At 67.7% G+C, this 57,549-nt stretch carries 45 protein-coding genes and 3 tRNA genes (2 of these 48 running past the window's edge); 15 read left to right on the top strand and 33 right to left on the bottom strand.

The annotated features are described in order from the left end of the window. Positions 1 to 1,804, bottom strand: partial view of a molecular chaperone HtpG gene (gene htpG, locus ED208_RS10335; protein ID WP_123211819.1) — the 5' portion only. Its footprint begins 62 nt before the window's first position; the window shows 1,804 of its 1,866 coding nt (coding positions 1-1,804); it begins with the start codon at positions 1,802 to 1,804; its stop codon lies beyond the left edge, outside the window. A gap of 263 nt (positions 1,805 to 2,067) precedes the next feature. Here htpG and ED208_RS10330 point away from each other — a divergent pair, with 263 nt between their 5' ends. Next, positions 2,068 to 3,345 (top strand): ammonium transporter, encoded by a 1,278-nt coding sequence (locus ED208_RS10330; protein WP_123212014.1) that lies wholly within the window; start codon positions 2,068 to 2,070, stop codon positions 3,343 to 3,345. Between the two features lie 52 nt (positions 3,346 to 3,397). Continuing rightward, a complete protein-coding gene (locus ED208_RS10325) occupies positions 3,398 to 3,748 on the top strand; it encodes a hypothetical protein (RefSeq protein ID WP_158608510.1) in 351 nt (116 codons plus the stop codon). Between the two features lie 80 nt (positions 3,749 to 3,828). On the opposite strand, the gene ED208_RS10320 is transcribed toward ED208_RS10325, so the two are convergent. From ED208_RS10320 to ED208_RS10295, 6 genes are all read right to left on the bottom strand, one after another. Continuing rightward, on the bottom strand, positions 3,829 to 4,392 hold the full coding sequence (locus tag ED208_RS10320; protein WP_123211817.1) for a YceI family protein: 564 nt from the start codon (positions 4,390 to 4,392) through the stop codon (positions 3,829 to 3,831). Between the two features lie 69 nt (positions 4,393 to 4,461). Next, positions 4,462 to 5,010, bottom strand: a complete 549-nt coding sequence (locus tag ED208_RS10315) for a YceI family protein (protein WP_123211816.1) — start codon at positions 5,008 to 5,010, stop codon at positions 4,462 to 4,464. A gap of 17 nt (positions 5,011 to 5,027) precedes the next feature. Continuing rightward, positions 5,028 to 5,558, bottom strand: coding sequence for a cytochrome b (locus ED208_RS10310; protein ID WP_123211815.1), 531 nt, complete (start codon positions 5,556 to 5,558; stop codon positions 5,028 to 5,030). Between the two features lie 129 nt (positions 5,559 to 5,687). Next, a tRNA-Leu gene (locus ED208_RS10305) sits at positions 5,688 to 5,774 on the bottom strand. Positions 5,775 to 5,827: 53 nt separating this feature from the next. Next, the gene (locus tag ED208_RS10300; RefSeq protein ID WP_123211814.1) at positions 5,828 to 7,441 is read right to left on the bottom strand and encodes a GMC family oxidoreductase; all 1,614 of its coding nucleotides are present in this window, start codon (positions 7,439 to 7,441) and stop codon (positions 5,828 to 5,830) included. Between the two features lie 56 nt (positions 7,442 to 7,497). Continuing rightward, the gene (locus ED208_RS10295) at positions 7,498 to 9,000 is read right to left on the bottom strand and encodes a flavin-containing monooxygenase (protein WP_123211813.1); all 1,503 of its coding nucleotides are present in this window, start codon (positions 8,998 to 9,000) and stop codon (positions 7,498 to 7,500) included. Positions 9,001 to 9,114: 114 nt separating this feature from the next. Here ED208_RS10295 and ED208_RS10290 point away from each other — a divergent pair, with 114 nt between their 5' ends. Then, on the top strand, positions 9,115 to 10,146 hold the full coding sequence (locus tag ED208_RS10290) for an AraC family transcriptional regulator (RefSeq protein ID WP_199720589.1): 1,032 nt from the start codon (positions 9,115 to 9,117) through the stop codon (positions 10,144 to 10,146). A 159-nt stretch (positions 10,147 to 10,305) separates the two neighbouring features. On the opposite strand, the gene ED208_RS10285 is transcribed toward ED208_RS10290, so the two are convergent. The 5 genes from ED208_RS10285 to ED208_RS10265 are packed head-to-tail and all read right to left on the bottom strand — an operon-like array spanning position 10,306 to position 17,148. Continuing rightward, positions 10,306 to 12,720, bottom strand: a complete 2,415-nt coding sequence (locus ED208_RS10285) for a c-type cytochrome (RefSeq protein WP_123211812.1) — start codon at positions 12,718 to 12,720, stop codon at positions 10,306 to 10,308. Then, on the bottom strand, positions 12,717 to 15,125 hold the full coding sequence (gene roxB / locus ED208_RS10280) for a rubber dioxygenase RoxB (RefSeq protein ID WP_123211811.1): 2,409 nt from the start codon (positions 15,123 to 15,125) through the stop codon (positions 12,717 to 12,719). Before roxB ends, ED208_RS10285 begins: the two co-directional genes overlap by 4 nt. After that, the gene (locus ED208_RS10275) at positions 15,122 to 16,411 is read right to left on the bottom strand and encodes a DUF3570 domain-containing protein (RefSeq protein ID WP_123211810.1); all 1,290 of its coding nucleotides are present in this window, start codon (positions 16,409 to 16,411) and stop codon (positions 15,122 to 15,124) included. The genes roxB and ED208_RS10275 overlap by 4 nt, the downstream gene beginning before the upstream one ends. Positions 16,412 to 16,420: 9 nt before the next feature. Further along, on the bottom strand, positions 16,421 to 16,639 hold the full coding sequence (locus ED208_RS10270) for a DUF4266 domain-containing protein (protein WP_123211809.1): 219 nt from the start codon (positions 16,637 to 16,639) through the stop codon (positions 16,421 to 16,423). Next, entirely contained in the window at positions 16,636 to 17,148 is a 513-nt protein-coding gene (locus ED208_RS10265; protein WP_158608509.1) for a TlpA family protein disulfide reductase, read from the bottom strand. The genes ED208_RS10270 and ED208_RS10265 overlap by 4 nt, the downstream gene beginning before the upstream one ends. 153 nt (positions 17,149 to 17,301) lie before the next feature. Between ED208_RS10265 and ED208_RS10260 the strand changes: the two genes are divergently transcribed. Together ED208_RS10260 and ED208_RS10255 are read left to right on the top strand one after the other, a co-directional pair. After that, positions 17,302 to 18,018: a TetR/AcrR family transcriptional regulator gene (locus ED208_RS10260; protein ID WP_123211807.1), complete on the top strand. Its 717-nt coding sequence runs from the start codon at positions 17,302 to 17,304 to the stop codon at positions 18,016 to 18,018. Continuing rightward, a complete protein-coding gene (locus ED208_RS10255) occupies positions 18,015 to 19,694 on the top strand; it encodes an AMP-binding protein (RefSeq protein ID WP_123211806.1) in 1,680 nt (559 codons plus the stop codon). Before ED208_RS10260 ends, ED208_RS10255 begins: the two co-directional genes overlap by 4 nt. Here the strand turns inward: ED208_RS10255 and ED208_RS10250 are convergent. Next, complete coding sequence (locus ED208_RS10250; protein WP_158608508.1) at positions 19,618 to 20,316, bottom strand: TetR/AcrR family transcriptional regulator; 699 nt, start codon at positions 20,314 to 20,316, stop codon at positions 19,618 to 19,620. The genes ED208_RS10255 and ED208_RS10250 overlap by 77 nt on opposite strands. An 80-nt stretch (positions 20,317 to 20,396) precedes the next feature. Between ED208_RS10250 and ED208_RS10245 the strand changes: the two genes are divergently transcribed. Together ED208_RS10245 and ED208_RS10240 are read left to right on the top strand one after the other, a co-directional pair. After that, a complete protein-coding gene (locus tag ED208_RS10245; protein WP_123211804.1) occupies positions 20,397 to 21,275 on the top strand; it encodes an oxygenase MpaB family protein in 879 nt (292 codons plus the stop codon). Then, entirely contained in the window at positions 21,272 to 23,299 is a 2,028-nt protein-coding gene (locus tag ED208_RS10240; protein ID WP_123211803.1) for a linalool dehydratase/isomerase domain-containing protein, read from the top strand. Before ED208_RS10245 ends, ED208_RS10240 begins: the two co-directional genes overlap by 4 nt. A 592-nt stretch (positions 23,300 to 23,891) precedes the next feature. Here ED208_RS10240 and ED208_RS10235 read toward each other — a convergent pair. From ED208_RS10235 to ED208_RS10215, 5 genes are read right to left on the bottom strand one after another with little or no spacing between them, the layout of a single operon-like run. Then, complete coding sequence (locus ED208_RS10235; RefSeq protein WP_123211802.1) at positions 23,892 to 24,692, bottom strand: enoyl-CoA hydratase-related protein; 801 nt, start codon at positions 24,690 to 24,692, stop codon at positions 23,892 to 23,894. A gap of 3 nt (positions 24,693 to 24,695) precedes the next feature. After that, a complete protein-coding gene (locus tag ED208_RS10230) occupies positions 24,696 to 25,835 on the bottom strand; it encodes an acyl-CoA dehydrogenase family protein (protein WP_123211801.1) in 1,140 nt (379 codons plus the stop codon). A 6-nt stretch (positions 25,836 to 25,841) separates the two neighbouring features. Then, positions 25,842 to 26,537: an acetoacetate decarboxylase family protein gene (locus ED208_RS10225; RefSeq protein ID WP_123211800.1), complete on the bottom strand. Its 696-nt coding sequence runs from the start codon at positions 26,535 to 26,537 to the stop codon at positions 25,842 to 25,844. A 16-nt stretch (positions 26,538 to 26,553) separates the two neighbouring features. Then, entirely contained in the window at positions 26,554 to 28,716 is a 2,163-nt protein-coding gene (locus tag ED208_RS10220; protein ID WP_123211799.1) for a 3-hydroxyacyl-CoA dehydrogenase NAD-binding domain-containing protein, read from the bottom strand. Positions 28,717 to 28,750: 34 nt separating this feature from the next. Continuing rightward, the gene (locus ED208_RS10215; protein ID WP_123211798.1) at positions 28,751 to 29,959 is read right to left on the bottom strand and encodes an acetyl-CoA C-acetyltransferase; all 1,209 of its coding nucleotides are present in this window, start codon (positions 29,957 to 29,959) and stop codon (positions 28,751 to 28,753) included. Positions 29,960 to 30,162: 203 nt separating this feature from the next. Between ED208_RS10215 and ED208_RS10210 the strand changes: the two genes are divergently transcribed. From ED208_RS10210 to ED208_RS10180, 7 genes are all read left to right on the top strand, one after another. Continuing rightward, a complete protein-coding gene (locus ED208_RS10210; protein ID WP_123211797.1) occupies positions 30,163 to 31,185 on the top strand; it encodes an AraC family transcriptional regulator in 1,023 nt (340 codons plus the stop codon). A 320-nt stretch (positions 31,186 to 31,505) separates the two neighbouring features. Continuing rightward, positions 31,506 to 31,892, top strand: coding sequence for a hypothetical protein (locus tag ED208_RS10205; protein ID WP_123211796.1), 387 nt, complete (start codon positions 31,506 to 31,508; stop codon positions 31,890 to 31,892). An 82-nt stretch (positions 31,893 to 31,974) separates the two neighbouring features. Further along, a complete protein-coding gene (locus tag ED208_RS10200; RefSeq protein WP_123211795.1) occupies positions 31,975 to 33,231 on the top strand; it encodes a TolC family protein in 1,257 nt (418 codons plus the stop codon). A gap of 10 nt (positions 33,232 to 33,241) precedes the next feature. Beyond that, positions 33,242 to 34,288: an efflux RND transporter periplasmic adaptor subunit gene (locus ED208_RS10195; protein WP_123211794.1), complete on the top strand. Its 1,047-nt coding sequence runs from the start codon at positions 33,242 to 33,244 to the stop codon at positions 34,286 to 34,288. Between the two features lie 41 nt (positions 34,289 to 34,329). Further along, complete coding sequence (locus ED208_RS10190; RefSeq protein ID WP_123211793.1) at positions 34,330 to 37,482, top strand: efflux RND transporter permease subunit; 3,153 nt, start codon at positions 34,330 to 34,332, stop codon at positions 37,480 to 37,482. Between the two features lie 96 nt (positions 37,483 to 37,578). Next, positions 37,579 to 39,681: a heavy metal translocating P-type ATPase gene (locus ED208_RS10185; RefSeq protein WP_123211792.1), complete on the top strand. Its 2,103-nt coding sequence runs from the start codon at positions 37,579 to 37,581 to the stop codon at positions 39,679 to 39,681. Between the two features lie 302 nt (positions 39,682 to 39,983). Next, complete coding sequence (locus tag ED208_RS10180) at positions 39,984 to 41,420, top strand: hypothetical protein (protein ID WP_123211791.1); 1,437 nt, start codon at positions 39,984 to 39,986, stop codon at positions 41,418 to 41,420. A 36-nt stretch (positions 41,421 to 41,456) separates the two neighbouring features. On the opposite strand, the gene ED208_RS10175 is transcribed toward ED208_RS10180, so the two are convergent. Beyond that, a complete protein-coding gene (locus ED208_RS10175) occupies positions 41,457 to 43,709 on the bottom strand; it encodes a peptidase M19 (protein ID WP_148044728.1) in 2,253 nt (750 codons plus the stop codon). Between the two features lie 394 nt (positions 43,710 to 44,103). On the opposite strand from ED208_RS10175, the gene ED208_RS10170 reads away from it, so the two are divergent. Next, a complete protein-coding gene (locus ED208_RS10170) occupies positions 44,104 to 44,805 on the top strand; it encodes a phosphatase PAP2 family protein (protein WP_158608507.1) in 702 nt (233 codons plus the stop codon). Positions 44,806 to 44,816: 11 nt separating this feature from the next. On the opposite strand, the gene mrtJ is transcribed toward ED208_RS10170, so the two are convergent. The 14 genes from mrtJ to phoU all read right to left on the bottom strand — a co-directional run. Continuing rightward, entirely contained in the window at positions 44,817 to 45,170 is a 354-nt protein-coding gene (mrtJ, locus tag ED208_RS17320) for a JDVT-CTERM system glutamic-type intramembrane protease MrtJ (protein ID WP_158608506.1), read from the bottom strand. A 92-nt stretch (positions 45,171 to 45,262) separates the two neighbouring features. Next, positions 45,263 to 45,733, bottom strand: coding sequence for a hypothetical protein (locus ED208_RS17315; RefSeq protein WP_158608505.1), 471 nt, complete (start codon positions 45,731 to 45,733; stop codon positions 45,263 to 45,265). A 31-nt stretch (positions 45,734 to 45,764) separates the two neighbouring features. Then, positions 45,765 to 46,538 carry a hypothetical protein gene (locus tag ED208_RS10160; protein ID WP_158608504.1) on the bottom strand — a complete coding sequence of 258 codons (774 nt, stop codon included), beginning with the start codon at positions 46,536 to 46,538 and terminating at the stop codon, positions 45,765 to 45,767. Between the two features lie 153 nt (positions 46,539 to 46,691). Continuing rightward, entirely contained in the window at positions 46,692 to 47,666 is a 975-nt protein-coding gene (locus ED208_RS10155; RefSeq protein WP_158608503.1) for a prolipoprotein diacylglyceryl transferase, read from the bottom strand. Beyond that, complete coding sequence (locus ED208_RS10150; RefSeq protein ID WP_123211785.1) at positions 47,641 to 48,009, bottom strand: PDZ domain-containing protein; 369 nt, start codon at positions 48,007 to 48,009, stop codon at positions 47,641 to 47,643. The genes ED208_RS10155 and ED208_RS10150 overlap by 26 nt, the downstream gene beginning before the upstream one ends. Positions 48,010 to 48,216: 207 nt before the next feature. Continuing rightward, positions 48,217 to 48,290: transfer RNA gene (locus tag ED208_RS10145), tRNA-Cys, on the bottom strand. Positions 48,291 to 48,343: 53 nt separating this feature from the next. Beyond that, positions 48,344 to 48,419 (bottom strand) — tRNA-Gly (locus tag ED208_RS10140). Between the two features lie 138 nt (positions 48,420 to 48,557). Beyond that, positions 48,558 to 49,124, bottom strand: a complete 567-nt coding sequence (gene pgsA / locus ED208_RS10135; protein WP_123211784.1) for a CDP-diacylglycerol--glycerol-3-phosphate 3-phosphatidyltransferase — start codon at positions 49,122 to 49,124, stop codon at positions 48,558 to 48,560. An 84-nt stretch (positions 49,125 to 49,208) separates the two neighbouring features. Continuing rightward, positions 49,209 to 51,092, bottom strand: a complete 1,884-nt coding sequence (uvrC, locus tag ED208_RS10130) for an excinuclease ABC subunit UvrC (protein ID WP_123212012.1) — start codon at positions 51,090 to 51,092, stop codon at positions 49,209 to 49,211. A gap of 99 nt (positions 51,093 to 51,191) precedes the next feature. Further along, positions 51,192 to 52,214, bottom strand: a complete 1,023-nt coding sequence (locus tag ED208_RS10125) for an SRPBCC family protein (RefSeq protein ID WP_123211783.1) — start codon at positions 52,212 to 52,214, stop codon at positions 51,192 to 51,194. A 52-nt stretch (positions 52,215 to 52,266) separates the two neighbouring features. Then, on the bottom strand, positions 52,267 to 54,213 hold the full coding sequence (yoaA, locus tag ED208_RS10120; protein WP_233574997.1) for a DNA repair helicase YoaA: 1,947 nt from the start codon (positions 54,211 to 54,213) through the stop codon (positions 52,267 to 52,269). Further along, positions 54,210 to 54,803 (bottom strand): tetratricopeptide repeat protein, encoded by a 594-nt coding sequence (locus ED208_RS10115; RefSeq protein ID WP_158608502.1) that lies wholly within the window; start codon positions 54,801 to 54,803, stop codon positions 54,210 to 54,212. Before ED208_RS10115 ends, yoaA begins: the two co-directional genes overlap by 4 nt. Then, entirely contained in the window at positions 54,800 to 57,118 is a 2,319-nt protein-coding gene (mrcB, locus tag ED208_RS10110) for a penicillin-binding protein 1B (protein ID WP_148044727.1), read from the bottom strand. The genes ED208_RS10115 and mrcB overlap by 4 nt, the downstream gene beginning before the upstream one ends. A 71-nt stretch (positions 57,119 to 57,189) precedes the next feature. Beyond that, on the bottom strand, positions 57,190 to 57,549 hold the 3' end of the coding sequence (gene phoU, locus ED208_RS10105; protein WP_123211781.1) for a phosphate signaling complex protein PhoU. Its footprint extends 363 nt past the window's final position; the window shows 360 of its 723 coding nt (coding positions 364-723); its start codon lies beyond the right edge, outside the window; the stop codon is at positions 57,190 to 57,192.

Here is a 57,549-nt window from a genome sequence, read left to right as displayed (position 1 = left end):
CGAAGCTCGCCGGATCGTCGAGCTGGCCGCCCTCGGCCAGCACCGCCTGGTCGTGCAGCAGCTCCGCGAGTTCCGCGAAGCCGGCCTCGTCGCTGCTGTCCTTGAGCCGCGCCACCAGCGGGTGGTCGGCATTGATCTCGAAGATCGGCTGACCACCGAAGGGCAGGTTCTGGCCGGCGGCCTTCATCATCCGCGCCATGCGCAGCGACATGCCGTACTCGTCGGCGACCAGACAGGCCGGCGATTCGGTCAAGCGCGCCGACAGCCGCACGTCGCCGACCTTGCCCGCCAGCGCCTTCTTCAGCCGCTCCAGGGTGTCCTTGTAGGCGGACTCGTTGGCGGCTTTCTCCGGCGTCTCGATGGCGGACTCGATGTCCTTCGCCGAGCGGGCGACGCTATCCAGCTTCTTGCCCTCGAACTCGCGCAGATGGCTGGTCAGCCATTCGTCGATGCGGTCGGTGAGCAACAGAACCTCGTAGCCCTTGGCAACGAAGCCTTCCAGATGCGGGCTGTTCTTCGCCGCCGCCAGGGTGTCGGCGGTGATGTAGTAGATGCTCTTCTGCTCCGGCTTCATGCGCGCGACATAGTCGGCCAAGGTCACCGTCTGGCCTTCCGGGTGCGCGGTGCTGGCGAAGCGCAGCAGCTTGGCGACCCGCTCGCGGTTGCCGTCGTCCTCGATCACGCCTTCCTTCAGCACCGAGCCGAAGGTCTTCCAGAATTCCGCGTACTGCTCCGGCTTGTTGGCGGCGAGGTCGTCGAGCAGGTCCAGCGCACGCTTGACCAGCGCGGCCTTGATCTTGTCGACCATGCGATTGCCCTGCAGCAGCTCGCGCGAGACGTTGAGCGGCAGGTCGGCGGAGTCCACCAGACCGCGCACGAAGCGCAGCCAGGGCGGCAGCAGTTCGGCGGCCTTGTCCATGATGAACACGCGCTTCACGTAGAGCTGCACGCCGCTCTGTTCCTCGCGGTTGAACAGATCGAAGGGCGCGCGCTTGGGGATGTAGAGCAGCGAGGTGTATTCGAGATTGCCCTCCACCTTGTGGTGGGCCCAGGCCAGAGCCTCGTCCCAGTCGTGCGAGAGGTGCTTGTAGAAGGCCTGGTAGTCGGCCTCGGTCAGCTCGGACTTGGGCCGGGTCCAGAACGCCTTGGCCTGGTTGATGACCTCGGCCTTGCCGTCCTTGACCAGGCTCACCGGCAGCGCCAGATGGTCGGAATACTTGTGCACCAGGCCGGTGAGGCGCTCGGCGTCGAGGAATTCCTTGTCTTCGGCGCGCAGGTGCAGGATCACCTCGGTGCCACGATCCGCCTTGTGGTGCGGCTGGATCTGGTAGCTGCCCTCGCCGTCGGAGTCCCAGCGCACCGCTTCGGCATCGGCCTTCTTGGTCAGCACGGTGATGCGCTCGGCGACGATGAAGCCGGAGTAGAAGCCGACGCCAAACTGGCCAATGAGCTGCGAGTCCTTGGCGGAGTCGCCGGTGAGCGACTCGAAGAACTTCTTGGTGCCGGAGCGAGCGATGGTGCCGAGGTTTTCCACCACCTCCTCGCGTGACATGCCGATGCCGTTGTCCTTCACCGTCAGGGTGCCGGCGGCGGCATCGGGGATCAGCTCGACGCCAGGGGTGTCGCTGCCCAGCAACTCCGGCCGGGCGAGCGCCGCGAAGCGCAGCTTCTCGCAGGCGTCGGAGGCATTGGAGATCAGCTCGCGCAGGAAGATTTCCTTGTTGGAGTACAGCGAGTGGATCACCAGCTTGAGGACCTGGCGGGTTTCGGACTGGAATTCTTTGGTTTCCACGGTTTCGGTCATGGCAGGAAGTCGTAGCGGTGGGCCGGGGTTTGTTGATTGATTTGTTGGCCGTTTTGGGGATGAAGCCGCGCCGTTCAAGGCCTGCGCATGGCCTCCGAACCCACTTCTCCGATGCCCGACGGCGGCGCGGCCGGCCATTGGCCGCACAGTTGGCACCCAATTTGCTCTGGTTTCCGCTGTAGCTGCTGCATTGCACCAAATCTGTACCTACAGACACTGTTCAAGGACTGCCAGTGAGCAATCGCACCGCCTTCAGCCGGCTGATGAGCCTGGCGCTGATCGCACTCGCCTCCCCCGCCCATGCCCAACCGACCACGGTGGGCTTCGACCAGATCAGCGCCGGCGACACCGCCTGGATGCTCACCTCCACCGCCCTGGTGCTGCTGATGACCATCCCCGGCCTGGCGCTGTTCTACGCCGGCATGGTGCGCAAGAAGAACGTGCTGGCCACCGCCCTGCAGAGCTTCTGCATCTGCGCGCTGATCACCGTGCTCTGGGTGTTCGTCGGCTACAGCCTGGCCTTCACCCCCGGCACGCCCTGGATCGGCAGCCTCGACCGCCTGCTGCTCGAAGGCATGCTCTACATCAAGGAAACCTCGCAGCTCACCGTCAGCCACATCGCCCCGACCATTCCGGAGTCGGTGTTCGTGATGTTCCAGCTCACCTTCGCGATCATCACCCCGGCGCTGATCACCGGCGCCTTCGCCGAGCGCATGCGCTTCGGCTCGCTGATGGTGTTCATGGCGCTGTGGTCGCTCCTGGTCTACGTGCCGGTGGCGCACTGGGTCTGGGAACCGGGTGGCTGGCTGGCCTCGCTGGGCGCGCTCGACTTCGCCGGTGGCACCGTGGTGCACATCAACGCCGGCGCCGCCGGTCTGGTCTGCGCCTGGATGCTCGGCCCGCGCGCCGGCTACGGCAAGGATGCCTTCCTGCCCTACAACCTGGCCCTGACGATGGTTGGCGCCTCCCTGCTCTGGGTCGGCTGGTTCGGCTTCAATGCCGGCTCGGCGGTGGCCTCCGACGGCCGCGCCGGCATGGCCATGCTCGCCACCCAGGTCGCCACCGCCACCGCAGTGCTGGTCTGGATCACGGTGGAATGGATGACCCGCTCGCGGGTGACCATGCTCGGCGCCTGCTCCGGCGCGGTGGCCGGTCTGGTGGCGATCACCCCGGCCTCCGGCTTCGTCAATGTCGGCGGCGCGCTGGTCATCGGTCTGGTCGCCGGCATCGCCTGCTTCTGGGGCGCCACCGGCCTCAAGCGCCTGCTGCGCGCCGACGACTCGCTGGACGTGTTCGGCATCCACGGCGTCGGCGGCCTGGTCGGTGCCCTGCTCACCGGCCTGCTGGCCGACAAGAACATCGGCGGCGTCACCGGCAACATCGGCATCCAGGCCATCGGCGCCTTCGGCACCCTGCTCTACAGCGCCGCCGTGAGCTTCGTGATCCTGCTGGCCCTCCGCTACACCATCGGCTTGCGCGTGAGCACCGATGAGGAGCGCAGCGGCTTGGACCTGTCCCTGCACTCCGAGCAGATCATCTGAGCCGCCCGGTGCGTAGGAACCCCTTCTCACGCGAGTCCACCAGGAGTCCAGTGTGATGGTCTATGACGACAAGTTCCCCATCGCGGCGCAGTTGTTCATCCGTCTCAAACGCAGCCCAGGCCGGGTGATCGACGTCACCTGGATGCTGGAGAACGAGATGTACGCCCTGGAGGTATTGCGGGTAGCACGCGCCGCCGACGCCGAGAGCGCCGAACTGGCCAACCGCTACGAAGCCCTGCTACGCACGCGCCCGGGCAAGGCGGCGGCACCCGCCGCGCCCGCCCAGGGCGGCGCCATGTTTGCCCGCACCGGCGCCTTCGTCGCCGGTGGCGCCGCGCCGGCCGCCAGCGAGGAAGCCGTGGCGCCGGAAGTCGGCCGTCACTACGTCGGAGCCCTGCGCTAAGGCAGCCCTCCCGGCGGCAGGCGCAGACCGAAAGCAAAACGCCCCGCGATGCGGGGCGTTTGCGTTGGCGGTACAGCAGATCAGTCCTTGATCGCCTCGACCTGGATACGCAGGCGCACCTTGCCGGCCAGACCGTCGGCGTACTTGCTCATGCCGAAGTCGGCGCGGTTGAACTCGCCGTAGGCATCGCCACCGCAGTCTTCCTTCTTGATGAAGGGGTGGATGATGCAGGTGAACTCGGTGATCTCGAGCTTGACCGGCTTGGTCACGCCCAGCAGGGTCAGCTGACCGTCGACGCCGGAGGGCTTGTCACCGGTGAACAGCAGCTTGCCCTTGTAGGTCGCGGTGGGGTACTTGGCGACGTTGAAGAAATCCTCGCCGAGCGCGTGCTCGTTCATCTTGTCGTGGCCGAAGTCGATGCTGGCGACGTCGATGCTGATGTCCACCGAGCCGGCCTTGGCGGCCTTGTCGAGCACCACCTTGCCGCTGGTCTTGTTGAACTTGCCACGCCACCAGGACACGCCCAGATGCGGCGCCTCGAAGCTCGGATAGGTGTGGTTGGACTCGATGGTGTAGCTCTCAGGCGCGGCAAAAGCGGTCAGGGAGGTGCCGGCCAGCAGGGCGGCGATCAGGCTGCGTTTCATCGGGGTGTTGCTCCAGTGTGGGCGTGGGTTTTTCGGGGTCTTGGGTAAATCGCGAACGGCCGCGCGACCTCAGCGCGGCTGCACGATGCGGAACTTCACAGTGACCAGGTCGTCCACCACCTCGTTCCACGAGGGGTCACCGATCCCGTAGGTCTTGCGGGAGACCGGCAGGCTGCCCTCGAACACGGTCGCGGCGGCCTCGCGCTTGACCGTCACCGGCAGGCTGATGTCGGCGCTCTTGCCCTTGATCGTGAGCTTGCCGCTGGCCTGGTAGCGGTCGCCGCCCAGGGCCTTGAAGGCGGTGGACTGGAAGCTCGCCTTGGGATAGGTCTTGCTGTCAAACCATTCCTTCTTGCGCACCTCGGCGTTGTAGTCCTCCATGCCCAGGTCGAAGCCGGCGGTGTCGATCTCGATGCTGGCGCTCGCCGCCTCGGGCTTGGCGGGGTCGAAGCTGACGGTGCCGGCGATCTTGGTGAACTCGCCGTCGACCGGCACGTTCATCTGCTTGAAGGTGGCGGTGGCCTTGCTCTTGGCCGAGTCGATGGCCAGCGCCGCCGGCGCCAGCGCGCCGAAGCTGAGCAGGCCCAGCGCGAACAGGGATTTCGGAACGAACTTCATGGATTTTTCTCTCCGGTTCAGGCCCCGAACCACATCCGGCCGAGCAGGCCGTCGCGGTCGAGAAAGTGATGCTTGAACGCCGCCAGCACATGCACCGCCACCAGCACCAGCAGGCCGGTGGCGAGCAACTCGTGCACCTCGTGCAGCACCCCGGCCAGGGCCTTGTCGCGGCCGACCAGATCCGGCAACTGCACCAGCCCGAGATAGACCACCGGGTAGCCGGAAGCCGAGCTGTACAGCCAGCCGGACAGCGGCAGGATGAAGATGAGCAGATACAGCGCCCGGTGGCCCCACTCCGAAGCCTGACGCTGCCAGGCGGGCATGCCGACCGGCAGCGGCGGCGGGCGATGCGTCAGCCGCCAGACCAGGCGCAGCACCGCGAGCAGGAACACCGTCACCCCGATCCACTTGTGCCAGGAGTAGTACTTGAGCTTGGCCGGTGACAGCGGCAAGTCGGTCATGAACCAGCCCAGCCCGAAGGCGCCGGCGATCAGCAGCGCGACCAGCCAGTGCAGGCTGACGGCGGTGCGGGTGTAGCGCTGGATCATCGCTTCACTCCAATTGAACGATGCCCGGCAGCTTAGGCGCTGAGGCGGCCATGAAGTAAGCGGAATGTTTTGAGCGCTTCATTCAGTCGGTTTGAATGCGCGCGGCCGACCGGCTTCGGCCCTGGACCCTGGTGCGACTGGCCGGACTCGAACCGGCACGCCATTGCTGGCACAAGATTTTAAGTCTCGGGCGTCTACCGATTTCGCCACAGTCGCGCGTGACCATTGTACCGGCAGCAGCGGCGCCAGCTCGCGGCTGGCGCGCCGGCTCAGCGCAAGCCGAGAATGAGATCGGCCGCCTTCTCGGCGATCATCGTCGTCGGCGCATTGGTATTGGCGCCGACCAGGGTCGGCATGATCGAGGCATCGACCACCCGCAGGCCGGCGACGCCGCGCACCCGCAACTGCGGATCGACCACCGCCAGGGCATCCACGCCCATCTTGCAGGTGCCCACCGGGTGGTAGGTGGTCTCGGCATTGCGCCGCACCCACTCGGCCAGCTCGGCGTCGGTCTGCACCGCCGCGCCCGGGCTCAGTTCCTCGCCACGGTGCGGCGTGAAGGCTGGCTGGGCCAGCACCTCGCGGGTGCGGCGCACGCCGGCCACCAGCTTGCGCACATCGCTGTCCTCGGCGAGGTAGTTGGGGTCGATGCGCGGTGGCGCCAGCGGATCGCTGCTGTGCAGGCCGACCCGGCCGCGCGAGCGCGGCCGCAGCTCGTAGACGTAGGCGATATAGCCGTAGCCGCGCAGCATCGGCCGCAGATCCTGGCCGTGGCTGAGATTGGGGAAGGGCCCGAAATGCCATTGCAGGTCCGGCCTCGGCTCTTCCGGCGTGGAGCGGAAGAAGCCGCCCGCCTCCGGCCCATTGCTGGTCAGCGAACCGCGCCGCGCGAACAGGAACAGCAGCAGCGCCCACAGCGAACGCAGCAGCGCGCTGGGATGGAAGGACAGCGCCAGCCGGCTGCGCTCGCGGCTCTCGACGATCACTTCCAGATGGTCTTGCAGGTTCTCGCCCACGCCCGGCAGTTCCTGCACCAGCGGAATGCCGTGGCGCTCCAGCTCGGCGCGCGGGCCGATGCCGGAGAGCATCAGCAACTGCGGTGACTGGAAGGCGCCGGCGCTCAGGATCACCTCACGGCGGGCACGCAGCTCCTGCTCCTCGTCGCCGGAGACGCGTAGGCGTACCCCCACAGCCCGCCCCTGTTCGATCAGCACCCGGGTCACCTGGGCGCCAGTGAGGATGTCCAGATTGGGGCGGCTGCGTACCTCCTTGCCCAGATAGGCGCGGGCATTGCTGCAACGCAGTCCGTCCTTCTGGAACACCTTGAACTGCCCCACGCCCTCCTGCTCGGCGCCGTTGAAGTCCTCGTTGCGACGATGCCCGGCCTGCACGGCGGCGCTGACGAAGACCTCGCTGAGCGGATTGGTGTAGCGACGCTCGCTCACCTGCAAGGGCCCGTCGTGGCCGTGGAATGGCCGGTCACGCTCGGAGAGCGGTGCCTGATAGCTCTCCGAGCGCCTGAAGTAGGGCAGCACCTCGGCATACGACCAGCCCTCGCAGCCCAGGCTGGCCCAGTGGTCGTAGTCCCAGGCATGGCCGCGCGTGCAGACGGTGGCGTTGATGCTGCTGCAACCGCCCAGGGTCTTGCCGCGCGGCTGGTAGGTGCGACGGCCGCCCAGGTGGGCCTGCGGCTCGCTCCAGAACTTCCAGTTGGCGAACCAGCCGCGCACCAGGGCCACCACGCCGAACGGCAGGTGGATCAGCGGATTGCGGTCGTCCGGCCCGGCCTCGATCAGCGCCACCCGGACCGCCGGGTCGGCGGACAGCCGGTTTGCCAGCACACAGCCGGCGCTGCCGGCACCGACGATCACATAGTCGTACATGCGCTCTCCTCGTCTTGTTGTTTGCTACCCGCGTGGAAGCAGGCGGCGACGCAGCTTCAGGCGCTCTGCCCAGCCGAGGTCGGCGCTTGCGCTCCGGCGAGCTGGTAGTGCGCCAGATCGGGCCTGGCAGTGCGCCGGCGGTACTCGCGCATCAGGCCGATCCAGTTGTTGGTGTTGCGGCCCTCGGCGGTCTTGTACCAGGACTGGCAACTGCCCTCGAAGGTGGACTCGGCGCTGCGCCGCTGCACCTCGGCGACGAACTCGGCCTGCACCTCGGGCCGCAGATCGGCATAGCGCCAGCCGTCGGCGCGCTGGGCGGCAATCAGCTGACCGATGTAGCGCTGCTGGCTTTCCAGCATGTGGACGATGGAGCCGGAGCCGACATTGGTATTGGGCCCGTAGAGCAGGAACAGATTGGGAAAGCCGCTGACGCTGATGCCCAGATAAGCCTCGGCCCCGCCCCGCCACTGCTCGCGCAGCTCGCGGCCGCCGAGGCCACGGATCTGCATCGGCGCCAAGAACTCGGTGGCGGCAAAGCCGGTGCCGTAGATCACCGCATCCACCTCGCGGAGCTTGCCGTCGGCCGTGCGCACGCCCTTGGGCTCCAGGGCCTGCACCGCCTCGCTGACCACCTCGACGTTGGTCCGGGTCAGGGCCGGATACCAGTCGTTGCTGAGCAGGATGCGCTTGCAGCCCACCGGGAAGTCCGGCGTCAGCCGCCGGCGCAGCGCCGGGTCGCGGACCTGCCGCCAGAGCTGGAACTTGGCCAGCCCGGTCACCAGGCGCTCCAGCCAGCGATGGCCCATGTAGGCGCAGGCGAGCAGCTCGGTGATGGCGTAGATGCGCAGTCGGTCCAGCTTCTCGATCACCGGCAGGCGGTTGAGCAGACCGCGCATGAACGGCGAGATCGGCCGCTCGACCTTGGGGATGGTCCAGCCCGGGGTGCGCTGGTAGAGGTAGAGCTGCTTCACCTGCTTGGCGATTTCCGGCACGAACTGCACGGCGCTGGCGCCGGTGCCGATCACCGCCACGGTCTTGCCCTTCAGCTCGTAGCCGTGATCCCAGTGCGCGGAGTGGAAGGCCTTGCCGGCAAAGTGATCGCCGCCAGGAATGCGCGGATACGCCGGCCGGTGCAGCTGGCCGACGGCGCTGATCAGAAATCGCGCCTCGTGCACACCACCGCCGGCGAGGCGGATGCGCCAGACGCCGCGCGTGGCGTCGAAGTCCGCGCCCTCGACGGCGGTGCGGAAGCGGATGTGCCTCAGCAAGTCGAACTTGCGGCTGCAATGGCGCAGGTAGTCGAGGATTTCCGGCTGCCGGGCGTAGCGCCAGGCCCAGGGATAGTGGCTCTCGAAGGAGAACGAATAGAGGTGCGAGGGCACGTCGCAGCCGGCGCCCGGGTAGCGGTTCTCGCGCCAGGTGCCGCCGACCTCGTCGGCCTTCTCGAAGATCACCAGCGAGTCTATGCCCGCCTGCTTCAGCTGCCAGGCCATGCCCAGGCCGCCGAAACCGGTGCCGATGATCGCGACCGTGCTGGCGCTGCTAGTCTCCGCCGTCATGCTCCCTGCTCTCCTCCGAAAGGGTCTCGCAGCATTGCCGCATTCGCCGGTGGCGTGGATGACGGCCTCGGACATTCGATTGATAATCCGGGCCAGTTTCCCACCTCCCCGCCCATGTCGCTGACCGAAGTGCGCCGCAACATGGTCAGCGCGCAGCTGCTGGCCCGCTTCGCCACCGAGCGCGGCCTGTCGCAGGCCGCCTGCCTGGAGGGCACCGGCATAAGCGTCGAGGCACTGGCCGACCCGCAGACCGAGATCGGCGCCGAGCAGGAGCTGCGACTGGCGCGCAACCTGCTGCGCGGCCTCGGCCCGCAGCCGGGTCTGGGCCTGGAAGCCGGTCTGCGCTATCACCTGGCCACCTACGGCATCTGGGGCTTCGCCCTGCTCAGTTGCAAGAACTTCCGGGCCGTCGCCGAAGTGGTGGAGCGCTATCTCGACCTGAGCTACGCCTTCATCCGCTTCCGCACCCGCATCGAACCCGGCCTGCTGCAGATCCTGCTCGACGACAGCGCCCTGCCCGAAGACCTGCGGCCGTTCTTCCTGGAACGCGACTTCGCCGCCTGGTCCAACGCCATGCGCGAGCTGCAACCGCAGGGTCTGCCGGTGCAGGCGGTGGAGCTGCGGCTGCCGCGCCCGATGGATGTCGCCCGCTATGTCGCGCTGTGCGGCGTGGAGCCGCGCTTCGACGCCGAGTACAACCGCATCCACCTCGACCCGGCGCTGCTCGATGCGCCGCTGCCGCAGGGCAATGCCCTGATCGCCCAGCTCTGCCTGGAGCAGTGCCGGCAGTTGCTGGAAAAGCGCCGTCGCCGCGATGGCATCGCCGGCCAGGTGCGCGAGCGGCTGTTCCAGCGGGCCGGGCAGATGCCCTCGCTGGACAGCATCGCCGCCGAGCTGCAACTGGCGCCACGCAGCCTGCGCCGGCACCTGGAGCAGGAAGGCACCAGCTTCCGCGCGCTCGCCGACGAGGTGCTGGAAACCCTCGCCGAGGAGCTGCTGATCGTCGCCCACATGAAGCTGGAGGAAGTCGCCCAGCGCCTGGGCTATGCCGAGCCGGCCAGCTTCATCCATGCCTTCAAGCGCTGGAAGGGCGTCTCGCCCAACGCCTACCGCGAGCAGCGGCGCCAGGCCGCGCCCGGCCGCTAAAGCATTTTTGAGTCAAGACCACACGAATATCGTCATACCGGCGAAAGCCGGTATCCAGTCCTGCAAGCCGGGAAACCTTGGCCGGTACTGGATTCCGGCTTGCGCCGGAATGACGGGATTGGATGTCTCCATACATGTAAACGAAAAATGTACTAAGACTCACAGCGTCTTCAGGTACTCGATCAGCGCCCGCCGCTCGGCGTCGCTGAGCACGCGGCTGAACTCGTGGCCCTGGCGACCCTGGCTGTAGGCCAGGGTGTTGTAGATCTTGCGGCGCTCGATCTCGGCGCTGGTCATCAGCGGCGGCGTCGGCAGATACCAGAGCAACGGGTTGTTGCCGTGGATGCCGGATAGCAGGCGCTGCAGCAGGGTCGGCGCCTCCGGATCACCGGGATCGCAGTCCACATAGGGCAAGGCGCCACCGACTCCGCAGGCCAGGGCCTCGTACTTCCAGCCCAGGCGGGCCGGGTCGTAGGCGCGCGCCAGATCGCTGTCGTAGCCCATCACCACCTGCCCTTGCTGATCGGCGCGCGCGGGCGCCGACAGCCGCCGCCAGATCGCCGGCCGGCTGTTGGGATCGAGCACGCCCCAGACATCCGGCACCGCGCCATTGTGGAAATACGGCGCGCTGGCCCAGACCCCGTACAGCGGCGGCGCCAGATAGCCCGGCGCGCGACTGCCGCGCAGCTCCGAGCGGTTCTGCGGCCCGCAGTCGAGGTGCTCGGGGCCACCAACGGTTTCCGGGTAGGCGAAGAAGTCCTTCTTGCCGTAGACCTCGGCCGCCTCGTTGTCGCTGTCCACCCGCGCCGGATCGGTGCCGATCAGATCGCGCGGCACGATGTAGCTGGCCTGGCCTTCCAGCGCCGGGCTGTCGAGATAGGCCGGGTCGTGCGCGTAGCGCGGCGAGTAGACGCCGTGGCAACTGGCGCAGGAGCCGTTGCCACCGGCCGGGCGCGGCGTCGGGTTGTCGAGCCCGGCAGCCCAGAGATCCTTGGCGTGGAACAGGATCGCGCCCTGCTCGGCCAGCGCGCGGTCCACCGCCAGCGGGTACGCGGGCGCCTTCAGCGACATCAGGTAGGTATCGCCGGCGCGCGCATGCGCCCGCACCCAGGCAGTGGCGGCGGCGGTGTCGAAGGGGATGGGCGCATCCATCATCGGGATGAAGAAGCCCAGGTCGGAGCGCAGCGCGTCCATCGCCAGGAAGCCGTCCTGAAACTTCACCGCGCGGTGGCCCATGTTCCACCAGGCGGGTGCGTCCAGCGAGCCGCCGTTGGGCGCGGTGAAGAAGAACTGGAAGGCCTCGGCACTGAGCTGCGCGTCCAGGGTCAGGAGCACGATGATCTGCAGCGCCAGAGCGTTGTTGGTGCCACGGGTCTTGCCGACGCTGATCGCGCTCAGCGAGCCGGCGCCAGGCAGGTTCAAACCCAGGCCGGTCTCGTTGAGCAGCAGCGGAAAATCGCTGAGGCTGTTGCCATTGCCGAGGACGGCATTGCGAGCCTCGGCATCGCCTCCCGCCGCGCCGCTGTGGCAGGCGTGGCAGGTGACGCCGATGCTGCCGCTGTAGCGACCGTCGGCGGCGCGCAACTGGGTGAGCGCGGTCGGCAACTGGCCGCTGCCGCCGTCGCTGGCATTGGGGTCTTCGCCCGGCAGCGGATAGGGGTTGCGGGCGCTCGAAAGCGACAGTCCGTAGCGCTCGGCGGCCAGGCGGTCGAAGTTGTCCGGCCGCGCGCGCAGGCCCCATTTCTTCCACAGGCTGGCGTAGGTGTCGGCGCTGAACGACAGGAAGCCGTCGGTATCGGTGCCGGCGAAGAAGCTGCCGGCGCCGGTGGCGCCATTGCCGAGGATCAAGGCCTCGCCGCGCGCCGCGAACTCGCGCAGCTCGCCGCAGCTCCGCGCCGGCGGCTCCTCGCCGACCAGGGCCGGATCGGCGTGGCAGTCCTTCCAGTAGGCGTTGAAGTACACCGCCTTGCCGGCATTGACGCCGGGCCGGATCAGCGACCGTGGATCGGCGGGGAGCGGCGTCGCATCCGGCTGGCCGGCACAGAAATCGAACCAGTAGTGCCCACCGCGCGCACTGCCCAGCAAGGGCTGCTCCTCGACGCTGCCACCACCGCCACCGAGCTGGCAGGCGGCAGGATCGACATAGCCCTGCAACAGCGCTGCCATCTCCACGTAGGCCGCCGAACCCGTCGGCCAGGGCGCGCCGCCGCTGTGGCTGCGGGTGTCGGTGCCGGAGGCCATGCGCAGGATGCGCGAGGGCGTGCTCGCCGCACCGCCCAGGGCTTCCCAGGAGGCTTTCAGCTTGGCGGCATCCTGCGCGCGGTCGCTACCGAGCTGGAACAGGCGGCCATCCGGCACATCGCCCAGGCCACCCGGCACATGGCAGGTGCGGCAGTAGTCCAGCCGGGGCTGAACGCGGGTGCTGAACAGCGTCGCGCAGTCCTTCACCGCGCCGGTATCGCCGCCGCCAGGCTTGGGCTCGGCAGGCAGGTCGTAGTTGCCGGCCGAGCCGCAGCCGGCCAGCAGCAGCGCGGCCAGCGCCAGCGCGGCGGCAGACCGGAGCGGCGGGCTCATAGCGTCTTCAGGTACTCGATCAGCGCCCGCCGCTCGGCATCCGTGAGCACCGCCGTGAACTCGTGGCCGGCCTTGCTCTGGCTGTACATCGCGGTGTTGTAGACCTTGCGGTCCTCGATCTGGGCATTGCTCAGGATCGGCAGATTGAGCAGGTTCCAGGCCAGCCCGCCATTGCCCCAGATCAGGCCCAGCACGTCCTGCACGCTCTGGCCGCCGTCGTTGGGATTGCAGTCCAGATAGGGCACCGTGCCGGCGGTGCCGCAGCTCAGGGTTTCGTGATTCCAGCCCAGGTGCGTGGCGTCGTAGCCGCGCTCCAGACTGGCGTCGTAGCCCATCACCACCTGACCTTCCTGATCGGCGCGCGCCGGCGTCGACAGCCGCCGCCAGATCGCCGGACGGTCTTCGGGCTTGAGCACCTGCCAGACCGTCGGCACCGCGCCGTTGTGGAAGTACGGCGCGGTCGCCCACACCCCATACAGCGGCGGCGCCAGATAGCCGAGCTTGCGGCTGCCGCGCAGGGCGCTGTCGTTCCAGTCGCCACACAGCGGCGCGCCGTTGTCGGCAAACGGACCGTCGGCGTAGGCGAACCAGTTGTAGCGCGCATAGTCGGCGACCAACTGGCTGTTGCCGTCGAGCCGGCGCGGATCGGTGCCGATGATCTCGATGGGGGTGATGTAGGCGGCGATGCCCTCCATCACCGGGTCTTCCAGAAACGCCGGGTCGTGCACATAGCGCGGCGAGTAGGCGCCGTGGCAGCTCGCGCAGGAGCCATTGCCGCCTTCCGGGCGCGGCACCGGGTTGTTGAGACCGCTGCCCCAGAGATCCTTGGCGTGGAACAGGATCGCGCCCTGCTCGGCCAGCGCGGTGTCGATGGCGCCCAGCTTGGCCGCCGGCCAGACCGGCGCCTTCAGCGAGGAAATCCAGGCGTCGCTGTCCTGCTGGTGTTCGAGGATCCAGTCGCGACCGGCCTGGTTGTTGGGCGTGACCGCGTCCGGAAAGTGGAAGGACAGCTCGATGCGCTTGGAGCTCATCACCTGGCCACCGTCGAAGAACTTCGCCGGCCGGTGTCCGACGTTCCACCACACCGGCGGGTCCTCGGTGCCGGTCGAGGGCTGGGTCTGCACCGACAGGTAGCGCAGCAGGCCCAGCAGGTTGTCGGCGGAATCGTCGAACAGCGTCAGCGTGCCGAACAACTGGAAGTTGGTGATGTTGCCGGTGCCGCGCACCTTGTTCTGCGAGATCACCGACAGCGCCGCCTGCTGCGGGGCGATGCGGCCGAGGTCGGTGAACATCACGGTGATGTCGCTCTGGCTGTTGGTGCCGTAGAGCGGTCCCAGGCCGGGGCCGTCGGCGACGCTGCCGACCTGGCCGCCGTGGCAGATGCTGCAGGTGGCGTTGAGCTGGCCGGTCCAGCGGCCGTCGGCCTCGCGCAACTGGGTCAGGCCCACCGGCAACTGGCCGCTGCCGCCGTCGCTGGCATTGGGGTCTTCGCCGGGCAGCGGATAGGGATTGCGGGTCGCCGACAGCGGCATGCCCCAGCGCTCGGCCATCAACTGGTCGAAGTTGTCGGGGCGCGCCGGCAGTCCCATCACCTGGTCCCAGAGCGTGTTGTAGCGCTCGGCGCTGAACGAGAAGCTGGAGCTGGCGTGATCGCCGGAGAACATGCTGCCGGCGCCGATCTCGCCGTCGCTGGCGACGATGGGAAAACCACGCGCCACCCGCGCGCGCTGCTCGCCGCAATTGGCCGGCTGGTCGTCGGCCTGGCAGCTCGCCCACCAGGCGTTCATCAGCACCGCCTTGCCGGCGTTGAAGCCCGGAATCACCCGCGCTCGCGGGTCACCGGGCAGCGGCGTCTCGTCCGACTTGCCTTCGCAGAAGTCGTCCCAGTAATGGCCACCGCGCGCGCTGCCCAGCAAGGGCTGTTCCTCGACGCTGCCACCGCCGCCGCCGAGCTGGCAGGCGGCAGGATCGACATAGCCCTGCAACAGCGCCGCCATCTCCACGTAGGCCGCCGAACCCGTCGGCCAGGGCGCGCCGCCGCTGTGGCTGCGGGTGTCGGTGCCGGAGGCCATGCGCAGGATGCGCGAGGGCGTGCTCGCCGCGCCGCCCAGGGCTTCCCAGGAGGCTTTCAGCCTGGCGGCATCTTGCGCGCGGTCGCCGCCGAGCTGGAACAGGCGGCCGTCCGGCACATCGCCCAGGCCACCGGGCACATGGCAGGTGCGGCAGTAGTCCAGCCGGGGCTGAACGCGGGTGCTGAACAGCGTCGCGCAGTCCTTCACCGTCCCGGTATCGCCGCCGCCAGGCTTGGGCTCGGCAGGCAGATCGTAGTTGCCGGCCGAGCCGCAGCCGGTGAGCAGCAGCGCGGCCAGCAGGGCAAGCGCGGAGAACCCACGGACGGTGCTCATGGCGTCACCGGAATGACTTGCACCGGGGTCGGCAGCGCCGGCTCCGGCTGTAGCGTGCTGGTACCGCGCGGCGCCGGTGGCGCCAGCGACCATTGGTAGCTGACGGCGGCGCTGACCACCAGGAAATCCACCAGCCCCGGACTCTCGTCGCGCACCGCGCGCAGCGCCAGATCGCCATCGCTTTCATAGGCTTCGACGGCGGCCGCGAAGGAAAAACCGCGCCAGCTCTTCTCCGCCGCGATGCGGCCGCTGAGCGCCCCGTAGGCCGAAAGCCGGTAGTCGCTGCTGTAGTAGCCGTCCTCGCGGGCGACGGTGTAGTAGGGCCGGTAGAAGTTGGCGTGGCCCTGCTGATACCAGCGCAGGCTGGGCGTCAGCCGCCAGTCGGCCGGCAGCTTCTGTACCCAGGCGACTTCCAGACTGTCGGAGGCCAGGCCCCAACTGTCGGTGTAGTAGCGGGCATCGACATGCAGCGCCGCCTGCAAGGACCGCAGGTAGTGACGCAGGCGGCCGGTCAGCGCCCACTGATTGCGGTCCTGCGGCCGGTTGTCCGGCAGCAACCGGGCATCGACATAGGCCAGCTTGTAGGGGTCGGAGAGATAGCCGTCGCTGTAGCTGTAGGACAAGGCCAGTTGCGCCACGGTTTGCGGCGTCAGCACCTGGCTGAGGCCGGCGTAGGCGGTGAAGCTGTCCTTGTCGGCCTTGGCGATGCGGTCGGGGAAGCGCGCGCTGCCGCCGTCGGTGGGCTTGAGCTGGTCGTAGGAGTAGCCGAGGCCGGCGGAGAGCGTGTTACGGCGCTGGTTGAAGTCCCACTCGGCTTCGACCCCGCCGGAGTAGGCGAGATAGTCGTCCTCCTTGGAAATCCCCAGGCTGAGCGCGCGCCGCCCCTGCTCCAGATGCTGCCGCGCACGGCCCTGCAAGACCGCGCGCCGGTCCTGGATGCTGGCGCCGGACAGCACCTGGATAGCCTGACCACCACTGCCGGGCGCCACATACCAGGGCGAGGCGCCGGACATGGTCTCCAGCATCAGGTCGGTCTTGAAGTCCCAGGCCTCGCCCTGCGGCTGCAGCCAGTGGAACTGGTGGCTGTCCACCCGATAGCGCTCGCCGGGACCGCCATTGGTGGCGCTGGCCGGCAGGGCTGCCTCCTGGTAGTGCGAATAGCGGTAGCCGGCTTCGACCGACTCGTCCGCCCAGGCCTGCGCCGGGCCGGAATAGCCGGGCAGCGCGGCGGCAGCAGCGCTCAGTGCCAGCAGCGCTGGCGAAGTCGCAATCCTGTCCTTGCTCATGGCAGGCGCTCAGTTGCAGCCACAGCCGCCGCCACCCAGGGCCGGGCCACCGATCGCGGCCTCCTTGCTCTGGTAGGTGTGGCTGCGGATCGCGCCCTCTTCCACCAGACCGCGTTCCCAGGCCATCTCCGGCCGGGCCAGGTCCTCGCGTTGCCAGGGCTGCACCGGTTGCAGGCCGCAACCGGCCAGCAACAGCGCGCCCGCCAGGAGCAGGCTCTTGGTCTTCATGATTTCTCCTCCAGCAATTTTTCGATCTCGGAACGGATCGTTGGCAGATCAGACCGACGGAAGCCCTGGTGGATGTAGCGCACCCGGCCCTGGCGATCGAGCAGATAGGCGGACGGCATCTGGCCGATCCCGAACGGCAGCAGGCTGGCCGGCTCTGGTGCGGCCAGCGTCGGATAGCGCAGGCCCAGTTGGCGGACGACCTGCAAGGCCTTGCCGCGTTCCTCGTCCAGGCTGACCCCGAGCACCTCGAAACCGCGTACCGCGTACTCGGCGCGCAGGCCGTCGAGCAGGGGCAGCGAGATACGGCAAGGCGCGCACCAGGTGGCCCAGAAGTCGAGATAGACGACCCGGCCGCGATAATCGGCGAGGCCTTGCGATTCGCCACCGGCCAGGGGCTCGGCGCGCAACTCCGGCGCCGGACTGCCGAGCGAAGGCGGCGCCGCCTGGGCGGCCAAGGCCAGCAGCCCGCCCAGGGCCGAAAGCCAGGCGGCAGCGCGGCGGATTCTCACGTTCTCTCCTCCGTGGATCTCGTTATGACGCCATAGTCTGCCTGTCGGCCGCCACTGCCCATAGCCCGAACGGCCAGGGCGTTGATAGTTTTGACCGGCCGCCGCGCGGCCCCACCGCGAGTCTTTTATTGACATTTGTCAATTCAAAACCCGATGGCTACTCTCGCCGCCATGCACGAGGACCTCGACCCGCAGGCGGTCGCCAGACAACCCACCCAGCAGCGCGCCCGCGAGCGCTTCGACCGCATCCTGCTGGAAGCCGAAACCCTGCTGCTCGAACAGGGGCTGTCGGGCTTCTCGATTCCGGTGCTGGCCGAGCGCCTGGGCTACACCCGTGGCAGCGTCTACGCCTACTTCCCCACGCCCTACGCCATCCTCAACGAGCTGGTCGACCGCTACCTGGGGCAACTGGAAACGGTGTTCACCTCGCGCCGCGAGGAGCTGCGTCGGGTGGGACTCGGGGAAGGCATCCGCCGGATCGTCCAGCACGCCGCCGACTTCCACAACACTCAGCCGGCGGCGCGGCTGCTGATCCTCGGCGGCGCGGTCACCGACGACAGCTACCGCGCCCAGGAGCGCACCAACAAGCGTCTCGGCGACCTCGGCCGCATGGTCTGGTACGGCGGCGCGGCGCTGCCCGCTGGCCTGCCCGACATCACCACCCTGGCGGCCGATCTCGGCACCGCCTGCTTCCGTCGCTCCTACTTCGAGCACGGCGAGATCACCCCGCCCTACCGCGAGGCTGCGGCCCAGGCGATGACCGGTTTCCTGGCCGCCTACGCACCGGCACTGGCGGCGGCCAGCGACAGCAGCACCCGCAGCACGACACACAAACCAGCCGCACAGAAAATCACGAGGAGAAACCGATGACATCCGGACTGCAAGAACGCAGCCCCCTGGCCTGCCTGTATCACTGGAAGAAGACCCAGCCGCAGACCGTACACTTCGTCCAGCCCACCGGCGGTGGTCAGGTCAGCGAGTACACCTGGGCGCAGATCCTCGACGAGGTGCGGCGCATGGCCGCGCACCTGCAATCGCTGCAACTGCCACCGCGCAGCCAGATCGCTCTCCTGGGCAAGAACAGCGCGCACTGGATCATGGCCGACTGGGCAATCTGGATGGCCGGCCACGTCAGCGTGCCGCTCTACCCCACGCTCAACGCCGACACCGTGCGCTACATCCTGGAACACAGCGGCGCGAAGCTACTGTTCCTCGGCAAGCTCGACGACTGGCCGGCCATGCAGTCCGGCGTGCCGGCGTCGATGCCGATCGTCCGTCTGCCGTTGTCGCCGGAAGCCCGTGGCGAAAGCTGGTCGGAACTGATCGCAGACACCGCGCCGCTCCAGGGCGAGCCGGACCGCAGGCCCGACGAGCTGGCCACCATCGTCTACACCTCCGGCAGCACCGGCCAACCCAAGGGCGTGATGCAGAGCTTCCGCTCGTTCCAGCTCTGCGGCAGCCTGCTCAACGAACTGTTCCCGCTCACCGCACAGGACCGCATGCTCTCCTACCTGCCGCTGGCGCACGTCGCCGAGCGGCTGATCGTCGAGAACGCCTCCACCTACCACGGCTTCAAGGTCTACTTCGCGGAGTCGCTGGAAACCTTCGTCAACGACCTGCGCCGCGCGAAGCCGACGATGTTCTTCTCGGTGCCGCGCCTCTGGACCAAGTTCCACCTCGGGGTCTGCGCCAAGCTGCCGCTGAAGAAGCAGCGCCTGCTGTTCCGCATCCCCCTGCTCGGCCGCAAGGTCAAGCGCAAGATCCTCGAACAGCTGGGCCTGGAGCATGTCCGTATCGCCGTCACCGGCGCGGCGCCACTGCCGGCCCCCATCGTCGCCTGGTACCGCAGCCTGGGGCTCGACCTGCTGGAGGCCTACGGCATGAGCGAGAACTTCGCCTACTCGCATTTCACCCGCCCCGGCGACGCCAAGACCGGCTACGTCGGCCCGCCCAATCCGGGCGTGGACTGTCGCATCGGTGACAACGGCGAGATTCTGGTGAAGAGCCCGGCGCAGATGATGGGCTACTACCTGGCAGCCGAGGCCACCGCCGAAGCCTATACCGCCGACGGTTACTTCAAGACCGGCGACATGGGCGAGGTGGACAGCGAGAACCGCCTGCGCATCACCGGCCGGGTCAAGGAACTGTTCAAGACCAGCAAGGGCAAGTACGTCGCGCCGGTCCCCATCGAGAACAAGCTGGGCGCACACCCCAAGCTGGAAGTGGTCTGCGTCGGCGGCGCCAACCAGGCGGCGACCTATGCGCTGGCGCTGCTCTCGGAGGACACCCGCAAGCAGCTCGGCGCCGGCGGCGACCGTGCCGTGATCGAAACCGAGCTGGTGACGCTGATGGAGCAGGTCAACACCGGCCTGGACCCGCACGAGCACCTGCAGTTCATCACCGTGGTCAGGGAGGTCTGGGGCATCGACAACGGCTTCCTGACGCCAACCATGAAGATCAAGCGCAACGTCATCGAGAAACACTACGAGCCGCAGGTGGAGCGCTGGTTCCGGAGCGGCCGGCCGGTGATCTGGGAAGGCGCTTGAGCGGCGCACCGGCGCCGGCCCGCTTGGTCGGCGCCGGCAGCAGCGCCGCCGCCATCTCCGCGAAGCACTCGATGATCTGCTCGCGGCGGGCCTGCGGACTCGGCTCGCTGATGTAGCGGACGATGGTGAACAGCACGCTGTTGACCAGCACGTAGACCTTGGTCGGCAGATCCTGCACCGGCCGCCGCGCCGGGTGGTGCATCAGGTACACCCCGAGCGCGGTGGTCATCTGCCGCTCCAGGTCGTTCATCACCGCCACGAATTCGAGTTGCGCCCAGTAGCGGGTCACCCGCAGGTAGCGCTGGCGGTCGGTTTCCAGATAGCTCCAGACCGCGTGCAGCAGATCGCGCACGAAATCCTCGATGCTCTTGTTCGGCAGGCGCTCGATCTCGGCCGCCACCAGCGCCTTGAGGCCGACGGTAATCCGCTCCAGCACGGCGGCGTAAAGGTCTTCCTTGCGGGCGAAGTACTGGTAGAGCGAACCGACGCTGACGCCGGCGCGTTCGGCGATCCGCGCGGCCGTGGCCGCCGGCAGACCGTCCTCGGCGATGCAGATGGCCGTCGCCTCCACCAGGCTGTCGACCATCGAGCGGGACCGTCCCTGACGCGGCTTCTTGCGCATGACCCTGGCTCCAAACGCGAATTGAATGCGAACAAATATTCGCATTAGGCTCGTCACATAGCCACCGAGGAGGGCATGCGATGACCGCCAGCAAGGCCGGTCGCTGGACCTGGGCGCGGGACCAGATCCAGCAGCTCGATGTCGAGCACGACTACCACCGCATTGCCCGCTTGTCGTTCGTGGTGCGCTACGGCACACCGATGTTCCTGCACGGCCTGTTCTCGGTCGCCTTCGTCTACAACGTCGGCATGCCGGCGATGGCGCGCATCCTGCACCGGGGCGGGCGCGGACCGATCCTGCGCGACACCCGCAAGCGCAACTTCGACTCGCTGGTCTTCTTCGGCGAGCTCTACCGCCACGGCGACAGTGAACCGAGCTGGCGCATCGCCGAACGGCTGGTCCGCATCCACGCCAATTTCCCGATCGACAACCGCATGTCGCTGTACACGCTGGCCACCCTTTCCTGCCTGCCGCGCCGGATCTCCGAGGACTACCTCGGCGAGCATGGGCTCAGCGACAAGGAATGCGAGGCCCAGTATCGCTTCTGGCGGCGCATGGGCGAGCTCATGCAGGTACGCGACATTCCCGGCAGCCAGGAGGCCTTCCTGGACTGGATGCGGCGCTTCGAGCAGGAGGAATTCCAGCCCAGCCCGGAGTGCACGGAGATCACCGCCGCGCTCGCGCAGGAGTGGTCCGAGTACTGGTTTCCGGCGCCGCTGCGCCGCACCGGCCGGGGGCTGTTCTACGCCCTGATCGACCCCGCCCTACGCCGTCGCCTGCAACTGCCCGAACCCCACCGCCTGCACTGCTGGCTGGCGCGCCAGGGCATACGCGCCCTGTTCTTCGCCAAGCGCTGGCTGCCCGACCCCGCCGACCGTCAGATCAGCGACTACTTCGGCCGCGCCTATGGGGCGCGTCCCGACATCCGCCAGGTCGGCTACAAGGCGGAGTCGCCATGAGCGCCGACGGACAGCTTTCGGCGCTCGGCTTTGCCATTGCCGGCCGACCGGTCGCCACCATCCCCACCAGCAAGGGCCTGGCCGGCCCGGTGACCCTGGCGCGCTGGCGCCGCACCGCCCTGGTCTATCTGCTGGTGCTGCTGCTGGGCACCGCGCTGGCCTGGGCCGGCGATGCGGCGCTGGCGAGCTTCGGCCTCGGGCTGGTGCTGCCGGGCGGCGGCTTTCTGATGCACGCCGGCCTGGGCGCGGGCTGGCTGCCACACCTGGGCCTTCTGGTCGCCAGCCTGGGACTGTTTCTGCTCTCCCTGCTGCTCTGGGTCGCCACCGGCAACCTGATCGCACCGGTGCTGGTCTGGCTGGGCAGCGCGCTGGCAGCAGCGGTCATGGATCACTGGCCGTCCACGCCCTGGCAAACCATTCTGCAGATGTGCCAGACGCCGGAGTTCACCCTCGCCCGCCTGTGGACCGAGACCCGGGTGTGGCTGCCCACCGGCATGCTGCTGCTGATCGCCGGCGGCGCCTATTCGGCCCAGCGCCGGCTGCCGCGCCAGCGCGCCGACTGCGCGCGCATCAACGCCTACCTCGCCGAGGCCCGCACCACGGTCACCCGCAGCCTGCGACCCGACAACGGTCTGCCCCTGGTGCAGCCGGTCTCGACGGACGATCTCGCCCTCTGGCGCTTCCTGCTCGACCGCGCGTTGCAGCCGGTGCAGGACTTCTCGGGCTTTGATCGCATCGACGAGTTCCGCGAGGCTGCCAAGCGCTACCAGATCTGCAACATCTCCTACATGTTGTCGATGCACGCCTACATCCGTGCCCCCGCCTTCCGCGGCTACCAGGCCGAGGCGCAGGAGCGGCTGAGCCAGAAGATGATGGACCACCGGGTCTGGAGCTACTGGCGCCTGGAGAATTTGTGGGGAAACCTGCGGGCCGATCCCAACCCCTTCGCTCGCGACAACATCATGTACTACGGCTGGTACGGCGGCATGCTCGGGCTCAACCTCTGCCTGGGCAATGGCGCGCACTACAACCAGCCCGGGGCGATCCGCCTGCAGCACCCCTCCGGCCGCGAGTACCGCTCCAGCTTCGGCGAGATCTGCCAGATCATCCGCCGCAACATGCAGCAGTCGGACTACTGCCTGTTCCCCTGCGAGCCGCGCTGGATCTACCCGATCTGCAACAACTTCGGCGCGCTCTCCCTCAAGTGCCACGACCGCCGCTACGGCAGCCACTACTGGGAGGAAATGCGCGAGCGCTACCAGCGCAGCCTGGAGGATGAGTTCGTCGGCCTGGATGGCCGCATCACCGCCATCCGCGACCACTACACCGGCATGACCATCCCGGCGCTGACCGCGACCATGGCCGACGCCGTCACCGCGCTGTTCCTGCACCCGCTGCTGCCGGAGATCGCCGGCCGCAGCTGGGAGATCATCCGCCACGACCTGATCCACTTCGACGACGCCGGCCTGCGCCTGAGCACCCGCGGCTGGGACCACATCGACTTCGGCAATTACCGACGCAGCCCTCTCAGCACCTATGCGCTGGTCGCCGCCTCAGCCCGCGAAATGGGCGACGACGAGGTCGCCGACCGCCTGCTGCTGCGTATCGAGGAGGAGTTTCCCAGCCAGGTCATCGACGGCGTGCGCCACTACCCGGGCGCCTCGGTCAGCAGCCATGCGGTGATCCATGCCGCGCGCATCCTGCGTGGCAACGGCTTTCACGATCTGGTCGAAGTGGGCATGCCGGCCGCCTGGGCCCAGGGGCCGATGCTGGAATCCGCACCCTACCCGCAGGTTCTGGTCGCCGCTGCGGTCTCCGACGGCCAAGCCCTGGAACTGCACCTGGTGGCCGGCACCGGGCCCGGCCGCTACCCGCTGGAACTCTCGCAACTGCGCCCGGGACGGCAGTACCGGCTGCGCGGTCTTGGCGAGGAACAGAGCCTGATGGCCGACGAGCAGGGCCGCGCGCGCCTGCAGGTCGATCTGCCGGCGCAGGCCCAGCTCCTCATCCACCCACGCGACTGAGAGCCGCCATGGCCTGCTGCCTGGTGGGGTCGCTGCTGATGGTGCTGGTCGCCGGCCTGTTGCGCTGGCTGCGAGGCTGGCTTCCCGGGGCAGGCGCACAAGCGCCGGAACGCTGGCGCCTGCATGCCGACCCCTGCACCCCGCCCTCGGCTCAGGCCGGGGCCAAAGCGGCGGCCCGCCCGGCCAGGCACCGGCGCAAGCTGCCGGCGCGAGTAGGGAGCGCGCTCTAGGGTGTGTCATCAATTACCTGGTCGCTGCGGCCGAAGGCTGTTTTGGGGCAGTGCAAGGAAGGCAGGGAGCGGAATAGTGGTTCTATTTCCCTCTCTGGCTGACGCCGCAATGCCCCAAAACAGTCCTGCGCCGACACGGTGTTTGCGCAGCAAGGGGTGCGGGAGACGCCGGTGGGGCTCGCTCCCGCACCCGCCTCGCGCGCTCGGGCACCGTGTCGCGAGCCCGCCCCACAGGGTTGCGGCCAAAACCGCGCATTGCGTCGTTGCGAGACTTGCTCAGGTTCCAACCTGCGCTACGTCTCGCGCCTCGCACTGCGCGGTTTTGACTCGCAACGCAGCGAGCAGGTAATTGATGACACACCCTAGCGCCCCTTGAAGTTGGGCTTGCGCTTCTGCACGAAGGCCATCGCGCCTTCCTGGAAGTCCAGCGAGCGCCCGCATTCGCGTTGCAGGTCGCTTTCCAGATCGAGCTGCTTGGCGAGGTCGTTGCCGGCGGCGGCGTGCACCGCGCGCTTGATGCGCTCGATGGCGATGGCCGGACCGTCGGCCAGACGGCGCGCCAGCGTCAGCACGCCGGGCAGCAGTTGCTCGTCGTCCATCACCTCCCAGATCAGGCCCCAGTCCCTGGCCTGCTCGGCGGGCAGGCGCTCGCCGAGCAGCGCCAGGCCCATCGCCCGTTGCTGGCCGAGGGCGCGCGGCAGGATCCAGGTGCCGCCGGCGTCCGGGATCAGGCCGATGTTGACGAAGGCTTGCAGGAAGTAGCTGGAGCGCGCGGCGATGGTGAGGTCGGCCATCAGCGCCAGATTGGCGCCGGCACCGGCCGCGACGCCGTTGACCGCCGCGATCACCGGCTTGGGCAGGCTGCGCATCTTCAGGATCAGCGGGTTGTAGTAGCGGTCCAGCGCGTAGCCGAGATCGAGCCGGCCCTGCACGTCCAGCGGCGGCTTGGCGGCGGTGGCAGCGAGATCGGCGCCGGTCGAGAAGCCCCGGCCCTCGCCGGTGAGCACGATCACCTTCACCGCCGGATCGGTGGCGGCCTGATCGAAGGCCTGGCCGAGTTCCTCCATCAGCGACAGCGTCATGGCGTTGAGCGCCTTCGGCCGGTTGAGCTTGAGGAGGGCGACGCGGTCTTCGACGCTGTAGAGGATGTCCTGGAAATTCATGATTCAGTCCAAGGTGGAACGGGCAATGATCTCTTTCATGATCTCCGAAGTGCCGGCCAGGATGCGGTGGATGCGCTCGTCCTGGTAGAGCCGGCAGATCGGATATTCCTCCATGTAGCCAGCGCCGCCGTGCTGCTGCACGCCCTCGTCGACCATGCGGCCGTTCAGCTCACTGCTGAGCAGCTTGGCGCGGGCGGCGTCCACCGGGTCGAGCTTGCCGAGGTTGTGCTGCTCAACGCAGCGGTCGACGTAGACCTGAGCAAAGTCCAGCTCGGCATCGAGGGCCGCCAACTTGAAGCGGGTGTTCTGCATCTTCGCCAGCGGCTTGCCGAAGACCTTGCGCTGCTTGACGAAGTCGCGGGTGAGATCGAGCGCGACCCGGGCGGCGGCGACATTGCCGACGGCCGCGATCAGGCGCTCTTCGGCCAGGCCCTTCATCAACTGGTAGAAGCCGGTGTGCGCCTGACCGAGCACATTGGCCTTGGGCACCTTCACGTCGCGGAAGAACAGCTCGGCGGTGTCCTGCGACTTCATGCCCATCTTCTTCAGCAGGCGACCGCGCTCGAAGCCCTCCATGCCGCGCTCGATCAGGAACAGGGTGACGCCGTGCGGATTGTCCGGCTGGGTGCGGGCAGCGACGATCACCAGGTCGGCGAGGATGCCGTTGGAGATGTAGGTCTTCGCCCCATTGAGCAGCCAGTGGTCGCCCTGGTCTTCGGCGCGGGTCTTCATGCCGGCCAGATCGGAGCCGGCGTCCGGCTCGGTCATCGCGATGGCCAGGATGGTTTCGCCGGAGATCAGCCCCGGGAAATAGCGCTGCTTCTGCGCCTCGCTGCCGAAGTGCTGGAGGTAGGGCGCGACCAGGCGGCTATGCAGGGTGACGAAGTAGCCGCTGTCGCCGTGGGCAGCGTTCTCCTCGATCAGGATCTGCTCGTAGCGGAAGTCCTTGAGCCCGAGGCCGCCGTACTTTTCGTCGGCCCACATGCACAGATAGCCCGCTTCGCCGGCCTTGAGAAAAGCCTCGCGGTCGACCATGCCGGCCTCGCGCCAGCGCTCCGAGTGCGGCCGGATCTGGGTCTGGAAGAACTTGCGCGCCGAGTCGCGGAACAGCTCCATCTCGGCTTCCAAAGGCTTGCGTTGCATGGTCGGTCAGGGAGTTGCGAGAGGGAGAATGCGCGCCACCGGAAACTGCATCCGGAACTGCGAGACGCCGACCGTCAGCACCGGCCGGGCGCGGGCGAGCAAAGGAAACTCCTCGGCATCGCTCCAGGCCCGGCGCAGGCTGGCCGGCCGCACGACGCCGCTGGCCGAGGGCGCGTAGATGAAGCTCTGCGAGCCGCAATGCTGGCCGAGGGTGCGCAGCCCGGCCGGAATCAGCCCGCCGGAGAACGGCAGCGGCAAGGGATAGCTCTTGAAATCCAGCTCGGCGAACAGGCGCCCGCCGCGCGAAACCTTGACCCGGTCCAGGCCATCGACCCCGTAGCGGACCTCGAACTCGGCGAGGTCCTTGGGGATGCCCCAGTTGGCGCGGCCGCTGACCACGCTGGCCGGCGAGGAGACGAAGATGCGGCTGATCGACAGGTGGCGCTGGCCGTCCTCGAACGGAAAGCTGCCGGGGATGAACAGCAGCTCGTGGTAGGGCCCGACCTCGGAGTGGCGGTAGTCGACGAACATCAGCCAGGCGTAGGGACTGCGGCTGCGCCGGCCGGCAAGGCTGCGCGGCAGAAAGCGGTCCTGCTGTTCGCCCTGGTCGTCGAAGCGCAGCAGACTGATGTAGCCACGCCCCTGCAACTGCCAGGGCGCGGGCGTGACCGGCAGGCCGGCGAGTTGGGGATCGTCGCGCATGCTCCTGGCCCTCCCTTCAGGCCGCCTGGGCGAGCGCGTAGAAGCGCTCACCGCCCGCCGCCCGCGCGAGCAGCCAGGGCGAGGGCGCGAAGCGCTCACCCCAGTCCTGCGCCAGTTGCTGGCACTGCGCAACGAAGTCCTTGGCGCCCAGGGTGTCGATGTACGACAGGGTGCCGCCGGTCCAGGCCGGATAGCCGATGCCGAGGATGGAGCCCAAGTCGGCGTCGATGGGATTCACCACCACGCCCTCCTCGAAGCAGCGCGCGGTTTCCAGCGCCATGATGCTCAGGAAGCGCTGCTTGAGCACCTCTACCTCCGGCTGCTCGGCCTTCACCGGGAAGGCCTGCGCCAGGCCGGGCCAGAGCTGTTTGCCGCCGCCTTCCGGGTAGTCGTAGAAACCGGCACCGAAACGGCGGCCCGGGCGCTTCAACTCATCGACCATCTTGTCGATCACCGGCCGACCGATGCGGCCCCGGTACTTGTCGTCCAGGCCGTCGGCGTCCTGCTGCTTGAAGATGCTCTGTTGCAGGCTCAGCGTCACCTCGTCGGACACCGCCAGCGGCCCGACCGGGAAGCCGGCGAGCTTGGCGGCGTTCTCGATCAGCGCCGGCGCAATGCCGTCGAGCAGCATGCGCAGGCCCTCCTGGGTGAAGGTGCCGAACACCCGGCTGGTAAAGAAGCCGGGGAAGTCGCGGACGATGATCGGCGTCTTCCTGATCTGGGCAACGTAGTCCAGCGCCTTGGCGATGGTCTCCTGGCTGGTTTCCTTGCCGACGATCAGCTCCACCAGCGGCATCTTCTCCACCGGCGAGAAGAAGTGGATGCCGATGAACTGCGCCGGCCGCTTCGAGGCCTGGGCGAGACCGGTGATCGGCAGCGTCGAGGTATTGGAGCCGAAGGTCGCGGTCGCGGGAATCACCGCCTCGGCCTTGGCGGTGACCTCGGCCTTCAGTTCACGCTTCTCGAACACCGCCTCGACGATCAGATCGCAGCCGGCAAGATCGGCGTAGTCGGCGGTGGGCCGGATGCGCGCCAGCAGGGTGTCGATCTTCTCCTGCGTGGTGCGGCCCTTGGCGAGATCCTTGCCCTGCAGGGCGGCGATGCCGGCCTTGCCCTTCTCGGCCTGTTCCAGGCTGGCGTCCAGCAGCACCACCTCGATGCCGGCCTGGGCGCTGACGTGGGCGACACCGGCGCCCATCATGCCGGCGCCGAGCACGCCCAGCTTCGCCACCTTGGACTTGGCCACGCCCTGCGGCCGGCTGGCGAGCTTTTCCGCCGCGCCCTTGTTCACGAACAGGGTGCGGATCAGATTGCGCGCCACCGCGCCGGCAAGCAGCTTGCCGAAGTACTTGCTCTCGATGCGCAGGCCGGTGTCGAACGGCAACTGGGTGCCCTCGTACACGCAGGACAGAATCGCCGGCGGCGCCGGGTAGTTGCCGTTGGTGTTGGCCGAGGTCAGGGCATTGCCGGCGATGAAGGTCTGGCTGGCGTGCGCGGCCATCGGGCCGGCGCCGCCGGGGATGCGGTAGTTCTTCTTGTCCCAGGGCTGTTCGGCGCTGGGCGTGGCCAGCAGCCATTCGCGCGCCTTGGCGACCACCTCGGCGGCCGGCGCGAGGGCGTGGACGATGCCGAGCTTGAGCGCTTCCGCCGGCTTCACCTGCTTGCCCTGCAACAGCAGCGGCAGGGCGTTGGGGATGCCGATCAGGCGCGGCAGGCGCTGGGTGCCGCCGGCGCCCGGCAGCAGGCCCACCTGCACTTCCGGCAGGCCGATCACGGTCTTGGCGTCGTCGGCCAGTACCCGGTAGTGGCAGGCCAGGCACAACTCCAGACCGCCGCCCAGGGCCAGGCCATTGATCGCCGCCGCATAGGGCTTGCCGCTGGTCTCCAGGCGCCGGAACAGGGCGGAGATTTCGGTCGAGGCCTTGGATGCCTCGACGGCGTCGATGCCGCGGTCGAAAGCGGTGACCAGATCCTTGAGGTCGGCCCCGGCGACGAAGGCGCCGGGCTTGCCGGAGGTGAGGATCGCGCCCTTGATCGCGGCATCGCCGGCGATGCGCTCCACCGCCTGCGCCAGCTCGGCGAGCAGCTCCGGAGTGAGCACGTTCATCGGCCGCCCGGTCACGGCGATGCTGAGCAGGGCGATGCCGTCGGCACCGAGTTCGAATTTCAAAGCAGTCATGGCGAAAGTCCTTCGGAGATTCAGTGGGGCGCGCTCAGACGCGCTCGATGATCGCGGCATTGCCCATGCCGGCGCCGACGCAAAGTGTGGCCAGCGCGGTGGCCTTGCCGGTCCGCTCCAGCTCGTCCAGGGCGGTGCCGAGGATCATTGCGCCGGTGGCGCCGAGCGGATGGCCCATGGCGATGGCGCCGCCGTTGACGTTGACCTTCTCGTGCGGCACGTCCAGGGCGCGCATGAAGCGCAGTACCACCGAGGCGAAGGCCTCGTTGACCTCGAACAGGTCGATGTCGCCGACCTTCATCCCGGCCAGCCTCAGCGCCTTTTCCGACACCGCTGCCGGGCCGGTGAGCATGATGCAGGGCTCGGAGCCGATCGCGGCGAAGCTGCGGATGCGGGCGCGCGGCTTCAGGCCCGCACGCTCGCCAAAGGCCTTGCTGCCGATCAGCACGCCGCAGGCGCCATCGACAATGCCGCTGGAATTGCCGCCGGTGTGCACATGGCGGATCGCCTCCACCTGCGGGTAGCGCTGTAGCGCCACCGCGTCGAAGCCACCCATCTGGCCGATCTGCTCGAAGGCCGGCTTGAGCTTGCCTAGATCGGCCAGCGTGGTGCCGGCGCGGATGTGCTCGTCGCGGTCCAGCACCACCTGGCCGAGGATGTCGCGCACCGGCTGGATCGACTTGCCAAAGCGGCCTTCCTGCCAGGCCTGCACGGCGCGGCGCTGGCTCTCCACCGCGTAGGCATCGACATCCTCGCGGCGGTAGCCGTCGAGGGTGGCGATCAGGTCGGCGCCGATGCCCTGCGGCACGAAGTGCACCTTCGGGGCCAGGCTCGGGTCGGTGGGCCAGGCGCCGCCGTCGGAGCCCATCGCCACCCGCGACATCGCCTCCACGCCGCCGCCGATGGCGGCCTCGGCCATGCCCGACATCACCCGCGCCGCCGCCAGGCTCACCGCCTCCAGGCCGGAGCCGCAGAAGCGGTTCACCTGCACGCCGGACACGGTCTCGGCATAGCCGGCGTTGAGCGCGATCAGGCGCGGCAGCACCGCGCCCTGCTCGGAGACCGGCGAGACGATGCCGAAGATCACGTCGTCCACGAGCGCGGTGTCGAGCCGGTTGCGCTCGCGCAAGCCGGCAAGTACCTGCGTGCCGAGTTGCAGCGGGGTGATCTCGTGCAGGGCACCGTCGGCGCGGCCCTTGCCGCGCGGGGTGCGGAGGTGGTCGTAGATATAGGCTTCGGTCATCGCGGTGGGCCGGTTGGTGGGAGCGCGGAAGAGGGAGTACCGATGCTGCCTGCGGCGCCCCGGCCTGCCCATGCGGAGGCAGGCCAGTCGGTTAATGTTTTAGGCCAAACACCGAGGCTGGATGGCCACCAGCAGACTGGCATGCCGGTTGGTGGACCGGTGAATAATGGCCAACTGTCGAACTGCCTCAAGGGGTAATCCCGATGTCCACCATGGAAGTGCGCCGCCCGGTATTGAGCGTGCAGTTGCTGACGCAGTTGGCCGCCGAGCGTGGCCTGGGCCTGGAGCACTGCCTGCGCGATACCGGCCTCGGCGCCGCAGCGCTGTCCGATCCGGCCACCGAGATCACGGCGACGCAGGAACTCCAGGTGGTCCGCAACCTCCTGGCCGGACTCGGTCAGGTGCCTGGGCTGGGGCTGGATGCCGGCCTGCGCTACCACCTCTCCAGCCACGGCATCTGGGGCTTCGCCCTGCTCAGCAGCCCGACCTTTCGCGGCGCCGCCGAGATCGCGGTGCGCTATCTGGATTTGAGCTACGCCCTGGTCCGCTACCGGCTGGAGAACCAGGGTGACGACCTGCTGATCGTGCTCGACGACAGCCAGTTGCCGGCCGATGTCCGGCAGTTCCTGGTCGAGCGTGATCTGGCCGCCTGGGCCAACGCCGCCTGGGAGATGCGCCCGGGCGGTTTTCCGGCCAAGAGCGCGCAGTTCCGCTTTGCCCGGCCCGACTACGGCTGGCGCTTCGAGAAGCTGATGGGCGTGCGCCCAAGCTATGGCGCCGCCAGCAACGCGGTGCTGCTGTCGGCCCGCGACCTCGACGCGCCGCTGCCGCAGGCCAACCCGCTGCTGGCGCGCATGTGCGAGGAGCAGTGCCGGCAACTGCTGGCGCGCCGACGGGTGCGCTCGGGTGTCGCCGGCCAGGTGCGCGACCGGCTGCTGCGCAGCCCCTCGGAAATGCCCTCGCTGGAAGCGGTCGCCAAGGAGCTGCTGCTGGCGCCGCGCAGCCTGCGCCGGCGTCTGGAGGAGGAAGGCACCAGCTTCCGCGCCCTGGTCGACGAGGTGCGCCAGACCCTGGCCGAGGAGTTGCTGCTGTCCGCACACATGAAGCTCGCCGAAATCGCCGAACGCCTGGGCTACACCGAGCCGGCCGCCTTCATCAGCGCCTTCAAGCGCTGGAAGGGCATGTCGCCCACCGCCTACCGGCAACAGCGCCAGCCGTCGGCCTGAGCCACCGCGCCACGGTCACCGCGCGCGGCCGGTCAACCGGGGCCATTTCGGGTCTCCCAGACTTCACGCGGATCGGGCGTGCTACCGCGTTCGCATCCAGCCCCCGCCACTACCTGCCAGGCAGGGCCTGATCAACCCGAGCAATGAGGGTTGCACGCGAGCAGCGCCCGCTTCCCCACCCCGGTCCCATGCGTATTACCTGCACGCACCCATAGCAGGCATCCGGCAGATCTGGACCTGTCGAAGACTCCAGCCAGTCGCCAGCGTACAGGCGACCAGCGGCCCCGCGATCCTGAGCAACTAACGATAGACTCCTGCTCATGCACAAGGGCGTCACATTCTGGGTCGTCTGCCTCTCCCTCGTCCTGACGAGGCTGGTGGGGCTGCACCTGCACGCCTGCGCCTGTATCGAGAAAGGTGTCAAAGGCACCGAGATCCATCTGGCCGACAACGGACTGATCTTCGGCGAAGACCACATCGACGATGACGGTCACGACCGCGAGATGGATCCGGCGGTCGCGATGGCGGTAAAGATCTTCACCGCCATCGACGACGTCGCCTTCCCGCTGCCCAGCGCGCCGCTGATGATCGTCAGCAGTGCGCCTGTCCCGGCTCTGGGTGCACGCGGACCACCCGCAGCCTTGCCGTCACGGCCGCAGCACTTCACGCCGCCCCTGCGCGGCCCTCCCGCGAACTCCCTGGTTTGACCCCGTAGAGCGACTGCTTTTGCAGGCGCTCCCGCCTGCCCGCAGGCGGCTTTGGCTGGTTAACTTTTCTGGGAGTTTCCCCATGTACCGCTTTCCCGCCGCCGGGCGCATCGCGCTCGCGGCCACGCTGGCTTTCAGCCTTCACCCCCTGGCGCAGGCCGAAGGGCCTGCCATTTCCTTGCGTGAGGCGCTGGACCGCACGCTGAAATCCAATCCCGATCTCGCTGCCTACCAGTACGTTCTCAAGGCACAGGACGGCCGGATCACGCAGGCGGGGTTGAAGCCCAACCCGACTTTCACCGCCGATCTGGAGAACGTCCTCGGCACCGGCGCCACGAAGGGCGTGGATGCCGCCGAGCTGACGCTGGGCCTCAGCCAACTGATCGAGCTGGACGGCCTCCGCGACAAGCGCGTTGCGAGCGCGCAGTGGGCTCGCGAAGGACTCGAAGTCGAAGGGCACATCGCGCGTCTCGACGCGGTGGCCGAGACGGCGCGCCGCTTCGTCAAACTAGTCGCTCAGCAGGAAGAGCATCGGCTGACGCACTTGGCGGTCGAACTGGCCGAGAAGACCTCGGCGGCGGTCGAACGTCGAGTCCAGGCCGCCAAGTCGCCCCTCGCGGAGCGGGACCGTGCCGCCGTCGCGCTGGAGCGTGCCCGCAGCGACGACGCCCACACCGAACATCAGCTCCTGGCATCCCGTTACGAGCTGGCAGCGTCCTGGGGCTCGGTGAGTCCTGACTTCACTGAAGCCGCCGCCGATCTCTACACCCTGCCTCCGGTCGAGGATTACCCGACCATGGTGGCGGCGCTGGCGAACACGCCGGATCTGAACCGCTATCTGAGCGCAGCCCGTCTGCGGGAGTCCGAGATCACACTGGCACTGGCGGCTCGCCGTCCCGGTATCGAAGTCGGTGTTGGCCTGCGTCGTCTGCAGGCCGATGACGACACCGCCCTGGTGTTCTCAGTCGGCGCTCCCCTGGCACTGAAGAACCGCAACCAAGGTCTGGTGCAGGAAGCTCAGGCCCTGCGCGACGGCGCCAATGCCCAGCGCACGGCCGCGATGGTGAAGGCGCGGGCACAGCTCTTCGGCAATCACCGCGAGCTACTCGACCGTCAGCGCCAGATCACGGCGCTGCGCGAGCGCGCACTGCCTCGCATGGAGGCCGCCCTCGCGAACACCGAATACGCCTACGAGCGTGGTCGCTACAGCTACCTCGAACTGGTGGATGCCCAGCGCGAACTCCTCGCCGTGCGCCGCGAGCTGATCGAAGCGGCCCAGCAGTACTACCTGACCCTGATCGAGATCGAACGGCTCACCGGCTCTGCCGTCAGCCGCTAAAGGAACCCCCATGAACTCCAAAAACTCTTTCCTGGCAGCTGCCGCCCTGCTGTCCCTCTCGCTCGCCGCCTGCGGCGACCGGGAAACACCGCGCCCGGCACCGCCGACTGACGAGGCCGGCCACGCTCACGATGAATCGAAAGGACGCGATGAGAACGAGCGGCACGACAAGTCCGAAGCGCACACGGAAGCTGATCGCCATGAGTCCGGCGGTGAGCAAGGCCACTCCCAAGAAGGTGGCCATGCCGAGGCGCTCAAGCTCACCCCGGAAGCCCAGAAGTTCGCGGGCCTGAACATCGCTCCAGCCGGCCCGGCGAACCTGACCGAGACGATTTCGCTCTACGGAACGGTGAAGCCGAACGCCGAGCGCATGCGCAGCGTCGCCGCTCGCTTCCCGGGCGTGGTTCGCAGCGTGAACGTCAAGGTCGGCGACTCGGTTCGCCAGGGCGCCAACCTGGCCAGCGTCGAGAGCAACGAGAGCCTACAGGTCTACAACGTGCCCAGCCCCTTGGGCGGCGTGGTGACCGAACGCCTCACCAATCCCGGCGAGCAGGCGGAAGGCCAGCCGCTGTTCACGGTGGCCGATCTCAGCACGGTCTGGGTCGAGCTCTCGCTGTTCCCGCGAGACCGCAGCCGGATCCGCGCCGGTCAGCGGGTGCAGGTGAAGGCGGAAGGTGGGCTGATCGGCAGCGGAGAAATCGTCTTCGTGTCGCCGCTGTCGACCAGTGCAACACAGAGCCTGGCAGCGCGCGTGCTGCTCGACAACCGGGACGGTATCTGGACTCCCGGCTTGTATGTCCAGGGCGAGGTGGCCGTGGCCGAGTCCTCGGTCCCGCTGGCGGTGCCGGCCTCGGCGCTGCAGGAACTGGAGAGCGGCCTCTCGGTGTTCGTGCAGGACGCGCACGGCTTCGAACCGCGCGCCGTGAAGACGGGCCGCAACGACGGTCGCAAGGTCGAGATTCTGGAGGGGCTGAAGGCCGGCGAGTCGGTGGTCAGTGACGGCAGCTTCGTGCTGAAGGCGGAGCTCGGCAAAGGCGAGGCCGAACATGGCCACTGATCGCTACCGCCACGCCGCTCCCGGATTCGGAGAACACTGCCATGATTGAAGCGATCCTGCGCTTCGCCATCACCCGCAGTGGTGTGGTGATGACGCTGATGCTCGCGCTGGTCGCGCTGGGCATCTACAACTACCAACGCCTGCCCATCGACGCGGTGCCGGACATCACCAATGTCCAGGTCCAGATCAACACCCAGGCCGCCGGCTACACCCCGCTGGAGGTGGAGCAGCGCATCACCGTGCCGATCGAGACCTCCATCACCGGCTTGCCCGGCCTGGAATACCGTCGCTCGCTGTCGCGCTACGGCCTCTCCCAGGTGACGGTTGTCTTCAAGGACGGCACCGACATCTACTTCGCGCGGCAGCTCGTCAACGAGCGTTTGCAGCAGGCCCGGAGTCGCCTGCCCGATAACGTCGAACCCGCGATGGGGCCGATTGCTACCGGTCTCGGCGAAATCTTCCTCTACACCGTCGAGGCCGATTCCGAGGCCCGTCAAGCCGACGGCAGGCCTTACGACGCGATGGCGCTGCGCAGCCTGCAGGACTGGGTGATCCGCCCGCAGTTGCTGCAGGTGCCTGGCGTTACCGAGGTGAACAGCATCGGTGGCTACGCCAAGCAGTTCCACGTGCAGCCAGACCCGGCACGCCTGCTCGCCTACGGCCTGAGGTTTGAAGACGTCGCTCAAGCCGTCGAACGCAACAACGCCAACCAGGGCGCGGGCTATCTGGAGCGCAACCAGGAGCAGCTGCTGGTCCGCATTCCCGGCCAGGTCACCGGTATCGACGATCTGCGCCGTCTGGTGGTCGCCACCCGCGAGGGTGTGCCGATCACGGTGAACGATGTCGCCGAGGTTGGACTAGGCAAGGAACTGCGCACCGGTGCCGCCACGCGCGACGGACACGAGACGGTGCTCGGCACCGCCGTGATGCTGGTCGGCGAGAACAGCCGCACGGTCGCCAAAGCGGTCGCCGAGCAGCTCGTGAAGGTCAACGACTCGCTGCCCAAGGGCGTGAAGGCGGTCACCGCGTACGACCGCACCGTGCTGGTCGACAAGGCCATCGCCACGGTCCAGAAGAACCTGCTGGAAGGCGCGCTGCTCGTGGTGGTGATCCTGTTCCTGCTGCTGGGCAACCTGCGGGCGGCCCTGCTGACCGCGACGGTCATCCCGCTGGCGATGCTGATGACCATCACGGGCATGGTCGAGACCAAGGTGTCCGCCAACCTGATGAGTCTGGGTGCGCTGGACTTCGGCCTGATCGTCGATGGTGCGGTGATCATCGTGGAGAACTGCCTGCGTCGCCTCTCCGAGCAGAGCGAGGAGCAGGGCAGCTTGAGCCTCAAGGCGCGGATGGAGACCGTCTATGAATCCACCGCCGAGGTGATCCACCCCAGCCTGTTCGGCGTCTTCATCATCACTGCGGTGTATCTGCCGATCTTTGCGCTCGAAGGTGTGGAAGGAAAGATGTTCCACCCGATGGCGCAGACCGTGGTGATGGCGCTGGCCGCCGCCTTGTTCCTGTCAGTCACCTTCGTCCCTGCCGGCGTGGCGTTGCTGTTCCGTGGTCCGGTCAAGGAAAAGCACAACCTCGTTCTGGAAACGGCGCGGCGCGGCTATGAGCCGCTGCTGCGCTGGGCGCTCAAGCTGCGCGCTGCCCTCCTTGCGGGAGCGCTTGTCCTGGTGCTGGCCTGCGGATGGCTGGCGACCCGCCTGGGCAGCGAGTTTGTACCTAGCCTCAACGAAGGCGACATCGCCGCTCAGGCGCTGCGCATCCCAGCCACGGGTCTGAGTCAGTCGGTGGAGTTCCAGAAGCAGATCGAACTGCGCCTGATGCAGTTCCCGGAGGTGAAGACGGCCTTCGCGCGCACTGGCACCGCCGAGGTCGCCACCGACCCGATGCCGCAGAACATCTCGGACGGCTACATCATGCTCAAGCCGCAGAGCGAATGGCCGGATCCGAAGAAGCTGAAGTCCGATCTCGCGGTCGAGATCCAGGAGGCCCTGGAGCAGCTCCCCGGCAACGCCTATGAACTCAGCCAGCCGATCCAGCTCCGCTTCAACGAGCTGATCTCCGGTGTCCGCTCTGACTTCGCCGTAAAGCTCTACGGCGACGACCTCGAGCGGATGCTGGCTACCGGCAACAAGCTGGCCGCCGCGTTGCGCAGCGTTAAGGGCTCCGCCGACGTGAAGGTCGAGCAGGTGAGTGGTCTGCCGGTGCTGTCGGTGCTACCGCGTCGCGAAGCTCTCGCGCGCTATGGCTTGGCGATCTCGGACGTGCAGGGCGTGGTCTCGACGGCGATTGGTGGTCGCGAGTCGGGCCAGGTCTTCGAGGGCGACGCCCGCTACGACATCGTCGTGCGCCTGCCGGAAGCCCGCCGTGACGACCTGCGCGCTCTGGAGCGCCTGCCCATCCCGTTGCCCGGCGGTGGTCAGGTGCCCCTGGGCGAGATCGCGGAGCTGAGCATCGCTCCGGGGCCGAACCAGGTCAGCCGTGAGAACGGCAAGCGGCGCATCGTCATCACCGCCAACGTCCGTGGCCGCGACCTGGGCGGCTTTGTCACCGACGCTCAGGAAGCGATCCGGCAGGTGTCGGTGCCGGCCGGCTACTGGCTCGACTACGGCGGCACTTTCGAGCAGTTGCAGTCGGCGTCGAAGCGGCTGTCGATTGTGGTGCCGGTGACCCTGGCGCTGATCCTCGGACTGCTGGTGCTCGCCTTCGGCAACTTCCGCGACGCGCTGGTGATCTTCAGCGGCGTGCCGCTGGCGTTGACCGGTGGGGTGTTGGCGCTCTGGGTGCGGGACATTCCGTTCTCGATCAGTGCCGGCGTCGGCTTCATCGCGCTGTCCGGCGTGGCCGTGCTCAACGGCCTGGTCATGGTCAGCTTCATCAAGTCGCTGCGCGAGGACGGAATGGGCATGGACGACGCCATCATCCAGGGTGCACTGACGCGACTGCGTCCGGTGCTGATGACCGCGCTGGTCGCGAGCCTGGGCTTCGTGCCGATGGCGCTCAACACCGGCACCGGTGCCGAGGTCCAGCGTCCGCTGGCCACGGTGGTCATCGGCGGAATCATCTCCTCGACCTTGCTGACGCTGCTGGTGCTGCCGGGGCTGTACCGCCTGGCTCACCGCCGCGAGGCCGAAGAGCAAACACCTCAGGACACGAGGCTGAACTCCCAAGCCAGCACGCCCTAAGGCTGGCTGCCTGGGTCTTTGACCTGGAAAGGAGACGGACATGGCTCATCTCAAACCGATGGCAAGGCTCGAAAATGCAGTGAAGGGAGTAGCGCAATGAGCAAGCAACACGGACAAAGAGGTTCCGGTACTGATCGAGCCGATCCGCACGATCACGCCGGCAGCGAGGTCGGCCAGGGTGGTGCCCACGATGAGAAAAGCGGTCAGGCCCACAACGACAGCAAGGGCGGCGGCAGACACGAGCATGGCGACGGTGGGATCTTCGGCGAGAAGACCGAGCTGATCTTTGCGCTGCTGACGGGCGCGCTCACGCTCGCGGGTTACCTGCTCGCCAAGCAAAGCATCGGGCCTGGCTGGTTGCCGACAGGCCTCTATGTAGCGGCCTATTTCTCCGGTGGGTTCTACACGGCGCGAGAAGCACTGGAGAATCTCCGCGCGCAGCGCTTCGAGATCGACACGCTCATGCTGGTCGCGGCCATCGGTGCCGCAACACTGGGCGCCTGGGCAGAAGGTGCTCTGCTGTTGTTCCTGTTCAGCCTCGGCCACTCGCTGGAGCACTTCGCCATGGGGCGAGCCCGGCGCGCGATTGAGGCGCTGGCGAAGCTGGCGCCCGAGGTCGCGACCGTCCGCCGCAATGGCACCACGAAGGAAGTGCCCGTCGCTGAGCTGGAGATCGGCGAGATCATCCTGGTCCGCCCGAACGAGCGACTGCCAGCCGACGGCGTTGTGACGGTCGGCACCAGCGCCGTCAATCAGGCACCGGTAACGGGTGAAAGCCTCCCGGTCGACAAGGAGCCGGTGAAGGATGTCGCGGCGGCGATGGCCGGTTTCGACAAGCTGCCGGCGAAGCACCGGGTGTTCGCGGGCACCATCAACGGCAGCGGCGCGATGGAAGTCAGCGTGGCTCGTCGCTCCGATCAATCGACGATGGCGCGCGTGGTGAAGATGGTCACCGAGGCCGAGGCACAGCGTTCGCCGACGCAGAAACTGACCGAGCGTTTCGAGCGGATCTTCGTGCCGTCGGTGCTGCTGCTGGTCGTGCTCCTGATGCTCGCCTGGGTGGTCATCGACGAGTCTTTTGCGACGAGCTTCTACCGCGCCATGGCGGTGCTGGTGGCCGCGAGCCCCTGCGCGCTGGCCATCTCGGTCCCCAGCGCCGTGCTCAGCGGTGTGGCGCGCGCCGCGCGCGGCGGCGTGCTGGTCAAAGGCGGTGGTCCGCTAGAAAACCTGGGCACGCTCACGGCAATTGCTTTCGACAAGACCGGAACGCTGACCGAAGGCAAGCCCAAGCTGACCGATGTCGTCCCCGCTGACGGAGTGCCCCTCGAAGAGCTGCTGAATGTCGCGCTCGCCGTCGAGAAGCAGAGCGACCATCCCTTGGCCTCTGCCGTGGTCGAGGGTGCGGTGGAGCGCCTGAAGGACAAGCTTCAGGCGCTTTCGCTTGGGTCGGTCGAAAGCATGACGGGGCGCGGTATTCGTGCCGACCTGGGTGGCGAACAGGTCCTGATCGGCAAGCCGGTGATGTTCACGGAGATGAAGGACGCGCCAATCCCCGAAGACCTCGCTCAGACCAACGCGAAACTGGTGGACTCCGGTCGAACGACCATGATCGTCCGGCGTGGCACTCGCTATCTCGGCGTCATCGGCGTCATGGATACGCCCCGCCCGGCCGCCGGTGAGGTCATGAAGCAACTGCGGCAACTGGGCATGAAGCAGTTGGTCATGATTTCCGGCGACAACCAGAAAGCGGCGGAATCGGTCGCCAAATCGGTCGGCCTGACCGAAGCCCGTGGCGACCTGATGCCGGAGCAGAAGCTCGATGCGATCAAGAGCTTGATCGAAGCACACGGCAAGGTCGCGATGGTCGGCGATGGTGTCAACGACGCGCCGGCGATGGCCAAGGCGACGGTCGGCATCGCGATGGGAGCCGCAGGCTCCGATGTCGCGCTGGAAACCGCCGATGTCGCATTGATGGCCGACGACCTCCGCCATCTGCCCTTCGCGGTCGGGCTCTCGCGCGCGACCAGCCGGGTGATCAAGCAGAACCTCTGGGTGAGCCTTGGCGTGGTTGCGGTCCTGATTCCGGCCACCATCTTCGGGCTGAGCATCGGCGCGGCCGTGCTGTTCCACGAGGGCTCGACCTTGATCGTGGTGATCAATGCCTTGCGTCTGCTGGCTCACAAGGGAGCGAACTCATGAACGGCATGGACGTTGGCCATAGCCCGGTAGATCGCGCGCCGGTGTGCCCGAATTGTTGAGTGGGCTCGGTGGTGAGCGCGCGGCAGAACCTCGCGATCAACGCCAGAACGCCGATCAGGACGGATGCGACGGGTACCGACTTCCCAGCATCGCCGAACCTGCCGGCCCCGCCCGGCCTGTTCCGGCGAGCACACCGGCGCTGACAGGCGCGGAGGGCATCAGCGAGAATCAACTACGCGCCGGCATGCGCGGCTACCTGCCTGCGGCCGCGTCCACCCTTTAAGCAACCGGTGCACCCGATCATGAGGCCCAGCCGCCCGCCGACCACCCTCGCCCTGGCACTGCTGGCCGGGCTCCCGGGGGCGGCGCAGGCGCACTCCTTCGGCCGGCTCTACAACCTGCCGGTGCCGTTCTGGATGTACATCTACGGCGCGACGGCGGCGCTGCTGCTGTCGTTCCTGCTGGTGGCCTGGTTCGCGACCGCGAAGGAGGAGACCTTCGCCACGCGTGCGCCCAAGACGCTGCCGCTCGCCCTGTCCGGTTTGAAACCCCTGCTGCGGCTGATCGCCCTGTGCGGCCTGCTGCTGACGGTCGCCACCGGCTACTTCGGCAACGCCGACCCCTACCGCAACTTCAGCATGACCTTCTTCTGGATCGTGTTCGTGCTGGCCTACGCCTATGCCACCGCGCTGTTCGGCGATCTCTACGCGGCGATCAATCCCTGGCGGACGCTGGCGGAGAGCCTGGGCCGGCTGATCCCCGGCTACACGCGCGGGCGCTGGCGCTATCCCCGGCGCCTGGCCTACTGGCCGGCCCTGGCCTTCTACATGGCCTTCATCTGGATCGAGCTGTTCGCGCACACCCGTCCGTTTTCGCTGGCGGTGACGCTCTCGGTGTACAGCCTGCTGAACCTGCTCGGCGTCTGGGCCTTCGGCGCGCGCGACTGGTTCCGCTACGGCGAGTTCTTCGCAGTGTTTCTGCGCCTGATCGCGAAGATGGCGCCGTTCGCCTACGAGCAGGGCCGCCTGCGCCTGCGCAGGCCGTTCAGCGGCCTGTTGGAACAGCCAGCAGAACGCTGGAGCCTGCTGGTCTTCGTGTTGTTCATGCTCTCGTCCACCGCCTTCGACGGGCTGATGGCGACCCGCACCTGGCTGCAACTGTTCTGGAGCGATCCCTGGGGCATCCTCGAAGCCTGGGTCGGCACCAAGGCGATCTACGCCTTCCCCACCCTGCGGCCGGTGTACTTCGCCTTCCAGAGCTTCTGCCTGCTGATCTCGCCGTTCCTGTATCTGGCGGTCTACCTGCTGGCCATCGGCCTGATGAAACTGATCACCGGCAGCCGCCTGCCGCTGCGCACCCTGGCGCTGCGCTTCGCGCTGTCGCTGCTGCCCATCGTGCTGGTCTACAACATCACTCACTACTACACGCTGATCCTCACCCAGGGCGTGAAGATCGTCAGTCTCTTGTCCGATCCCTTCGGCCGGGGCTGGAACCTGTTCGGCACCGCCGGCCTGTTCCGCGCGCCCTACCTGCCCGACATCGGTCTGGTCTGGCATGTGCAGGTCGGGCTGATCCTGTTCGGCCACATCGTCAGCGTCTACCTCGCGCACCTGGAGGCCCTGCGGCTGTTCCCGAGCCGGGGCAAAGCAGCGCTCAGCCAGATTCCCATGCTGCTGCTGATGGTGCTGTTCACCGGCGCCGGGCTGTGGATCCTGGCGCAGCCGATCACCAGCCGCTGAGTCCGGGCGGCAGGGCGCCGCCCGGCGCGCACGAACCTAGCGGTTGTAGACCCGCTCCCACATCTGGATGTAGGCCTCGGCGGAGTTGTAGAAGGCGCTTACCGCCTCCTCGCCGCCTTCCAGACGCAGCTCCTCGACGATGTCGGGCATCAGACCGTAGTGCGGCGTGCCATCCACGTCCGCGTTCCAGGACTTGCCGCTCTCGGGGATGGTCAGCATTTCCACCGTGACCGGCTTGATACCGGCCGCCGCGAACTGCGGCCCCCAGCCCGGGCCCTCGAACAGCTTGAAGGGATAGCTGATCTGCGGCCGGCTGGCGCCACGCGGCTCGGGATAGCCTCCGAAGCCGTTGCCGTCGAAGCCATAGCCCATGCCCAGGGGGCGATCCGACGGCCACATGGTCTTGAGTTCGTCGAACACCGACTTGGCCATCACGCCGTTCGGGTTGTAGGGGAAGATGATGCCGCCGAGATCGAGGATGTCCTTGGCCATTTCCTTGGTCAGGCCGCCGTGGCCGCCATGCACCGAGATCAGCGGATACACCGGCGTCTGATGGCGGGCGACGTCGATCATCTCGTTCTTCACCAGCATCGAGGCGTGGTCGGTGTCGAGCACCATCTTCTTCTTCATCGCCTCCTGCAGGGCGTAGCGGCCGAGGTCGGTCAGGCCCTTGGCGTTGCACTGACGACCCGGCGGATAGATCGGCAGGATGCCGTTGGTGATGCCCAGCAGGAAGTCGGTGAGCGGGGTGTTGATCGGCAAGGAAGCTTCCTGCACCGCACCGGCGATGTAGAAGTCGGCGAAATGCGGCAGGCCACGGTCCTGCGCGAACCACTGGTGCTCTTCCGGCGGGCAGGTGTAGGTGTCGCGGAAGGAGCCGGTCTGCAGAAAGCCGAGCAGGTCCATCACCACGCCGCTGAAGATGCCGGTGCCGGCCAGCGCGTTGTTGATGTCGTGGTAGAGGTAGAGCTGACGGACGCCGAGCTTGTAGACCTCTTCGAGGCCGGCGTCGATGTCCTCCTTGGTGCACTGGGCAACTTCACCGATGCCGGCGATGGACTTGGTGCCGCAGCCGAAGATGTTGGAGAACTCCAGACCCAGCACCACCGCCATCTTGCCCTCGTTGATGACCTGACGCGCCTCGGCCGGCGACTGCACGATGCGATACCAGCCCTTGCCGGGGCCGCCTTCCTGGGCGTCGATGTAGTCCTGCATCTGGTAGGCGTACTTGAGCTGCTTGATGCCGATGCTCATGTCGTTGCAGTCGGCGAACTTGGTGCCCAGCGTCAGCGAGCCGAACTGGCAGAGCGCCTCGATGTTGGTGCCGAGGTTGACCATCAGCCGCTGGCCGGCGATGTAGGAGCGCTCGACCCATTTGTAGTACATCGCCTGGTGGCTGATGTTGGGAACCTTCGGCCAGTCCACGAAGGTCGGCCAGCCCTGGGTGTCGTGGGTTCCGGGCGCGGTGCCGGCAACGATCCACTCGGCGTCGAGAATGCCGTTGGGGCCGTGGAAGGCCTGGCAGTTGCCGAGCGCCTCGGTCACACCAAAGCGGTTGAACATCTGGCCGTAGACAATGCCGGCCGCCGAGGGACCGACGTTGCCGCTGCCGTCCGACAGCTCACTGCCCATCGCCATGTGGGTATGGGCGTCGGCGTAGCCGATCACCGGCTTGTCGATGCCCTGCCCCGTGAAAGTGCGCCCCTGGATGCCGACCGGCATTTCCGGGTAGGGCGTGCAGCCGCTGCTGGCCTCGAAGTCGAACGCCGTCGCGCCGCCACTGGCCAGCACCAGGGCGCCGCTGTTGTCCGCCGCCAGAGGCTGGCCTTCCTGCTCGGAGACGATGCTGAAATGGCCGTCGGCAGTCTTGTCCACGGTCCACACCACCGCCTCTTCGGGAGCATCCACGCTGCCCACCGCCTCGGCGCTGGTGGCGGCGAGAAAGCTCTGATCCTTGGCGTAGAACAGGTACTTGCCCAGGCCGGTCGGGCGCAGCAGCAGCGGCTCGCCGCCAGCGGCGGCGGCGGCGGTCGCGGCATAGCCGCCGTTGCCATCCTTCACCGCGTAAGCCTTGGAGGCGACCGACTTGAGCACGAAGCAGCCGTTGGCGAGGGAGTAGCGATCCTGGGTCGAGGCCACATGCGGAACCGGCGCATTGGCGCAACTTCCGCCGCCGGCCGGCGCCGCCGAGGCGTCCGGTGGCAAGCTGTCCACCTCGGGCTTGCTGCTGCTACCGCAGGCCACGCAGGCCAAAGCCAGAGCAATACCGGAAAATCCCTTTATCTTCATACCACTGTCCTTGGGTGAACGACTGATCGCTGGGTTCAAGAAGCGTGCCAGAAAAAAAGCGGCAACATGCCTGTCACACCCCGGTAAAAAATGCTCTGACCATAGATTCAGGACTGAATCACGCCGCGAGTGGCGAGAGCGGTGATCGGGGTCTGCGACCGGCATTCTCGAAACCGAAGCGGCCTACCATCAGCCGCTGCGGTCACCAGCCAGCAGTCAGGTCATCCCGGCCCGACTCCAACCGACCGCCTCCCTCCGAGCAGCAGCGCCATTCATGCCACCGACCCTTGATGAGCTAGACGCGCCGAAACCGGCACAGACCCAGGCAGATCGACCGATCCTGAGCAGCCCATGGCCCAGACATCTGGGCGATGCGGCCTTTGAGCGCGTGGTGATGACCCTGATCGCCATCGGCGCCTTCCTGCCCTATTTCCCGATCAACCATCTGACGCTGTCACTGCCGGCGCAGGACCTGAGAGGAACGATCGACCGGCTCATCCCGTTCAATCCGACCTGGGAGCTGGTCTACGTCTCGATCTACTTCTACCTCTTCGTCCTGGTCTTCTACATCCGCGACGCGCACCTCTTTCGCAGGACGGTGCTCAGCTTCGTGGTCATCCAGTTCACCTGCTTCGCCGTGTTCCTGGCCTACCCGGTCGGCATCGAGCGGCCAACCAATCTCCGTCCGGACAGCCACTTCCTGGAGTGGGGACTGGCGCTGAACTACGCACTGGACCAGCCGCGCAATCTGTTCCCCTCGCTGCACCTGGCGAATGCCTTCATGGCCTCGCTGCTGTTGCTCAGGGTGCAGCCGCGCGTCGGCGCCGTGGCCATCGCCTGGGCGGTGCTGATCGGCTACTCGACGATGGCGGCTCGCCATCACGCCTTCGCCGATGTCGTCGCCGGCGTGGCGGTGGCACTGCTGACCGACCGGCTGATCGTCGCTCCGGCAGTCGCCGGCCGCCGCGACCAGGCCTTGCTGAACCCGCCACAGACAGCCCTCGCCGTCATCGCCATCTATCCGATCACGGTGCTGGCGCTGTATCTGCTCTGGCGCGCCGGCTGGCAGCCCTTCACCTGGCCAGCGGCCGGCTGATCGCCCCTGACTCAGGGTAGGGGCAAAAGCAACAGCGCCATGCCGTTGTAGACCATGTGCAGGACGATGGGCGAAAGCAGAGAGCCATGCCGCTCGCGGAAGTAGCCGAAAACCAGCGAGGGTATGAAAGTGGCGATGGCGAGCCAGGCTGCCCGCGAACCAAGGTGCATCGCCGCGAACAGCAGACTGGTAACTAGGTTGGCGAAGCTCAGCGGTCCGAAGCCCACCGGCAGCCGTCGCAGGAGCGCCTCCTGGATGGCGCCACGGAACGCGAGTTCCTCCACCAGTGGGTGAAAGATCAACACCAGCAGGACGGTTTTCAGATCCGGCGACTGCCAATGCCAGGTCAGGGTGCCAGTTCGCACCCAGGCCAGCAGCGCACAGGCAGGAAGGGCAGCCGCCAGCGCGGCAAGAAAAAGCCGGTCGCGCAGCGGCGCGTCGTACCGCAGACGCGCGACTACTGGCTGGAAGAGGCCGATGCCTGGGCCCGCCAGCCACCCCGCCGCAGCAGGCGGCGGAGCAGGTAAAACAGCGCCATGCCGACGATCAGTGGCAGGCCTGGGTTGCTGGTGGCGCAACTGATGCCCGTGCCAAGCACCGGCGCCGCCTTCTCTTCCAGGCTCGCGGAACCGTCGGGCTCGACGCTGAGCACGTACTTTTCATCGCCGTTCTCGACATCGATGGTGGCCTTGCCGTTCTGATCGACGTTGCCACCCTCACTGGAAAACTTGGGGTTCTCGGTCAACGAGGTGTAGAAGGCCTCCCCCGCCGCAGTCTGCCCGCCGCTGGCGCCGAAGACTGCCTCCGACTGGCCGGAAGAAGCCACCAGGGAGCCACCAGGCCCGCTACGCAGACTGACCGGGGGTCTGTTTCCAGCCATCGCCGTGAAACTCAACAAGGCGGCAATCGCGATCAGCAGTGTGCGCATGACTTGGGTCTTCCGTGGTGCGAAGAGAGGATCAGAATCTAAAGGAGTAACCAACGCCGCCAGAGAACTCAGTGCCTGCGGTGTTCTCGGTCAGGTTGATGGCCCCGAGGTTGATCGTCAGCGGCCAGCGCCTGAACGGAACCCAGGAAACACCACCGTTCAGCTCGATACCGTTGTAGTCGGCGATCAGCGAAACCTGCGGGTGCACGAAGACGGCCATGCCACCAAACAACTGCGTGCCTTCCCCGCCTTTGCTGAAGCGGTTGTCGCCAAGCCCGATATTGAAGGCCAGGGCGCGTGGACCATTCCAGGGCAGCGGAACCAGTTGGGAATAGGCGACGAAGGTCGAAGTACGGGTTTTCTTTGCGGTCCCCCAGCGCGCGACGTTCTCGACGCCGACGGCCATCGCCGAGAACCGGGACAGGGAGGTGTGCAGTTTGAGATTGACGTTGCCGTCGTGCCCGGGATCCTCACCGATACTGATGATGTTCACTGCGGACTCAAGCCCCACGGCGGACTTGGGGTTTCCCACTCCCACCACCACCGAGGCGCCACCGTCCAACGTCGGCGAACGGCCCTTGGGGCGGGTGGATCCACCCGCGCCGACACCTACCTCACCCCAACCCGCACCGAAGGCCACTGGGGAACCGAAGGCGATGCCAGGCGAGGCGACCGGGGCCTTGGCCTGCGCCAACAGCGCCTTGATCTGCTCGGGCGACAAGCCGAGTTCGGAGAGTTGCAGTGCGGATGCGGCCTGAGGGCCGGCGATCAGGGCGGCGGCAAGGACCAGGGTCCTCATGTTCATGCGCATGGCTTGCTGGGGACGAGGTCGTGGCGGGGGCGTCTGAATTATTGCACGCGCGCCGTGCGGGCCGTCATCTCGGCAAAAGACCACGGCACCGCCGAATGGCCGGAACACTGGCGCAGGCGGGCGGCCCGCTGCGACGCCGATCTCGCCTCAGCGCGAGGCCGCGTCCCCGGCTTCGAGCCTCCGCCCCGCAGTCGGGCCAGCGGCGCGCGGCGCCAGGGCCAGCACCAACAGAGCGGTGAGCACGAATGCGACCGACAGATACTGCGAGGGCATCAGGCCAAAGTAGGTCTTGTCGTCCACCCGCCAGAAGTCGAGCACGAAACGCATCACGCCGTGACAGATGAAGCCGAACGCCAGCGTGGTGCCTGGCCGTCGCGCATGCCGGTCCACATAGAACATGGCCACGGTGATCGGGATCAGCAGCACGCATTCGATCAGGCCCATGTCGAGTTGTGGGCCGCCCGGAAAGTCCACGGCGAACCAGGCATCGCTATGCACACCCAGGTGATCGTGGGCCAGGGCACAACCGGCCCGGCCAATGGTCAGCGCCACGCCGTAGGCCGGAATGATCGCATCCTGGAACTGCAAGGATCTTTCGACCGACCAGTAGCGCCGGGTCACTAGCCAGGCCCCCAGATGTCCGCCGAACAGCGCGCCGGTGGACGACATACCGCCGAAGGCGGCGATAGCCCGCCAATCGCCGGAGAAACCGATCTCGGGAAAATAGGCGAGCAGCATGGTCAGGTAGGACCCGATACCCCCCAGGGCCAGCGCGGCGGCGGCCATGCGCGCCGACTGGACGATGGGCAGCCCCTTGCGGCGCGCCAAGCGCTCGGCCACCAGCACGAAGCTGACCACCGCCAGCGTCAGCGTGATTTGGAAGGCTTGAACCTGCAGGCCGAAGATCGAGACGACCGGGTGCGGAATGTAGGGAATCACTCGGGAGTATTCGGGTGTCGGATGAAGGACCGGGTATCGGTCTTCGGCGCGCGAGCATGGAGCATCGGCCGCTTGATTTCCATCTCGGCAAAGACGCCAACTGAGCACGAGCAAGGCGCCTGCGAACAGGCCAGGAAGTGCCCCGGAGGAAAAGACGCTAGTTGGGTCTGCGGCCAGCGACAAGCTGGATTTCGTACTCGGTTCCGTCGGGCCGGCGGGCGCGCACCCGAACGACATCACCCACATTACGGTACAGGCCCTTGCCCGCCTGCAGAATCGAGCAGCCGGGGATTGGGCAATCGTCAATGCGCAGGATGCGATCCCCCGCCCGCAAGCCGGCATGCTGGGCTGGCGAGCCGTGGGCGACGGCGAGAATCTCCACCGACTCCAGCTTGCGTGCCAGCCAGAATCCCTGCGTGGCGTAGCGCGCATCGACGCCAAACCAGCCGCGCTCACCGGCGTTCGCGGTGGAAGCCAGCAACATCGAGAGGAGCAGAACCAGAATCCTGTGGCGGGAAACACTCATGAGATGCCTTGATTCCTGAACCCGCCAGGGACCATCACCAAGTCCGGCGTCGGCGCGCTATCGGATCGTACACGTCTCGCCCACCGGACCACGCCAGCCTCGGCACGCGCGATGAGCGCTGGCGTCTCCATCTCGGGGCCGCGAACAAGAAAGCTTGGGAGCCGAAAGGCGGGCGACCTGGAGAGCTGTAGCCTCCAGGTTCGCAAGTGGAGGCTGGGGTCGGAATTGAACCGGCGTACGCGGATTTGCAGTCCGCTGCATGACCACTCTGCCACCCAGCCACTTGCGCTAGCGATAAAAATCAAAAGCCCCGCTGGGCGGGGCTTTGAATCTTTGGAGCGGGAAACGAGATTCGAACTCGCGACCTATACCTTGGCAAGGTATCGCTCTACCAACTGAGCTATTCCCGCTTGCGTGGCCGGCATTATAGGGGGGAAGCTCGGAGTGTCAAGGAAAAATCCGGCGATCTGAGGGACTGCTCTCAAGCCACCGCGAGCGCATTCCGAAGCGCCTCGGCATCGGCAGCCACCGTGCAGCCGCGACACGGCTTATTGCGGCATCGATTCCCGCAGCAGCGGCCAGGCGGCACGCAGGTAGACCACCATCGACCAGATGGTCAGCGCCGAGGCGACGAACAGGCACAGATAGCCGATCTCGTAGATGGGCAGGCCGAGAAAGGGCTGCTGCCAGAGCATCAGGCCGATGGCGGTCATCTGGAAGCCGGTCTTGACCTTGCCGACCATGCTCACCGCTACGGTGGTGCGCTGGCCCAACTCGGCCAGCCATTCACGCAGGGCGGAGATGGTGATCTCACGGCCGATGATGACCGCGACCAGGATCGCCATCACCCCACCCGGCTCGTCGCGCAGCAGCATCACCAGCGAGATCGCCACCAGCAGCTTGTCGGCGACCGGATCGAGAAAGGCGCCGAACTTGCTGGTCTGGTTCCACTTGCGGGCCAGGTAGCCGTCCAGCCAGTCGGTGATGCCCGCCAGGGCGAACAGCACGCAGGCCCATTGCCGGGCATGCGGCCAATCGACGTAGAACAGCGCGAGCACCAGAGGGATGGCGGCGACGCGGCCCAGCGTCAAGGCAAGTGGAAAGTTGATGCGCATGGCTTTGAAGGATAGCCGAAAGCATCCGGGCCACCGCCCCGCCCCATCCCCGGCAAGGCAAAAAAATGTGGCCCACCGCGTGCCTCAGTGGAAATGCGCGTAGATGCGCTCCGCCAGCGGCCGGTTGACGCCTTCGATCTTCGCCAACTCATCAACGCTGGCGCGCTTCACCGCCGGCAGCCCGCCAAAGGCGGTGAGCAGCGCGCGTCGGCGCGCCGGGCCCAGGCCCTCGATCTCCTCCAGGCTGGAACTCACCCGCGCTTTCTCGCGACGGTCGCGATGGCCGGTGATAGCGAAGCGGTGCGCCTCGTCGCGGATGCGCTGGATCAGGTGTAGCGCCGGAGAGTCCGGCGGCAGCCGCAGCGGCAGCTCGCGGTCGGGCAGGATCAGTTCCTCCAGGCCCGGCTTGCGGGTCGGCCCCTTGGCGATGGCGACCACCTTCAGGTCGCTGAACTCCAGCTCGTCCAGGGCTTCGAGCGCGGCATTCAGCTGCCCCAGGCCGCCGTCGATGAACAGCACATCCGGCGCTGCCACCTCGCCGCCCTTGATGCGGGCATAGCGGCGCTTCACCGCCTGGTGGATCGCGGCGTAATCGTCGCCAGCGGTGATCGCGCCGCGCAACTCATCCGCCACCGCCGTGGGCGCCGACGGGCCTGCCCGGCCGGCATCACGGCCCGGGTCCACGGTTTCGAGATTGAACTTGCGGTAGGCGCTCTTCAGCGGCCCGTCCTCGTTGAACACCACGCAACTGGCGACGGTGCGCTCGCCACGGGTGTGGCTGATGTCGAAGCATTCCAGCCGGCGTGGCGGCTGCTCCAGATCGAGCGCGCGCTGCAGCTCCAGCATGCGTTCGTCCATGCTCGCCGCCTCCACCAGGCGGGTGGACAGCGCCTGTGCGGCGGTGGCCTGCGCCATCTCCAGCAGGCGCACCTTGGCGCCGCGCTGGGGCCGATTGACCGTCACCTTGCGGCCGGCGCGCGCGCTCAGCGCCGCCTCGATCATCGCCTCCTCGTCCACCGCGTGGCTGACCAGAATCTCCGGCGGCGCCGGCTGGTCGAGATAGTGTTGGGAGAGGAAGCTCTCCAGCAGCTCCTCCGGCGCCGCGTGCGGCGGATGACGAGGAAAGTGGCTGCGGTGGCCGAGGTTCATGCCGTCGCGCACGCTCATCACCACTACGCAGCTACTGGACTGGTGCGGGGCCACCACCACCACGTCGAGATCCTCGGCGCCACCGGTCAGCGAGCGGCTTTCGCGCACCCTCTTGAGCGCGGCGATCTGGTCGCGCAGCGAGGCGGCGCGCTCGAATTCCAGGGCCTCGGCGGCCTGCTCCATCTCCACCGTCAGCTCGCCGGCCAGGGCGTCGGCCTTGCCTTCCAGCAGGCGCACGGCATTGCGCACGTCGCGGGCGTAGTCGGCCTCGCTGATCAGGCCCACGCAGGGGCCAGAGCAGCGCTTGATCTGGTATTGCAGACAGGCGCGCTGGCGGTGCGCAAAGAAGTTGTCGCGGCAGGGCCTCAGCTTGAACAGCTTCTGCAAGGTGTAGAGCGTTTCCTTCACCGCGCCGGCGCTGGGGAAAGGCCCGAAGTAGCGGTGCTCGCCGGTCTTCTGGCCACGGTAGTAGCCGATGCGCGGATAGCGGTGCGCGCTGAAGCGCACGTAGGGGTAGCTCTTGTCGTCGCGGTAGACGATGTTGTACTTCGGCCCCAGCTCCTTGATGAGGTTGCTTTCGAGGATCAGCGCCTCGTCCTCGGTATGGGTCAGCGTCACCTCGATGCGCTGGATCTGGCTGACCATCGCCTCGATGCGGGCATCGCCGGAGGCGCGCAGGAAGTACTGGCTGACCCGCTTCTTCAGGCTCTTGGCCTTGCCCACGTAGAGCAGCTCGTCCTGCGCCCCGTACATGCGGTAGACGCCGGGGGCGGTGGTGAGCTGCTGGAGGAAGGAACGGGAGTCGAATTCGGCGGCCATGCCCATATTGTCGCCGCTGGGCGTTGCGGACGGATTCCAGGGTTGAGGTCGGCGACCTGCCTCGGAGTAAGTGCGGCCCGCAGCGCAGGCCGCCCTCACCTACTTGATCGGCCAGTACAGCTCGGTCTTGACCTGCTCCGGCGGCACCGTGGTCGGGTCGCTGACGTAGTGCTCCCAGGAGTTGCCGTTGTCCTCGAAACCGGCCACCGCCTTGTAGGCCAGCAGCTTCTCGTAGGTTGGCTCCATCGCCTCGTAGGGGCCGGTATGGACGGCACGCAAGGCCCAGCCGGCATAGCTCACGCCCTGCTTCACCGTGCCCTCGGCGAGGGGCTCCGGGGGCTGGCGATCCACCGGGATCGCGGCGTCGAATTCCCAGAACTTGCTGGCCTCGTCGAACTTGCGGGTGATGGCCATCGGCGCCGCCACCTGCTTCAGCCCCTGCGCCGCCATCACCGCCATGATCTGCGCGTAAGCCGCGCCCAGCTTGGCGCCGGCCTCGGCCGCGCTGGCGCTGGCGGAGACGTAGAGGATCGGCCCGGCCTCGACCTGCACCACCGCCAGTTCCACGCCACTGAAATCGGTCTTGGGCATGGACTCGACCAGGGTCTTGAGCCGGGCCAGGCCCTTCTCGTAGTCAGGCCCCAGCATCTTGTCGAGCATCAGGCCGAAGTAGCGGCCCAGCAGATTGCCGTGGAACACCGAGTCGTAGCTCCAGACCACGCGGGTGCCCTCGCCTTCGGTGCTCAGGCGGTAGATCGAAGTGTTTTCGCTGTCGAAACCCGCGAAGACCAGACGCACGGTCACGCTGCTGTCCGGCTCGGTGGCCATGATCTCCTGCGAGCCGCTGCCGACATTCGGGTCCTGGCTGCTCCAGGCCTGCTGCGCGCCAACACCCCAGATCGGGCCAGACAGGGTCTGCACCGCGTTCGGATCGAGGTCTTCCCAGGGCGACCATTTGCGGAACTGCTTGAAGCCGTTGAGCACCGCGTAGACCGCCTGTGGCTTGGCCTGCACCAGGGTGCTGCGCTCGATGTGGGCACGATCCGGCAACGCAAAGCCGACGATCACCAGCAGCGCGATCAGGCCGACGATCACCGAGATCACGATCTTCAGTGCTTTCATGATTCTTCCCCCTCCAGTGGAGCCGCCAAGCTACGCCGCCGCCGGGAACGACTCAAGCGTTTTCGCGCGACTCCGGACGCAGCGCGCGCAACCAGTCCTCGGCCTCGGCGAGGCTGGACAGCAGCGGGATCGGCGGCAGGCTGGCCAGCACCTTGCGGCCATAGCCCTTGCTGCGCAGGCGCGGGTCGCAAAGCATGAGCAGGCCCTGGTCGCTGACATCGCGGATCAGCCGTCCAACGCCCTGGCGCAGGGTGACGATGGCGCGCGGCAGCTGGTCGTCGCTGAAGGGATTGCCGCCAGCCTGGCGGATCGCCTCCAGCTTGGCGTCAAGCACCGGGTCGCCGGGGGCGGCGAACGGCAGCTTGTCGATGATGACCAGCCGCAGCGCCGGGCCTTTCACGTCCACGCCTTCCCAGAAGCTGGCGGTGGCGACCAGCACCGCATTGCCGGCCTCGGCGAAGCGGCGCAGCAGCTCCGGCTTGGGCCATTCGCCCTGGGCCAGCACCGGCAGCTCCGGCAGCGCCGCGCGCAGCAGGCCGCAGAGCTGCTGCAGCGCGCGGTGGCTGGTGCAGAGCACGAAGGCCCCGCCGCCGCTGGCGCGGATCACCGGCAGCATCGCCTGCGCGGCGGCGCCGGTGTAGGCGGGGTCGTTGGGCTCCGGCAGACCGGGCGGCAACCACAGCCGCGCCTGCTGGCGGTAGTCGAAGGGGCTGTCCAGGCGCAGGCTGCGCACAGCGTCCAGACCCAGAGGCCGGGTGAAATGGGCGAAGTCCTCGCCGGCGGCCAGCGTCGCCGAGGTGAAGATCCAGGCACCGGGATGGGCGGCGCGCATGGTGCCGAAGCTCTCGGCGACTTCCAGCGGCGTGGCATTGAGCGCCCCGCCCCGCCCCACCGGCTCCACCCAGCGCACCTGCGAGTCGCGCGCGTCGAGGTCGGCGACCAGCGTCCAGCGCTCGCTCAGGCGCAAGGCTCGCTCCAGGCAGGCGCCGAACTCGGCGCTGCGCTCTTCCAGCGGCTTCAGACAGTCCACCAGGGTTTCCAGCGCCTGGGTCTGGGCGCGCAGGCTGTCGGCGACCCCGAAGCGCGACGCGTACTCGCGCAGGCGCTGGCGGAAGCCGCCGCCGAAGCTGGACTCGACCCGCGCATTGCTCTCGCCCAGGTCAGCCACCGCCTGCATCAGCGCCGGGACATCGCCGTACTGCTCGGCCTCGGTCATCGCGTCGCGCGCCAGTGCCTGCACCTGCTGGGTGGAAACCCTTTGGCCGAAGTGGCGCAGCGCCAGTTCCGGCAGCTGGTGCGCTTCGTCGATCACCACCGCGTCGGCGCCGGGCAGCACGCTGAAGCCCTCCTGGCGCAGCAGGTGGTCGGCGAACAGCAGGCTGTGATTCACCACCACCAGGTCGGCGGCGGCGGCGGCGCGGCGCGCTTTCACCACGAAGCAGTCGGCAAAGTCGGGGCACTTGGCGCCCAGGCAGTTGTCGGCGGTGGAGGTGATGCGGGCATTGAGGCCGTCATCGGGCGGATCGCCCGGCAGCTCGGCGAGTTCGCCGCTGGGCGAATTGCGGCCCCAGGCCTCGATCTCCGCCAGCCTGGGCCATTGCGGACGCGCGCGCACGTCCATCTGCGCCTTGGCCAGACGGTGCAGACACAGATAGTTGGCGCGGCCCTTGAGCAGGCTGACCCGGACCTGGGCGTCCAGCGCCTGCAGCAGACGCGGCAGGTCGCGGCCGAACAACTGGTCCTGGAGATTCTTGGTGCCGGTGGACACCACCACCCGCTTGCCGGAGCGCAGCGCCGGCGCCAGGTAGGCGTAGGTCTTGCCGGTGCCGGTGCCGGCCTCGACGATCAGACTGTCGCCGCAGCTGAAGGCCTCGGCCACCGCCGCCGCCATGGTCTGCTGGGCGGCGCGCGGGGCGAAACCGGGGATGGCCCGTGCCAGCGCGCCGTCTTCGCCGAAGATGCCGTCCAGCTCCGCCGCCAGGGCTTGCGCCTCGCTCAAGGCGCCAGCGGCGGCTGGGTCAGCAGGCGCTGCAATTCCTCGTGGCGGGCCTCGGCCTGGGCCGCGCCATTGGCGTTGCCACGCTGGGTGCGGGCGGCCGCCAAGAGACGCCAGTTCTCGACCTCGATATAGGGATTGCGGCGCGCCAGGGAATTGGACTTCTGGGCCTCGCTCTCGGCCTGCTCGGCCTGGCCCATCTGCAGGTGCAGGCCGGCCAGCGCCTGCCAGACCCAGGGATTGCGCGGCTCGATGCGCAGCGCCCGCTCCAGCGCGGCGGCGGCCGGCTCGAGCTTGCCGGCCTTGCGCGCCTCCCGGGCCTGACGCACCAGCGACAACACCGGCGCGGCGGCGCCAGAGGCCTCGATATTGCGCGGATAGCTGGGCAGCAGCGGCGGCTTCACCTCGGGCACCGGCACCGGTTCGCCGGGCGACACCGGCTGGCCCACAGCGCCGCCGGGCACCGGACTACCGCCGGTGCTGCTCGGCTGGCCGGACGGCTCGGGATACACCTGGCCCACCGGCTGCGGCTGGATGTTGGCGCAGCCGGCGAGCAGCAGGCCGGCAACAGGGATCAGCAGCCATCGTGTCACTGGAAAATCTCCTTGAGCCAATCCGCCGGCTTGTCGAGCAAGCCGCCGGCACAGGGCGCGGACTCGCTGGGCGCGTAGCCGGCAACAAAGGGAATGCTCACCGCGCCGACACAGCGCTCGTCGGCCTTCAGCCCACTGGCGGGGTCGATCAGCGCTTCCTCGACCTCGGCCGGCGGGGTGTCGTCGAGGCCGCGCACCTTGAGGTCGCGCATCAGCCGCGACCACATCGGCAAGGCGCCGGTGGCACCGGACAGGCCGGTAGGCTTGTAGTCATCGCGGCCGACCCAGATCACCGCCACCCGGTCGGCGGAATAGCCGGCGAACCAGCTGTCGCGCAGGTCGTCGGTGGTGCCGGTCTTGCCGGCCAGCCGGGTGCTGGCGGGAATCACGCTGTAGGCGGAGCGCGCGGTGCCGAACTCCAGCACCTTGTGCATCGCCCAGGTGGTGAGGAACACCGGCGCCTCCGGCAGCGTCTGCTTGACCTTGAACGGATAGCGCTTGAGCGGCTGGCCCTCCTTGGTCAGCACTTCACGGATCGCGCTTAGCGGCGTCTGGTAGCCGGAGGCCGCGAGCGTGTTGTAGACCTGCGCAACGTCCAGCGGCGCCATGTCCACCGCACCGAGGAAGATCGAAGGCAGCGCCGGCACGTTGGCGAAGCCGGCGCCGGCGAAGGCCTGCTGCACCTTGTCCACGCCAACGTCCAGGCCCAGGCGCACGGTCGGCAGGTTGTAGCTCTGCGCCAGCGCCACGTAGAGCGGCATGCTGCCGTGCAGCTTCTTGTCGTAGTTGGCCGGGCTCCAGACATTGCCCTTGGACAGCTTCAGGTTGATCGGCTCGTCCGGCAGCACGGTGGCGAGGTTGTAGCGCTCCGGCTGCATCAGCGCCGCCAGGTAGACGAAGGGCTTGGACAGCGAACCAATCGAGCGCCGCGAATCCAGCGCGCGGTTGAAGCCGGCGTAACGGATGCTGCGACCACCGACCACCGCCTGCACCTCGCCGCCCTCGACGCTGGTGATGACGCCGGAAGCTTCCAGGGTGCCGGCCGGCAGCTTGCGCGCCTTTTCCAGCTCCGGCAGGTCGGCGAGCAGACGCAGTTCCAGCGCCTCCTGGGCGCGCGGCTCCAGGGTGGTGAAGATGCGCAGGCCCTCGTTGGTGAGTGCCTCTTCCGGGTACTGGTCGCGCAGCTGGCGCTTCACCAACTCGACGAAGGCCGGGTAGCGCTCGACACCGCCACGGGCGCCGCCGGACAGCCCCAGGGGTTGCGCGAGCGCCCGTTCCAGCTCGTCCTCGCGCAGCAGGCCGCGCTCGGCCCAGGTCTTCAGCACCAGATTGCGGCGCTCGCGCACCAGGTCCGGCCGACGGCGCGGGTCGTACTGGCTCGGGCCTTTGACGATGCCCACCAGCAGCGCCATTTCCTGCGGCTTGAGTTCGGCCAGCGGCTTGTTGAAGTAGAACGAACTGGCCAGGCCGAAGCCGTGCACCGCGCGCGAGCCGTCCTGGCCCATGTAGATCTCGTTGAGGTAGGCCTCGAGGATGGCGGCCTTGTCGTAATGCGCCTCCAGCAGCAGGGCCATGACGATTTCCTTGGCCTTGCGCCGGAAGGTGCGCTCGCTGGACAGGAAGAAGTTCTTCACCAGCTGCTGGGTGATGGTGGACGCACCCTGGCGCACCCGGCCCGAGGTCATGTTCTCGAAGGCAGCGCGAGCGATGCCACGCAGGCTGATGCCGGCGTGCTCGTAGAAGGCGCGGTCCTCGACCGCCAGGAGGCCCTGCACCAGCAGCTCCGGGGCCTCCGAGAGCTTGATCAGCACCCGGTCTTCGCCGCCTCGGCTGGGGTAGATGCTGCCGATCAGCATCGGGTCCAGACGGATCAGGTCGAGCGGACCGCCAGTGCCGAGATCGCTGATCGACTCGATGCCCTCGGCGCCGCCGCGCACCAGCATGCGCGAAGCCGGCTGCGCGCCATCCCAGAAGCCGAAGGCACGGGTGGCGATGTCCAGGCTGTCGGCGCGGGCGACGAAGGTGCCGGCGCCTTCAAGCGCATCCACCGGGCGGTAGCCGAGCCGCACCAGCTCGTGGCGCAGGTCGGCGAGCGGCAGGTTGAGGCCGGGATAGAGCTCCTGCGGCGCGGCGTAGACCTGGGCCGGCAGGGTCCAGCGCACGCCGGCGAAGCGACTGCGGATCTCGCGGTCGAGACTGGCGACCTGGAAGGCAGCGACGACCAGCAGGGCGCTCAGCAACAGCACCAGCGCGGTCAGGCCGGAGCGGAGCAGGTTGCGACGGGTAAACCAGGACGCCAGACGGGGCGGCAGCACGGATCTTCAGTAGGGGCGTGGGAGCAGCGGGCAGTTTAAAAGAAAACCCCCGCTGACGCCGGGGCGCGTGCCTACTCGTCGTCTTCCTGGACTTCCTTCTTCATCGCTTCCAGCGAGATGTGGCGAACGTCCTTGCCCTTCACGAAGTAGATGACGTACTCGCAGATATTGCGGGCGTGGTCGCCGATGCGCTCCAGCGCGCGCACCGCCCAGATCACGTCCAGCACCCGGCGGATGGTGCGCGGGTCTTCCATCATGAAGGTGATGCACTGGCGCATCAGCGCCTCGTACTCGCGGTCGATGTTGACGTCTTCGTGCGCGCAGGCCAGCGCCGATTCGGCGTCCATGCGGGCGAAGGCGTCGAGGGCATCGCGCACCATCTGCGAGACGTGGCGGGACAGATGCCCGACCTCGACCAGCGGCGCGATCCC

The organism is Stagnimonas aquatica, from assembly GCF_003730135.1.
In the GTDB taxonomy this organism is placed as follows: domain Bacteria; phylum Pseudomonadota; class Gammaproteobacteria; order Nevskiales; family Nevskiaceae; genus Stagnimonas; species Stagnimonas aquatica.
This window is presented reverse-complemented; position numbering and strand designations above follow the sequence as displayed.

What these genes read in the sequence shown, in the direction of transcription:
- ED208_RS10330 (WP_123212014.1), top strand. Translation starts at nt 2,068, where the DNA reads ATGAGCCTGGCGCTGATCGCACTCGCCTCCCCCGCCCATGCCCAACCG.
- ED208_RS10320 (WP_123211817.1), bottom strand. Translation starts at nt 4,392, where the DNA reads ATGAAACGCAGCCTGATCGCCGCCCTGCTGGCCGGCACCTCCCTGACC.
- ED208_RS10315 (WP_123211816.1), bottom strand. Translation starts at nt 5,010, where the DNA reads ATGAAGTTCGTTCCGAAATCCCTGTTCGCGCTGGGCCTGCTCAGCTTC.
- ED208_RS10310 (WP_123211815.1), bottom strand. Translation starts at nt 5,558, where the DNA reads ATGATCCAGCGCTACACCCGCACCGCCGTCAGCCTGCACTGGCTGGTC.
- ED208_RS10300 (WP_123211814.1), bottom strand. Translation starts at nt 7,441, where the DNA reads ATGTACGACTATGTGATCGTCGGTGCCGGCAGCGCCGGCTGTGTGCTG.
- ED208_RS10295 (WP_123211813.1), bottom strand. Translation starts at nt 9,000, where the DNA reads ATGACGGCGGAGACTAGCAGCGCCAGCACGGTCGCGATCATCGGCACC.
- ED208_RS10290 (WP_199720589.1), top strand. Translation starts at nt 9,115, where the DNA reads ATGTCGCTGACCGAAGTGCGCCGCAACATGGTCAGCGCGCAGCTGCTG.
- ED208_RS10285 (WP_123211812.1), bottom strand. Translation starts at nt 12,720, where the DNA reads ATGAGCCCGCCGCTCCGGTCTGCCGCCGCGCTGGCGCTGGCCGCGCTG.
- roxB (WP_123211811.1), bottom strand. Translation starts at nt 15,125, where the DNA reads ATGAGCACCGTCCGTGGGTTCTCCGCGCTTGCCCTGCTGGCCGCGCTG.
- ED208_RS10275 (WP_123211810.1), bottom strand. Translation starts at nt 16,411, where the DNA reads ATGAGCAAGGACAGGATTGCGACTTCGCCAGCGCTGCTGGCACTGAGC.
- ED208_RS10270 (WP_123211809.1), bottom strand. Translation starts at nt 16,639, where the DNA reads ATGAAGACCAAGAGCCTGCTCCTGGCGGGCGCGCTGTTGCTGGCCGGT.
- ED208_RS10260 (WP_123211807.1), top strand. Translation starts at nt 17,302, where the DNA reads ATGGCTACTCTCGCCGCCATGCACGAGGACCTCGACCCGCAGGCGGTC.
- ED208_RS10255 (WP_123211806.1), top strand. Translation starts at nt 18,015, where the DNA reads ATGACATCCGGACTGCAAGAACGCAGCCCCCTGGCCTGCCTGTATCAC.
- ED208_RS10250 (WP_158608508.1), bottom strand. Translation starts at nt 20,316, where the DNA reads ATGCGCAAGAAGCCGCGTCAGGGACGGTCCCGCTCGATGGTCGACAGC.
- ED208_RS10245 (WP_123211804.1), top strand. Translation starts at nt 20,397, where the DNA reads ATGACCGCCAGCAAGGCCGGTCGCTGGACCTGGGCGCGGGACCAGATC.
- ED208_RS10240 (WP_123211803.1), top strand. Translation starts at nt 21,272, where the DNA reads ATGAGCGCCGACGGACAGCTTTCGGCGCTCGGCTTTGCCATTGCCGGC.
- ED208_RS10235 (WP_123211802.1), bottom strand. Translation starts at nt 24,692, where the DNA reads ATGAATTTCCAGGACATCCTCTACAGCGTCGAAGACCGCGTCGCCCTC.
- ED208_RS10230 (WP_123211801.1), bottom strand. Translation starts at nt 25,835, where the DNA reads ATGCAACGCAAGCCTTTGGAAGCCGAGATGGAGCTGTTCCGCGACTCG.
- ED208_RS10225 (WP_123211800.1), bottom strand. Translation starts at nt 26,537, where the DNA reads ATGCGCGACGATCCCCAACTCGCCGGCCTGCCGGTCACGCCCGCGCCC.
- ED208_RS10220 (WP_123211799.1), bottom strand. Translation starts at nt 28,716, where the DNA reads ATGACTGCTTTGAAATTCGAACTCGGTGCCGACGGCATCGCCCTGCTC.
- ED208_RS10215 (WP_123211798.1), bottom strand. Translation starts at nt 29,959, where the DNA reads ATGACCGAAGCCTATATCTACGACCACCTCCGCACCCCGCGCGGCAAG.
- ED208_RS10210 (WP_123211797.1), top strand. Translation starts at nt 30,163, where the DNA reads ATGTCCACCATGGAAGTGCGCCGCCCGGTATTGAGCGTGCAGTTGCTG.
- ED208_RS10205 (WP_123211796.1), top strand. Translation starts at nt 31,506, where the DNA reads ATGCACAAGGGCGTCACATTCTGGGTCGTCTGCCTCTCCCTCGTCCTG.
- ED208_RS10200 (WP_123211795.1), top strand. Translation starts at nt 31,975, where the DNA reads ATGTACCGCTTTCCCGCCGCCGGGCGCATCGCGCTCGCGGCCACGCTG.
- ED208_RS10195 (WP_123211794.1), top strand. Translation starts at nt 33,242, where the DNA reads ATGAACTCCAAAAACTCTTTCCTGGCAGCTGCCGCCCTGCTGTCCCTC.
- ED208_RS10190 (WP_123211793.1), top strand. Translation starts at nt 34,330, where the DNA reads ATGATTGAAGCGATCCTGCGCTTCGCCATCACCCGCAGTGGTGTGGTG.
- ED208_RS10185 (WP_123211792.1), top strand. Translation starts at nt 37,579, where the DNA reads ATGAGCAAGCAACACGGACAAAGAGGTTCCGGTACTGATCGAGCCGAT.
- ED208_RS10180 (WP_123211791.1), top strand. Translation starts at nt 39,984, where the DNA reads ATGAGGCCCAGCCGCCCGCCGACCACCCTCGCCCTGGCACTGCTGGCC.
- ED208_RS10175 (WP_148044728.1), bottom strand. Translation starts at nt 43,709, where the DNA reads ATGAAGATAAAGGGATTTTCCGGTATTGCTCTGGCTTTGGCCTGCGTG.
- ED208_RS10170 (WP_158608507.1), top strand. Translation starts at nt 44,104, where the DNA reads ATGACCCTGATCGCCATCGGCGCCTTCCTGCCCTATTTCCCGATCAAC.
- ED208_RS17315 (WP_158608505.1), bottom strand. Translation starts at nt 45,733, where the DNA reads ATGCGCACACTGCTGATCGCGATTGCCGCCTTGTTGAGTTTCACGGCG.
- ED208_RS10160 (WP_158608504.1), bottom strand. Translation starts at nt 46,538, where the DNA reads ATGAACATGAGGACCCTGGTCCTTGCCGCCGCCCTGATCGCCGGCCCT.
- ED208_RS10150 (WP_123211785.1), bottom strand. Translation starts at nt 48,009, where the DNA reads ATGAGTGTTTCCCGCCACAGGATTCTGGTTCTGCTCCTCTCGATGTTG.
- pgsA (WP_123211784.1), bottom strand. Translation starts at nt 49,124, where the DNA reads ATGCGCATCAACTTTCCACTTGCCTTGACGCTGGGCCGCGTCGCCGCC.
- uvrC (WP_123212012.1), bottom strand. Translation starts at nt 51,092, where the DNA reads ATGGCCGCCGAATTCGACTCCCGTTCCTTCCTCCAGCAGCTCACCACC.
- ED208_RS10125 (WP_123211783.1), bottom strand. Translation starts at nt 52,214, where the DNA reads ATGAAAGCACTGAAGATCGTGATCTCGGTGATCGTCGGCCTGATCGCG.